The following is a 55,241-nucleotide window of genomic DNA, read 5'->3' as shown; positions in this document are numbered from 1 at the left end:
CGCCGGAGGCAGGATCAAACGCACAATGGCAGCCTTGGCGGTTGTCCAGGCAATGGCGCGCATATGTCGGCAGACGATCGATGATCTACCGGATTAACTGGGAACTAGTCGCGATGTTGCTCGCCGGTTGCGAAGGGGCGCTGTCCTTCATCATGAGGGGGATGTGAAACGTCCGGCTCTTCTGCAGGACGTCGTTGCCGATGGCCCGGCAATCGCAGCGGCCGGCGAAGCAGGCCGAAGTGCACTTGTCAGTGACTAGGGAACGATATCGGCCCCCATGTGTTAGAAATCCATGGACACTTTGGAACCCCAGGGCCACGGGACGGTGGCCGACATTTTGACATCGGAAGTTGCCAATGCCAGGCAGCGCATTCATCGGACTGAGCTCGCGCTTCAACGCACTGAAGAAATGCTGGCCGAGAACCTCGCGCTGCGCAACAGGATACGAACTGCGGTCGAGGCCGCAGACCGCTTGGTGAAGATCGATCCCCCCAGCTTTGAAGGACGTCGCGCGGGTTGAACTGGGCCGGCGTTTCATTCGTCGCGACCTTCAGGCCACCGGCGCCACCACTCTCGCTCCAGAACTGTGCCAACCATATCAACGTCTGGGCTGCACGCTCGCGAACAGCCGGAACCAACAGCGACCACAAGCGGTTTACCAATCGAAGGGACCGCAATGGATTCGGAATAATGGAACTTTTAGATATGGAACTGGCGCGAGCCCGACAGCGGCTTAATCGGGCCGAGCGCTCCCTTGAGCGTGCGAACGAGATGCTGGATGATGACTGCGGTGTCGGCATCAATATCGCGCTGTGCAGCAGGATACGGGCTGCGCAACAGCGCGTAATTGAGGCCAGATCGCGGTTGACGAAGATCGATCCCACCAGCGCTGACGGAGTTCGCACGGGTTGATCCGGCCCGTCGACGTGCCGCCTCGGGCATATAGGACGATTCGGTTCGGCACTCCGGCGGTCGCGCACCAAGCAAGCCAACGCACTGCTTGAGGCGACGCGTTCGGTCTTAAGGCCAACCATTTTGCTTGGCGATCTCAACGAATGGCGGGTGCACAGCTTCCTCGTTGCTGGCGCTACTGCCGCATTTTGGTCCAATTCACACCGTGCTGTCCAGTTTCCCTTCGCGATTCCCTTTGCTTGCGCTCGATCGGATCCTGGCCAAACCACCAAGTCTGATTTCCAGCCTCGAAGTGCACCATACATCGCTATCTCGGATCGCCTCCGATCATCTACCGATCATGGCACGATTAAATCTCCAGGGGATTCGACAGCTACATTTGCAACCAGATTACCTTTGAAGGGTTCTTGCTACGATTTTGAGCGAGGCCGGGTTTCTATCGCTGAAGGGTAGAAAATTTTATGGAAGTATCCATTACGCGGATTGCACACGACAACATCAAAGCAGGCAAGAGCGGCTTGCTGCTGGTCCCGGACAATTATGACGCCTTCGCCGGGCGCGTTCTGGCGGCAAGGAGTGCCGTTCGCAGTCTCGATCTCATGTACTACCTTTGGCACGATGACCACACTGGCCGCTTGCTCTTGCAGGAAGTTTTCCGGGCCGCTGAGCGCGGCGTGCGAGTTCGCATGCTCCTTGATGACGCCAATCCGCGAAAGAACGATGCTGCCTATCTGGCCTTGAGCAATCATCCAAACATCGAGTTGAAGTTGTTTAATCCGAGCGGCGTCAGGCAACGCAGCGTCATGCGCGCTGTGGAAATTGTATTGCGACTTTTTGCGTTGACCCGGAGGATGCACAACAAGGCATGGATCGCTGACGACAACGTCGCTATCGTAGGCGGGCGCAACGTTGGCGATGCCTATTTCGACGCAGCAGAAACCAATTTCCGCGACTTAGACGTGCTGCTCCTCGGTCCTGCCGTGCAGCAAACCGCCGAAATATTTGAGGCATTCTGGGCTTGCGAGGACGCGAAATCAATCAGTGTCCTGGGTCCAGCCGCGGGGAACGAGCATTCCGATTTGTTTTCAGGAAGCGATCTCGAAACCGAATCAATGCTTTTGAACGGAATCAGTGACCGAGGGTCCATCGCAGAGTTCATCGCGGCCAGCAACGACGTGCATTGGGTGGATCGAGTTCGGGTGATTTCCGATCCTCCAGAGAAGGTGAGAGGTTGGAGACGTCGCAGCTGGCTTACCAAGGAGTTGCTTCCCCTCATTAAGTCGGCGCGCAACAGTCTGGAAATTGTATCTCCCTATTTCATCCCTGGCAAAAGGGGCTCCGCGGTCCTGATGGACCTCGTCAGCAATGGGGTTGACGTTTCCGTTTTGACCAATTCCTTGGCCGCTACAGACGTCGCCGCGGTTCATGGGGCTTATGCAAACTATCGTAAGCGATTGCTGAGGAATGGCGTAAGACTGTTCGAACTCCAGCCCTTCACTCGCGGTCAGGGAATTTCGGTGTTTGGCTCCAAGGGTGCCAGTCTGCACACCAAATCGTTCACGGTTGACGACAGGGCTGGGTTCGTCGGTTCCTTCAATTTTGATCCCCGGTCAGTGTCTTTGAACTCGGAGATGGGCGTGCTCTTTGAGGATGCCGAATTAGTCGGTGAACTTCGGCGCTTTTTTCAAGCGGAGATATCACCAGAAACCAGCTATCGGCTGGAACTAAAGAACAATGTGCTGCACTGGCATGGATGCGACGAAGGCAAACTCCAAGAATACACACACGAACCAGAGGCCGGAATATTTCGCCGGGTTCTGGCGGCCTTGGTCCGCCACCTTCCAGTTGAGTCTCAGCTTTAGCCAGACCCACTAAGATAGCATAGGTGCAACGGCGGGATCGACGCGGCGTTCTTGCCGCGCCGGGTACGGCATACCTGAAGAACGGCGACGTGAATGTGCCAAGCACAGCGCCCGGGGGCCGCGGCGGAAAGGCCGGGAGCATGAAGCATCCGCCCTCTGGCAATTGTCAGCTTGCTGCCGCCGATCGCGTGAAGACGATGGTGACCTTCGTCCCTTCGCTGGCGCTCGAGGCGACGTTGAACTTTGCCTTGGCGTTCTCTGTCAGCGAGCGCGCGATTAGCGCGCCGAGCTTGCCGGGCTTGGGCCATGTCTCCCCTTCCGGCAGGCCGATACCGTCGTCCGCGACTATGACCAGGCAGCCGTCGCCATCGGCGATGCTGTGCAGCTTTATCGTCCCGCCTTCACGCCCTTGGAATGCATGCTTGAGTGCATTTGTGAGCAACTCGTTCACGACCAGTCCCGTCGGCATGGCGACGTTGATCGATACCGGATAGGTATCCACCTTCATATCGAGGCGGATCCCCTCAACTGCATGCGACCCCATCACCGCGGAGGCGATCTGGCTAAGATAAACGCCGAGATCGACCTCATCCTTCTGCTCGTCTGCCGATAGCGTCTGGTAGAGGATCGCCAGAGCGTCGACGCGGCCGGCGAGCCTCTCAAATCTTTTCTCGTCGGGCTCGGTCGCGTTACGGGTTTCTAGACGGATCAATGCGGTGATCATCTGTAAGTTGTTCTTCACCCGGTGTTGCAGTTCGCGCAGCAGGGTGTCCTTCTCGCGGACGCGCTCCTCCACCAAGCGCGCTTCTTCAGATTCGCCATGGGATGAGACGTCGACCAGAGCCACCAGTCGGAAGCAGTTCGTGCCGTTATCGTCCACGATGATGTTTGAATAAACGTCGACAAGAGCCGGGTTGGCCCCGACGCGCTCCAGCCGGAAGGTGCCGACGAAATCGGTTTCCTCGACCAAGGCCTCGGGCAGAGGCCGGCCCTTCTGCTGGTGGATGCCAATGCCGGAAAGTGCTCCCCAGTTTTGCCGGGTAAGCTCGGCTGCCTTCAGGCCTGATACTTTTTCGAATTCTGGATTAGCATAGACGACGCGCTCCTTCGCGCCTAAGTCCGACACGGCGATAGCGATCGGCACCTGGTCAAGAAATTTTTTGAACTGCTCGCTTTCCAGCGCGGTGGCAAGGTCCGGTGTATCGAGCAATTGCTCAACTGCCTCAGCCTTGTCTGACTCTGACGTCATCTTGGTCGCCTGTGCTTTGCGTGGGAGCCTCAGTCTCAGTCATGCACTTTGCTCGACACCGCCAACGCTGGAAGCGGCTGCGCGATGTCAGGAGTAGGACGAGCCCGCGTCACGGAGCGGCAGAGCCATGGGCAACACAGGCCGTCTTGCTGAGAGTTCAGTCAACCTTGCGTCACTTTGCACGGCCACGACCTTTTTTCCAACAGCGTTGTGCCAAAATCCCGTCTCTGCCAATCGAAATTGACGATCTGCACGTCGCCGGAACTGCCGACAGAATATTTCCGCCATTTGCAATGGGCTCACCTGGCAGCGGCGGCGCCGGTGGCGGCATGCGGTGGCCAAACCGCACCCCGCATGTGCTCACCCAGGTCTGGCTGGTTCGCCGCGACACGATCGGGCGAAACGGTATGCTGCGCCGGTTCCGGCCGTCTTGCAGTTGCCCGGGTTGGCTCGCTGGACCTATCGGGTCATCGCCTGGGATACCGCGGCCGGCAGGCAAACGGCGGAATGGCAAGCGAATTCCGACGGCTGGCTGAAACTTGATGTGCCGCCGTTCTCTGCCGATGTCGCGCTTGCCATTCGCCGAACCTGAGCAGGATGGCGACTGCGCCTGAAAGGTATTCATTTGCTCGCGATCTGACTTGTCATTGCCCAAGGTCTTTGCAACTTCGTCGCCAACGCCGATGTCAGTGATCTGCGCCAAGCGAAGTTGCGCGGAGATCTCACGAGATCTGCGCATTAGGTGTTGCGCTCGCCCGAACGCGACTGCTGGTCGGCAGCATCGGCCGATCCGCCCAGCGTGTCGGCAACCGTGGCACCTCGCGCACCCATCGGCTGCTGCGCACCTGTGGTGGTGTCCTTCGCTGTCTGGTGCTCCATCTCGGCATTCAGCTCCGCCCCCACAATCAGGACAATCACAGAGATCCAGGTCCACATCATCAAGCCGATGACTGCCCCCAGGGCTCCATACGTCGCGTTGTAGTCGGCGAAGTTCTCAAGATAATAGGAGAACCCTATCGAGACTGCGATCCACACCCCAGCCGCGAGGAAGGCGCCCCAAGTCGCCCATTGCCACTTTGCCCTTTCGCGGCTGGGGCCGTAGCGGTAGATCAGCGTGATCCCGACGCCGACCATGATCAGCATCATCGGCCACCGAAAGATCCGCACAAGGGCTTCGGTCCAGCCGCCGAGGTTCAGCAGCGCAAGCATGGCCGGCACGATCCCCACCGAGACGATAAAGCCGATACCGATGAGGATGGCGCCAAGTGTGAAGCCCAAGGCCAGAAGATTCATATGGATAAAGCCGCGCTTTTCACTCTCCTCGTAGGCGATGTTCATGGCTTCGAATAGCGTCTTGATGCCGTTACTGGCGCTCCACAGTGCGACGGCAAGGCCGAACATGAAGCCGAAGCTGAGCGCGCCAGTCTTCTGAGCGGCCAAGGACGCAAGCTGAGATCTGATAATGTCCAGACCGCCCGAAGGCAGTACGCCGCCAAGGAACGCAATGTGCTCAGCGATGGTCTGAGGATCGGCGACAAAACCGTAGATGGACACGAACGCGGCAAGCGCTGGAAAGAGGGCAAGGAGTAGATAGAATGCGGCCCCGGCCGCGATCAGCATAACACGGTCCTCGTTTACTTCAGCAAAGACCCGCCACAGCACGTCCTTCCAGCCACGGCTGGGGATCTCTGACGGCCATTCGGCGTTGCGTCCGCGGCCCTGCCGTCTGGCCCGCCGCTCAAGTTGCACTTGATCTTCGTAAGCGTCGTCGGTTGTTTTTTTCGACATGGCTGCCGGCCCGGAGCATCTTCTTCGCGGGCAAACGTATGAAAGCGCCAAAGGATGCAGGTGCAGACCTGCGCCCGCAAACAAACATCCGCCGTCTGCAGAAACACTGCGCCACCCCATGCGACGAGTTCATGTGATAGCGATACTGCCCTGCCCAGGACCTCAGTGGCTTGTTCGAGCGACCAATGAGAATAACCAGCTTCCTACCATCTCAGCCAATCGTGGTGGTCGGCTGATTGCGTTTTTAACTTTGGCGCGGCCGGCCGGCGGGGATTCTGGGCGTGGGCGGTCGGGAGCTGGTGCCTCTTGGCGTCCAGCCGCTCCAGCATGCAACCGACGATAGCCTGAAAGCCGGGCTCCATGGCCTCTTGGCAATCGATCTCCCGATCCGCGTATTCGCCCTGTCGTCTTGGCGGTCTGATCATCCAGGCTTCCTCATAGATATCCCTCGCCGTCGGACTCGCGTCGCCGGATCAAGCCAGGCGATGCGCCCTCACTATCCAAAGCGAAGCCCATTCGCCTCATGTGTCTTTCAACCAGCTCGCGGTCGCATTCGGGCACGCAGCGGTCGCTGCAACCGACATTCACAACTACCTGTGCGAAAGCGACGGCGAGCGCCCACCGCGCGGTTGACCCGCAGACATCACCGCTGGACGTTGTTCCTTGGTCTTCCCCAGCGCGCCAATTCGAAAAACGACCGGACGTCTATTTCGCCGTGGGCATTGTTGGCCGCCAGGAGCAACCGGATCGGAGGCCAGGCGGTGTCACGATTGGCGGGAGGCATCGTTCTCGCAGAGAATTCTTTTAGGTGGAAGGGCTGGTCTCGCCGCCGGCGACTTTGGCGAGCAGCATCCCCAAGGTCAGGCGCGCTCGTTCATGGCTGCGCCGACAAAAATATTCTCAAGAAGCTCGACAGATAGAGACGCCAAGTATCAGAGCATGATGCGATCCCTCGATAGCGAAATGCCTGGCGGAGCGGGAAGTGAATTGAACCAGGGGTTGACCCCACGAAGTCAGAGTGACGTGCAGCGAGACGTCTCAAGGGAACCTTTCCGGCGTCGTGCGCTTGTTGAGCATGCGTTTCACAACCCCGTGAGCGACAACAAAAAACGCTGGAACCAAAAGGAAATCCGCCATGGCGAAAGAAAAGACATCGGATGATCTCTTCCTCGATACGCTCAAAGATATCTATTACGCGGAAAAGAAGATCCTGAAGGCGCTTCCCAAGATGGCGCGCGCCGCCTCATCGGCCGATCTGAAGGCAGCCTTCGAGAAGCACAAGGACGAAACCGACGGTCATGTCGAGCGCTTGCAGCAGGTTTTCGAGCTCCTTGGCAAGCGGGCACAGGGCAAGACGTGTCCCGCGATCGACGGCATCATCGAGGAGGGCGAGGAGATTATGGAGGAGTTCAAGGGAACTCCCGCACTGGACGCCGGTCTGATCTCCGCTGCCCAGGCTGTCGAGCACTACGAGATCACCCGCTATGGCACGCTGAAGCGCTGGGCTGAGGTTTTGGGCATGAGCGACGCCGCCAAGCTGATCGAACAGACGCTCGGCGAAGAGTCTATGACAGACGAGGCGCTCACCGGATTGGCGGACGCCTCGGCCAACGAAATGGCCAAGGCCGCCTGATCACACACCAGCCACCCCAACTGTGTTGGGGTGGCTGTTTTACTTCCAACATCCGTCTTTCGATAGGAGGCAATCATGGGTCGTGGCATTCTACTCTGGCTGCTCGGAGTTCCTATTCCGATCATCATCCTTCTCGCGCTGTTCATGCGGTAGGAGGAATCCGTGGCATCAACCATCCTGGCGACCGACGGCGCCGCGCCGGTCGAGTCCTCGTCATCCGCAGTCAACTGGGGACCGATCATCGCCGGCGCCTTCGCTGCCTCGACCCTGACGTTCATCCTGATGCTTCTCGGGTCCGGCCTCGGGCTCACGATGGTGTCTCCATGGTCCAACGAAAGCGCCAGCGTCACCACCTTCGCTGTGTCCACTGCGATCTGGCTGGTCATCGTGCAATGGTTGTCATCCGGGCTCGGGGGGTACCTGACCGGGCGCCTTCGCACCAAATGGGTCGGCATCCATACGGACGAGACGTTCTTCCGGGATACCGCGCACGGATTCATGGCCTGGGCGCTGGCGACGCTTCTGGTCGTGTTCGTGCTCGGTTCGGCGCTGTCCGCGGCAATCGGCACCGGCGTCAAGGCGGCCTCGACAGTGGCCTCGGGAGCAGCAATGGGTGCCTCGGCAGGGGCGACCGCAAACGCCGGGAACGACGGAGGCAGCGGCGCGGCGTCGTATTTCGTCGATGCGCTGTTCCGCCCGAACGATCCTTCCAGGCTGGCGGCGCCGGGCGCGGAGGGCGATGCGACAGCAGCCGCACAAGCCTCCCGCATCCTCATTATGAGTGCAGCGGCCGGCGAAGTCTCGGCTGACGACAAGACTTATCTGGGCCAACTCGTGGCCGCTCGCACTGGCTTGTCGCAAGCGGATGCTACTGCCCGGGTTGATGCGGTGCTTGCTCAGGTCGAGGCGGCCAAAGTCCAAGCACAGGAAGCAGCCGACACAGCTAGAAAAGCCGGCGCCAGCTTCGCGCTGGTTGGCGCGCTTTCTCTCATGATCGGTGCGTTCATCGCCAGCGCAGCGGCAGCGTTAGGCGGCAAGCAGCGCGACGACGAAGAAGACGCGCTCCATCTCACAGCCAGTCGAAGCTGAAGACGTCTACTCCAGGCCGACCGAGAGGATCGGCCGGACTCCATTCTCCCGCCGCGCTCCCTTGTTTTTGTGCAACGCAGCAACGATATTGCTGCACGTGCGTTGCACGGATGGCCGTCCATTCCGGGCGTCACAACAGGGACGGCTCCATTGCGAAAAATCTCTGATACCATCGCCCGCCTTGCCGCGCTGCAGGCGCGACATGCCGCACATCCCGCCGACCTCGGTGCGTCAGACCACCTCCGGACGCTGGCCGACTTCGGTATCAATCCTGGCGGGTTGGAAGCGAAGTTCTACATTCCCAATGACCTATCCAAGGGCACCCCGCTCGTCGTCGTGCTGCATGGCTGCACCCAGAACGCGGCCGGCTATGACCATCATTCCGGCTGGTCCCAACTCGCCGACGAGGCTGGCTTCGCGCTGCTCTTTCCCGAACAGCAACGCGGCAACAATCCGAACCTCTGTTTCAACTGGTTCCAGCCTGGCGACACCAAGCGTGGTTCGGGCGAGGCGCTTTCGATTCGCCAGATGATCGAGACGATGGTCGTCACCCACGGTCTCGACCGAAGGCGAATCTTCATCACCGGCCTCTCGGCCGGAGGCGCAATGGCAGCGGCCATGCTGGCGACCTATCCGGAAGTGTTTGCCGGCGGTGCGTTAATTGCCGGCCTGCCCTACGGCAGCGCAACGACAATCCCGGAGGCCTTCGATCGCATGCGCGGCCACGGCGGTCCTTCGGAACAGGATCTGCAACGGGCCCTCCGCGGCGCATCGGATCATCGGGGACCGTGGCCGAGGATTTCGATTTGGCACGGTGCCGCTGACCACACGGTTTCGCCATCCAACGCGGAAGCGATCGCAGGCCAGTGGCGGGGAGTCCACCGGCTTGAGAAAGCGCCGACGCGTCGGGAAGCTGCCGGACCGCACGCAAAGCAGGTCTGGCGTAACGGGGCGGGAGATGCCTTGATCGAAATCAACATGATCGCCGGGATGGGCCACGGCACGCCGCTCGGCAACGGCCTCGGCGCTCCGGGACCTTATATGCTTGATGTCGGCATCGCCTCCACACGCGAGATCGCGCAGTTTTGGGGGATCGCGGCAACCGAGGATAGCGCCTCCCGGAAATCAAGGCCGCAATTGCCCGCCAGCCAACGGCAACTACCCCAGTCACCGGCGCCAAGTATACAAAATGCGAAGACGAAGCCCCCGCAGCCGACTGCCATCCATCAATCGCGCCAGCCCGGCGTGAAGAAGATCATTGAAGATGCCCTGCGGGCGGCGGGCCTGATGCGCTAGGCGGACGGCGCGAATCGCTCGCCGACTGTCTCGCCGGCCCGCGAAGGTCAAGCCGGCTCCGACCAGGCAAGGGAACGCGTCGTTCTTTGGAATCGGTGACCGCTTTTCATTGAGCGGTCGCCATGCACCTCGTCCAGATCCTGCTTCCCCGCGCGGACAACACCGGTCGCCCATTTGGCCGGGAAGATTTCGACCGTGTGAAGGAAGACCTGGCCAGCCGTTTCGACGGCGTCACAGCCTACCTGCAGGCGCCCGCGGAAGGTCAGTGGCAGGATGGCGAGCAGTCCAGCACAGATGAAATCGTCATCTTCGAAGTGATGGTGGATGATGTCGATCTGCCGGACTGGCGCAAACGGCGCGCCGAGCTAGAACGGCGGTTCCGGCAGGACACGGTGATCGCCCGCTACATGCCAATGGCGCTCGTATAGAGCGCCGATATCATGCCATCAACGTTAATCCGCAAGACCGAGTACGATCCGGAGACAAGGGTTCTCTCGGTGTGGTTCGTCGCGAGCGGCACGCGTTATGACTACGAGGCTGTGCCGCCGGAGACCTATGCGGCGTTCCGAAACGCCTTCGTAAAGGGCCGGTTCTTCAACGACCACTTTCGCGACCGTTGCCGGCACCGCCCCATTGCCGAAGCATAGCGAGCGTTGCCTGCACGCGGAGACTCATGCGCCGGTTTCGGAGTTTGACGCGCCGGCTGGCTTTGATTCCGGGGAGCCCTTGTGGCGTAGGAAAATCGACAGCAGGACCAGGACGGCCGTCGACATGAATTCCGACTGCCAGTTCTGAAAGGACTCGAACCATAGCTGGGCGTCGAGAAGATAGTCTCCCAAGGATTGAACCTCGCCGCCGTGCCGAAGCGCCTCCTCGTTTGCGGCCGCCAGGCTCGCCCACCAATGCAAGGCAAATGAGATGATGAACAGCAGGGCCAGCGCCAAGCCCAGCGAGTATGAATAGAGCCACGACAGGATCGGGTTGCGCCTGCGGGTGGCGGTCGGAAGTTCGTCCTCGGGCCGGTTGGGATCATCGGGATCACGAGACTCGGCGGAACCGCGCTGGAACAGCATTGCAGTCAGCATGACATAGGCCGACATCTGCAGGAATTCGCTTTCCCAGTTCTCGAACAGCGCCGAGAGGAAGTCGCCGCTCGCAAGATAGGAGAGCAGCCCAATCGATGCCGAACCGTGGTTCTGAAGCTCTTCATTGTAGGCCGTATGACCCGACCAGATCATGCCAATCGCACTGAACAAGAACATCGCCACCAGGGCGATCGTCAGTCCATTGTCCCGGAAAAAGCTTTTCATGGTCGTCTCCCTCGGCAGCTCCGGCTAACGCCAGTTCTCCAGAACCTCTTCGATCAGCACCGCCTCGACTTGCTCGCTGAAGCGAGAGCGGTAGAGCTCCAACAGTGCCTCATGCGTCTGGTCAACCGAACTGCAGATGGCATCGGTCGCAAGGACGACACGAAAACCACGGTCGATGGCGCCGAGGACCGTGGCAAGCACGCAGACGTCGGTTTCGCCGCCGGTGATGACCAGCGTGTCGATCCCTGACCCATTGAGCATCGCGTCGAGCCGGCCTTCAGTCCACGGCGAATAGACATGCTTGTCGAGCGTTCTTGCCGGCGGCACGAACCGCGCTAGAGAAGGCATCAGATCGACGAGGCCGGCATCGATGTTGGCAAGGGTGACCTCGGCCCAACGCTGATAATACCGCGCCCACATGCCCGGTCCTTCGCCAGGCCGAGCGGCCGGAACAAAACGTGTGAACAGCGTTTGCTGCGGATGTCTTGCGGTCAATTCCTCGATGACCGGCAGCACGTTTTGCGCCCACGGCACGGCCCAAGGCCCGCCCGGCGCGAACAGGCGCTGCATGTCAACGCAAAGATGTAGGGAATTCTCACCAAGCGGACCGTGTACCAGGCCTAGGGCGGCCATGATCAGCCGCGGCCGCGGTGGGGTGATGCATAGTCTCTATCTGAGCGCGGGCGTAGCCCGGGAGGTCCCGCCGTAGCCTCGCATCTCTGCCAATCCGCCTTTAGCCGATGCCGGTTCATGGTCTTGTCAGGCGGGCCGCTTGCGCCTCCTGCACGTCGATGGCGTACAGCAGCAGTTCGCCGTTCTCGTCGCGCAGGCGCACGAGCCAACCTGAAAGATCGTCCGTGCCCGGCTGAAGGTCGACCAGAAGATCGATAGCGCATCGAACCGCTTCCTCCCGCGCAGCCTCTAAACTTGGCATCCTGGAGGGAAGAACCTGACGGCCGCGTCCGCCGATACTCAAAGATATAGAGCCCGCCGTTTTCGTCATTCGCCGCTGTGACGGCGACTTCGTCAAAATTGCCATTGCTTCGGGCATCATAGTCGTTCACAGCCAAATCGAAGGTCGCGATCTGGACCAGGACCGCCTTCGCTCGATTGATAGCGGCCTCGTTGTTTCCGCCCTCAACGCGTGCCAGGTCGACGGCAACGCAGTCACCGCCTTCGCCGCAGAAGATCACGCGCAGGATGGGCTGTCCGGTCGGGGCGGTTGCCTGGGTAACTTCGGTTCGAATGATCTGCATGAGAAACTCCGTCACCATCGCTAGAGTTTGACGGCCATTTCCCGGCTCCAGAGACGCAGCTTGCGGCAGCCCTCGATAAAACCGGTAATCGCCTTGGGATCATCGAGACCAATCATGCCTTCATCGGCTTCCGGATCGACGCCGGCCTTCTGCAGCAGCGGGACGGCGCCCGACGTGAAGCCGATGAATTTGCAATGAGCAAAAGCGTCGGCAACGAAATCGCGCGCGGCGGCCTCGCCCGTCAGGCGCTCCGCTCCTTCCTCGGAGAGGATCAGCGCTACTGCGTCGAACAGGACCGATGGCCCGCCGTCGATCATGTGCTTTGCAGCGATGAGACTTCCATCCGCCGCCTCGACGCCGCCCACCTTGGGCGCTATGACCTCCATCACTGCGCCTTCCTTCTCGATCGCTGCCTGGAGGTTCTTCAGCAGCGCTGCATCGGCGCCGGGACTGACAAGCACACCGACCTTGCGGCCAGCAAAACTGTCAGGCCCGTTCCGGATGATGCTGAGCGCCGGCGATGGTTCGAGATCGTCCCTCGGCGCGACCGCCGCATCCGCGGGCTTGGGCAATTGCTTCATGCCAAGCTTGTCAGCGACAGTTTCTGCCAAGCCTTCATCAATGTTGAGGAGATGCGACACCATGCGCTCGCGGATAACCGTTGTCTCGACCTTGGAGAGCTCGAAGGACAGCGCCATGGCGATATGCTTCTGCTCAGGCGCGGTCTGACTGTTGAAGAACTGTCGCGCCTGGCTGTAGTGGTCGGCGAAGCTCTCTGCGCGCAGACGGACTTTCTGGCCTTCCTCCGCCTCGGCGAACGACCGGAAACCGTGCTGCGGCGATTCCCGCGGGCCTTCGCCGAATGAATTCGGCTGGTAGTTCACGCGGCCGACCGGATTGCGCATCGCCATGAGGCCATCCTGCTGGAAGTGGTGGAACGGGCATTTGGGTGCGTTGATCGGGATATGGGTGAAATTGGGGCTGCCGAGACGCTTCAGTTGCGTGTCCAGGTAGGAGAAGTTTCGACCCTGCAGCAGGGGATCGTTGGAAAAGTCGACGCCGGGCGGTACGTTCTGCGTCATGAACGCGACCTGCTCGGTCTCGGCGAAGAAATTGTCGGGCATACGATCGAGCACCAAGCGGCCGACCGGGACCGGCGCGAGGATTTCTTCCGGAATGATCTTGGTCGGATCCAGAACGTCGAAGTCAAAACTGTCCGCGAAGTCCTGATCGAAGAGCTGGAGGTTGAGCTCCCATTCCGGGAAATCACCAGACTGGATGGCATTCCAGAGGTCGCGTCGATGAAAATCGGGGTCAGCGCCGTTGATCTTGACCGCTTCGTTCCAAACGACCGACTGCATGCCGAGCTTCGGCTTCCAGATGAATTTGACGAAGGTGGATTCGTCCTTCGCATTGACCAGCCGGAACGTGTGAACGCCGAATCCCTGCATGAACCGGAAGGACCGAGGTATCGCCCGATCCGACATGACCCACATGACCATATGCATCGATTCGGGCGTCAGGCTGATGAAGTCCCAGAAATTGTCGTGTGCCGATTGCGCCTGTGGGAAGGCACGATCAGGCTCCGGCTTCACTGAATGAATGACGTCGGGAAACTTGATTGCGTCCTGAATAAAGAAAACTGGGATGTTGTTGCCGACGAGATCCCAATTGCCTTCGTTGGTGTAGAATTTGACGGCGAACCCACGCACGTCCCGCGCCAGGTCGAACGAGCCTTTCGAACCGGCCACCGTGGAGAACCGCACGAAGGCCGGCGTCTTCTCGCCGGCACGCTGGAAGATATCCGCGCGGGTGTAAGCCGCTAGCGATTCATAGGTCTCGAAGAAGCCGTGCGCGCCATAGCCGCGTGCATGCACGACGCGCTCGGGAATGCGCTCGTGATCGAAATGAAAAATCTTCTCACGGAAGTGGAAGTCTTCGATTAGTGACGGTCCGCGCTGGCCAATCCTTAAAGTATTCTGGTCATCGGCCACTGGGCCGCCTTGGGCGGTCGTCAGGATCTCGCTGTCGCCTTCGGCGATCTGGTGAAGCTCGCCTCCGTTCCCCCGCACGAGCTTTTGATCATGGATCGTCGCGGGCTTGCCCGACGACTGTCTGGTTGGCTTGGCCATGCTTGAATTCCTTGAAAAGGAGGGGGCGGCTTCAGGTCTCCCTCAATGCTGGGACACCCACTTAAGTTCCTGGTGGGTGTCACGTGGCCCGCATTTCGAAGAATAGCACTCGGCTGCCGGAACATCGGGCCCGCGCTCCGCCAGAGGCGCGGGCTTTTTCGTTGTCTGGGGGAACACGATCTCGCGACGATCGTTCGGGTCGCCAACAGAGCGCCATACCGTCAGATCGAGGACAGGAAATGCGGGAAAGACAAGGCTTAACCCATCAAGAAAAATACGACAGGCAGGAGCGCACGTCGGATGCTGCAAGGGCATTAACAGATATTGAGCGCGCAGCACGAGATGCAAAGACTGCTCGGCTGCGAGAGCAACGACTTAAGGCTGAAACCGCTCCTCCTGCTGCATTGATAGCGAAACCGAAGAAAAACCGACAAGGCAACAACTAAGTAGTCACCCGGGATGCGGCGGATTTCGTGTTCCGTTGTGAGCGTCCTTTTTAAGCGTTCTCCGACATTGTCAAAGGTAAGCAGGTGGCCGTCGAGCGCAGGAAGGTGCGGGCATGAAGGTCTGCGCCGTTTCCCAAGCCGCCGAAGCCAGAACCCGCTCCAGGGGCCACGCCTGAGATTTGCAACGGTGGTCAAGCTGGTGACGGCTCGGCATGTCATCGACCTCGTGGCCCGCATGCACGGCTGCACGTATGCCATGCACGGCTGCACGTATGCCGAGATGAGAGGACCGTCGCGTCAGTATAGTATCGTGGCAACGCGAGACGCGGCCATGTGCGCCGTGATGGTGCTGAAGCCGAGCTTGCCTAGGGGGCAGATAGGGTTGCTGTTCAATCGTGATCCGTCGACGGTGCAACATGCGCTCAGGAAGCGGGGATGCTTTGACCGACCGCGCGTCCAAGCCCTATGTGATGAGCTCGGCATCAAGATTGTCGACCGGCATCGCTATCCGGAGCCGGGAGAGGCGCGCGCGGTCGAGACGCTGGCTCGCATCATACGCCGGCACGGGGAAGGGCACTTGCGCCTGGTGCTTTCGACCTTGACGGAGACCGACAACAACAAGGGCCAACTAGACGAGGTTCTATTTTGGGCCGCATCCGACATGGTGCGGGCGTGCCCTGAGATACTCGAGCGCCACGCCGGCGACTGGCTGACGATGTGGGATGTTTGCCCGCTCGGCGAGCTGCAGTTCATTGCCCAGGATCTGCGCGGCGTCGTGCCACTAATATTTGCATTTGTCGGTATGCTATACGAGCGGGTGGTCAAGGCATTTGGCCCGCGAGCATCCAGCCGGATTTGTTCGATGACCGCAGGAGAAATTCGGCATGAGTAACGTCGTATCGCTTCATGGCGACAAGCGCTGGAAAGCTGTTCTCGTCTACGACCACCAGAACGGCCCCATCACGATCGAGCACTTTTTGGAAGAAATTTCCGAGCTCCATAACGTCATTGAACACGGCCCGGACTGGAACACCCTGATTACGTGCACGGTGACAATCAACCGGACGGACGGCGGCGAGGAGCAGAACAGCCAGGAAAAAGAGGCGCGCCATGAACATCGGTGAAATCGCGGAGCGCTTCATCCGCGCGGCCGAGATCGAGCGCGCCAGCCATGAACATGTCGGGCCGGCCGGCCCAGCAGCTGCCCTATGTCCACACATACACCGATAAGCTCGGGTGGTGCAAAGAGGTGGGCGACAAGCTCGACCCTAAGGCAGACCCGCTAGCGTAGGAGCGAAGGGCGTTCTGGAACCGGATCGGCACCCTGCCGTCGGGACAAGAGATCAGCGAGCTCGAGGCGCTGCAACGAATGGCTGCTCGCCGTTGGCAATGAGAAGGAACGCCGAGCGTCCTCGCCCGGGCCAGATCCAAGGTCGGCGGCAAGTCATTCCGCAGCTGGTGCTTCAAGGTGGAGGGCATCCACCCGAACACCGGACGGGATAGAAAAAACCGGGCTTTGCAGCAAATCGCGATCATTCCCGCCCGCAGGGCCTCGCAGAATAGCGAAAGCGCCGAAATCAGGCTGTTGCATCATGAAATCAGGGATGTTTCGGCTACGATCACGGAAGATGCGGGCCAACGGGACAGCCTGAATTCGTGGATCGCCGACGGCGCGTTCGCCAAGATCCTTTCATCGGAACATGACGACTTCTCTTGGGCTGCCAAGCGCAATGAGCGCCGATGCCAGCAAGAGGCGAGGCGGCGCAATCAACCTGCGTGATTTGCGCCATTGACGAGCACCCGAAATGCGGCCCCAATCGGGATCACTTATTGGGGATTCGCATGAACCGATTTCTCTTTGTGATCGCCGACTTTCTGTCCCGTCCGCCCGGCTTCTATGTGCTGCTAGCCGCGATGATAGCCTGCACTGCGATGGTTCCGTTTGGGCTAACAAACGTAATCACCTATGCGCTTTCTGTAGCTGCGATAGTGATTACCGGGGTCGTACTGATCCAGGGTTACCGCGACACCGCTGCCATCCATGCGAAGCTCGACGAGATCATCGTTGCATTGAAGGAAACGAGGAACAATGTCGTCGGGCTGGAGCACGCCGAGCCTGAGGAGATCAAAGCCCATTTGGCGCGGCTTGAATTGGAAGCAGCGGCGGCTGATCAAGAAGCTAAGGACGAGGGAGTCCCTGGCGCCTAATTACGCCAGCGGCTGCCAAGCACTGGCAGCGGGAAGCGCAGAAGCGGAAGGCCGCATGACCCGAGCTGAGATCAAAGCCGAACTAGAATGGCTGCTGGAGTCGTACGAAAGCCTTAGCGCGTCAGAGTCCGCAAACACACCGCTTCGGCTCTGAAGGTATTGAGGGCATCGAGCGGGAGTTCTTTGACCCCGGCGACAGCGGCAACATTTTTGCCCCGGATGCGCGCGTCTCGACCATCATAGACGGGCTGTTAGCGCCGCTGATCGTGTGATGGCCGGTTTTTATGACGAGATGCAGGAGCAGGGCGTTGTCATGCTAACCCGCACGGTCACAGCGCCGCCAGATCCGTCGACGCCATGGATACCGGGCGAGCCAGTGACGACGGTCTATCCACTCGATGCGGTGATGCGCCGCGTGTCTCAGAAATACGTCGACGGCACCCTCACTGTGGCGACCGACAACCAGATCACTTTCGCAGTACCCTCGATCGTCTCCGCCATGACGGACACACTCGTCATCGACGGCGTCGAGTTGGTCATGAAGGACCTACGGCCGATCCCGCCGGCCGGGACGCCGGTCGCGTATATCACTTTCGTGGCGGGTTAGCCGCCGAGCGATATCCCAGAAAAGAGCGACGCCAGCGACGACCGCATATGAGACTTGGCAACAGCGATGTCCCCTTCGAAACCGGAAAAATCGATCTCCATATGATCGAACGTGGACAGTGCCTGCTCTTCCATGTCAGCCAATGCCCGATCCGGGTCATCCGATTGCTCAGCAACCATTGATGCAATTGCCATGAGTGCGATGCGAAGCACCACAAGCTCCGTCGAATGATGGGCCAAGACATCCATACCAGCCTCCTTTTAAGGTCCGGAACGAATGCTCAAACGCCTATCCCCCCGTGATCGTTTCGAACAGCTTGTCTCGACCTATGAGCCGATGCTGCGGACCGCGTTTTTCGAGGCGATCGACGACATCCGCTCCAACATCGTTCTGCGCCGTGTGGTGGAGAGCTTGGAGCGCGGCGACGTCAAGGACGCCATTGCAGCCATGAACCTCGACGAGGCCGCGTTTCGGCCGCTGGAAGAAGCCATCCGGCAGGCCTACAACGGCGGCGGTGTCGCCACGGTCGAACAGATGCCGGCGCTGCGCGATCCGAGCGGCCTTCAGGTCGTTCTTCGTTGGGATGCGCGCAATCTTACGGCTGAGACCTGGTTGCGCGAGCACTCGGCGCAACTGGTCACCAACATTGTTGCTGATCAACAAGTTGCGATCTGTGCCGCTTTTTCTGAACGCCTTGCCCGTGGGTCCAATCCAACGAGGACCGCATTGGAGGTAGTAGGCCGCGTCAACAGGGTGACTGGCCGCCGAGAAGGTGGGGTGATCGGGCTCACCACACTTCAGAGCGGCTATGTTGCCCGAGCCCGCGATGAACTGCTTTCCGGCGAGCCCGACCAGTTGCGGGCCTATCTGAATCGGGAGCGACGCGACAAACGTTTCGACCGCACGATCACAGCTGCGATCCGAGATGGTAAACCAATCCCTACCAACCTGGTGGCGCGGATCATTGGCCGATATTCCGACAGCCTTTTGAAGCTCCGCGCCGACACGATTGGACTGCACGAGACGTTTGCCGCGCTTGGAGCTTCGAAAGACATCGCATTTCAGCAGGCGATCGCCAAGGGCGCGGTGAGGGCGGAAGCCATCACGAAGGGCTGGAAACACACGCCGCAGGATCATCCTCGCGTTCAGAGGGTGGTCGATGCCGATAATTCTCGCTTGGACCGGTTCATAGTCATCGTCTTCGTCCGCCATCGTCCCCCCGTATCGGACAGCGGCGGTCTGAATTCACAACGATGCAACCACTGCCTTGTCTTCGCGTTTAGCCGCCTTCAATCCTGGTGAGCGACAAAGATGCCGACGTTCATTCCGATTACAATTTACCTGAATCACAAGCCGATAGTGGTCGCGTCGATACCCGAAGCTGCGAAAGCGCTTCAGCAACCATGGCCCTTCATGGACAAGCCGTCCCGACTTGAAGCAATTCGAATGATCGAGGAATGCCTGGCCGGACACTGCACCCAACAAGCCGCGTTCGATGCCTTCAAGGCGGCCGCAAGTGAACAGGGGCTTCTTAAGCGAAAGCCTCCAAGCGTAGGCCTCAGGAAATTCGACGGGGTTGCTGAAGACCTGCTGTGAGGTGATGCTGCCTCGCGACCTTAAACCGCTGACAGGCCTCCTGAGCGGACTTGGTCAGCCGCACGGACCACCCCGCCAAATCGAGGAATGGCGGGTGGTCCTTTATCAGCGCAGGAAGGGACTTAGCTGCGCAGATCCCATTTCGTCGTTCGGTCCAATCGTCAGGTCCGGTCGGTCCTAGCTAACGATCCCTAGCTAACGATTATTCCAATCGCCAGGAATGTGATCGAAACTGCGAAGACCGGAGCGAGTAACCAGCGGGCTTGGTGGACACTATTTTCCATGGGCTCCTTCCCGTGAACTTGCAGGGATCAACGACTATGCGCAGCGGCGGTTCCGGGTGGCGCTATGTCCGGCCTATTATGCCAAAACAGGCGAGACCTAGGTCCTGTCGCGCATCAGCCTTGAGGGACTTTTGGGGAACAAATGCAGCTGGCTGGGGTTTGTTAAGTCTGGCGCGAAGACGCGTTCAGCGGAACAGAGCTACACAAAGGAGGCACTTATGAGAATGCATCTTTCCACTGCAGCCGCGGGATTTCTGCTGCTGGCGGGCCTCGGTGCCGCTGCCGCTCAGGACGTAGTGATCGAGCCTGAACAGGAGACGGTCATTAGGGAATACGTGAAAAAGCAGCCGCTCGCATCGGTGAAAATCCCTGGAGTGGAGCTCAATATCGGCTCAACCCTGCCCGAGACTGTCGAGCTCCATGAAGTCCCCAACACCAAATACCGCACCGTTGTCGTCGACAACCGGACCGTTGTCGTTGACCCGGGCACGCGCAAGATCATCAAAGTTATCGAATAACGTAAGCGACTGGGAGGACAGCCCGCCGTGCCGAAAGGGTGCGGCGGGCTTTTCTCTTTTCTGGAGGAACGCGATCTGGGGACAATGGTTCGGGTTGCCAACAAGGCGCCGTATCGCCGGATGAGGACAAGCCCGTGCCTTCGTTGTTGGTCCGATTGCCCCCAGCGCTACGACACAGAGAAGACACCTTTAGATAAGACTAAGCCAGCAGGCCATTATTGAGGATGCTCTTATGAACCCGACCGAATTGCAGGCGATTGGCGAATACGCTGATGCGGGTAGTGACGCCAGAGATGACACCAAAACAGCTCCTAAAGGCTGCAAAAAAGGAGCATCCGGACGCGTCAAAAAAGGACATCGCCCGCGCGGCGTTCTTCTCGATCATTGCGAACGCTGACCAAGCCATTGGCAAATCGAGGAACTTGCAGGCTTTTGCGTTGGCAGAGCGGACACAACAATCTGATTAAGATTGATGGTCGACATGCGTGGCCCTGTTGGTCAAAATTTGACGCTTGGTACCCGGAGTGCTTTCGTCCGAAAGCGACCCAGAAGCCGACATTTGCTGTTCTGCCTCCTATAACCCTGCGAGGGCATGGGCAGAAGCCGAGACGGCGAAGACTGTCGAGATCAGCTTGGATTGCCAATGCCGCCTATCGAAGAGCGCGAACTGTGCAGCCAGGCGAATGGCCCAGAAAGCGGCTCCGAAAAACAGAAGTGGCGGCCAAATTAGCCCCCGGTACCAAAGCCAAAGCAATGTTGCGCCGTAAGACACAAAGGTGAACGTCAGCATGACATTCAGAGTTTGAGTGATTGCTGCGTTTAGGTTGCCCGAACCCTTTAGCCGGGCCGGCCATCCGAAAAGCCGCCAAAATCCTAGATGGAAGGCGGCGAAGGCAAGATCGAGCACGGCAGCGAGCATCAGCATGCGGAAACAATACCGCTAGAAACGTCCGCTCTCCGACACAGGGACACTCTGGCAATCGCCGGTATGGGTACCAAGCGTGGGATTTTGACCACTAGGCCCCAAACATTCCTGATCCCTAACGGAACCATTCCGTGACCTGCGAGTTGCGGCTCGGGCGGGGTTGGGACATGCAGACATGGCAAAGCGTGATGCAGCGGGCCGTAAGACCCTTGCCGATGCCGTTCGCGAATTGATCGGCACCGAAGACAATCGTCGTAACGTACATAAGCTGCTTGGGCTGGAGGTCGAACCAGAACTGCCGCCAACCCTAGCTTCATTGCTTGAGGCGATTGGTAAGGCTGGTCGGGACGAAACCCCCTAGCTGCATGGGTCATCTGGCCGACCTTTAAACTGCCGTGCTGCGAATAAAGGGGGCCACAATTAGTTGGTGCTTCCGCGCCGAACCAAGGCGTGAACGTCATGCCGTCCACCTCGATAAGTAAAACGGAATACGATCCGGATCGTAGGACTCTCTCGGTATGGTTCGTGGCCAGCGGCAAATGCTACCAGTTTGAGGATGTGCCGCCGGAGACCTTCGCCGAGTTCCGAGCCGCATTCGCCAAGGGCCGCTTCTTCAACGAGCGCATCCGCAATCGATTCCGGTACCGCCTGGTCGGGACCGCCAACAATTCTGGATGACCCCAGCCGTATGCGAAAGCCAACTCACCTATCCATCGAGCTTCAACGTCTCATGGTCGGGGAGATAATGATGCAGCACCTCGCCAAGGTTTCGCTTGTCGAACGTTTGGCCACACACGGGGCAGAACTCGAAATGCTCTGCTTCGTCCTTCGCGGGCGGCCCGTGGCGCTTGCCCTTGATCCCGGTTGCGGGGTTGTTGGTTTTTCTCGGCCCACGTTGATTGTCCCGAACTGTGATAGGGACGGCCCGACAGCCGCTGCGGAGTAGGCAACCGACCGTCGGGCCTAACCGGCGGGGTGTGGGCGTGTCCTCCGGCTGGGACGAATAATAAGCATCTCAGGGGTGAGGAGGACCTTCGGCACGCCTCGCTGCAGGATTCCGGGAAGAGGATTGAAGGCCGCGCCAGATTGAGCGAGGCCGGACTCGCGAAATTCGCGATAAAGCGTACAATCCCAACGTCGCCCGTACCGAATAGAGGCATCGCGGACGCTTGGGAGCTGGCAGTGCTTCCGCCCTAGAGGCAGGAGGGCTGAGATGGCGAAAGCCCAGGCAGGCGCCCAGGTATCGGTTTTTGACTGCGATATCCTGCGCAGCGCTTTCATAAAAACCGTGATCGAAGAGAATATCCCCGAAGACAAATGGCGGTCGGTTGCCGCGTTTTTGATCAGCGACTTTACCGGGAGCGATGACGTCGATCCTGACTTGCTGGAATGGATCGTGCGCAAGTAGCCAGAGCTACCCAGCCGTTAGTCTTTTGTCGCCTGCCACGCTCGTTGCTATGCCTTTTTCGGTACTAGAAAGCCAAAGGCAAAGTGAGACGCCTCTACCTGGATTTTCGCGAGGTCGCTAGCAGCCGCCCGAATTACATCGGCAGTCACCTCAAAGAATTGGTGTGTTGCATTTTGCCGGTTGACTGAGAGTTTCTGCCAAGCCTTCTTTTCTCCGAGGTATACGCTCCACGGACCGTGAACGACACGATTGCGAAACGTGTTGAGTTCGCGCATCTGCTGGACGAGGCGATCGCGCTCGGCAAGGTCATTCGGTTCGGTGGTGTGTTGGTCGATGATCTGACCATACAGAGTGATTTTGTTATTCAAGTTGTTCGCTTTCCGCAGCTTCGGTTGGTCGGCGCCAAGCGCGGACAGCCAATGATCGATATGGAATTCCAGAAATCCAAACTGCATTATCAAGCGCCCTATCGGCTCGTAAAAATCGCTGTCGTAGCGCTCGATCATCTCCGATACGGATTTTGGACGTTCCATTATCGTGCTCACACTGACGAAAAACCCAACGAGCCGATGAAGCGGATGCTTCAAGACGCCGCGCCGTTGCCGCACACGATAGCGAGAAGGTTGCAAAGAGTCCGGCCGAAAGAAATGAGGCCCCTGAGCTAATATCAACCCAATGTCAAAGAGTGGGCGTCCCCTATTGCCGACGCCCTCGCTTTCAGGAATATATTCCTCCCCGTTGCGGCGAGCCCTCAACGGAGATCGCCATGCCCAAAAAGACCCTCGCCGACACCCTGGCCGCCCGCGAGACCATCTATGTCAATTGTGCGCACCCGATGTGCTGCAAATCGACGAAGCTCGACATCCAGGCGCTGATTGACAGGCTCGGCCGTGACCACGGCTCGATGCATGACGACCTGGTCGGGCTCTTATCTGCTCAAACTACAAGGCTGCCGGTGGTGATCGACGGCAGGTGTTCTTCACTACGAAGGCCAGCAGCGGGCGCGCAATCGCGACTGGAAGCCAACTTTCGAACGAGGGGGCTGAAAGTGGCCGGTGCCACTTGGGGGGGCGTTGGGGTAGATTGCCTTGTCGGGCGCCGGCCTAGCGGATTGGCGTCCGCCGCCTTGATACTACCGAGCTTGGGGAGATCCGAGTAATCCCGTGATCGCGGAAGTCATTGTGGAGGAACTCAGTCCAAATGGTCGCGTTATGTTACCTAAGGATTTTTTCCGATGGCTGACGATAGGGACAGAACACCCAGCGGGGGCCCTGACGACTCTATCGTTCAGCGCTTGGTTAAAGAGGCGAATATAACCGAAGAGCAGGCTCGCGAGCTTATCGCTCTTCTGGGGCTCGACTGGCCGTCACTTATGCGGGAAGCCCGATTTCTAACTCGAAAACGCTAGTCGCAGTGAGTTACGGCAATGGATCCGTGGCAAATCGATAACGTGTACGTAGAGAGGTCGCGGTTGCAGGTTGATGCCACGCGGGCCACGATTGCGGAGATGCGATCCGTCATGGAGGAGAGCCGGCGCATTCTCGCTCGATCCCAAAATCTTTTGCGCCGCATCCATCAAAAGGAAGTTCCGCCGCAGATGCCGGCGACGACAACCTACATCGTAAGCGTGTTCGAAAAGCCGCATTGGCGCACGGTGCTGACCACCAAGGACAAGGCAAAGGCGCTGGCCGAGAGAGATCGGCGACAAGGTGCGGGTCGAAGAGATCACGCCGAAGGTGAAGAAGTGCTAAGCGGCCGGATATATATCTTTCAGCCGACGGAACGTTTGTTACCCGCCCGGTGTTATCACAATGATCCCCGCATAGGGATCATAAAGGGCCTTGTCCCCTCTTGGCCCCAGTTTGAGTCCGCTGTCTCCCGGAAGTGTCCAGTTGCGCAACGTTCGCGCTTTTGGAGCCGTCGACAGCGGACCCGACGCACCTCCTAGACGCAAAACAGATCATCTGTCGGATGGCGAAGTCAGCTAAGCCGTGATGCCGACCGCTGGCCTGCCTCTGCGGTCCGATCCTGGCAAGATATTGTCACCTACTAGACGGTCCTCGGACGATAGTTTGGGCGGTATGAAAGGACCGGTAGCGCCGATCTCGCCTAGCCAATCCTCGTAGCCAGTGTTCATTTTGGACGTGAGTTCATCGGGATGATGTATCCTTGACTGGAATAGGCTCATGAGCCGCCGGCCGAAGTGTTCCCACGCCGGATGGCCTTCGGGAATTCCTGCCTCTGTGCAATAGTCCTTGAGAACCTTTGCCAGCGTGGCGAGTTGCTCGGAGTCGAGATGATCGTCAAATGACATCGCTTTATCCCTCGCGTGGGGCGAAAGCGTGATCGACTCTTCCAAGCGCCAGCGCCCGTTCTGTTGGATGGCGACGATGCTTCTGTACGCTTCCGGACGAATTTAGCGAGTCAAATCCGCTCGTCTTCATTTCCGCAACCTCACACCGGCGCCGCCGCCCTTCTCGGGGATGAACTCGACGCCGGCCCATTCGAGCGCTGCCTGAAGGTCAAGCAGAGTGCGGTCATACGGCGCCCGCTTCCCAGCTTCAAAATTTGTCAAGATCGCCGCCCGCCATCCTTCGCGGATGCAATGCGCGGTCAATGCCGATCGACAAGGTGGTTGAGAACTTCATGGAGTTTCTCGAGCACCGGCAGAGCGTCACTGACGGGCGGCAACCTCTGCCGCTGCTAGCCCGCTGCCTTCAAGGTGGCGGGCTTTTTGTCGCTGAGGAACCTTACGCGGCGGCGGCCGTTGAGCCCCCACCCAAAAGGGAGATCACAATGGCCGACGACCCAAACGAAGACGCAAAGCCGACGGAGACGCAGCGCGAAGCGCAGGAGGCCTTGGAGAAGCAAGTTGCGCAACTGAAACGCGAGATCAACAAGATCAATCGGACGCTCGTCGAGGAAGCTACTGGTTGGTATGAGGGCGCGGCCGATAGCGTGTCTCGGACAACGCAAGCACTTCGCAAAAGGGCGTCTACTGCTTCCGGTGTCGCTCAAGAAAATCCTGGCACGCTATCGTCCGCCTTCATGCTGGGCGCGGCTGTAGGCTTACTGTTGGGCCTTGTTCTTGTGGCCGGCGACCCGCGCCGGGAGCGCTGGTTCTAACACGCCCAAATGAGCCCAGAGACTCCGCCGCCTCACGGTGGCGGTCTATGGGCGGGATCAAATTCCGAATATGGCAGCTAGATAGTCCCCATGCAGGATCAAAGCCGCGCCCGCCGCAATGGATAGGGCAGAAAGCAAACCGCAAGCGATGCTGCCCCAATTCGTGATGTCCAACGCCCTTTGGAAGTGTGGAGGATCGATCCACTTCTCAGCGTCCCAAAGCATATCGTATCGTGCCGAGGACGCGTAATTGAACGAGTGCATCGACCAGTTGATCCAAGCGAAGAAACCCGATGCCAGCGCCAGCAGAAGGCCAGCCACGAAGCACCAGACCGGGGCTTTGAATGCTTCCAGCGTCGCAGGTTGGCTGGCTGGATTGTTCAGCAACGAAACATGCCGAACAGCGCACCAGAATGGACTAGCACCAGCGACGCGGTCAACCAACGACCCCACTCGGCGGCAACCTGGAAAGTCGCGCGCTGAGACGTTTTGAGATCGTGGTAAACTAATGCAGCCGCGCTATCCCTGTCCATCATCGGCGTTTTAGAGTGCTCAGTTTCTGTCATGTATGAAATCCCGCGTTGATTCCCCGGCGGGATTGTCGCACGGACCTGCCGACAGTCGCAGGAAAAGAATTGGCACCGCAATTGGCACCGGCGAAGGCGCGCTCTCTATAGGAACATGGCGGGAACAAATTGGCTGATCCGTGTTGCAATCGTGTTGCACGGACAGAAAGGGACGGGGCGGGACATGCCCGGAATGCAAGGGTTTGCGCGCCACAGGGCAGGAAAACCCATGCAACACGTTTCGGTCGCGATTGTTCTGCATAAGGGGCTGATTTAATTGCGGAAACTGTTGGCTGGGGAACCTGGATTCGAACCAGGACTAACGGAGTCAGAGTCCGTGGGTCTACCGTTAACCTATTCCCCAGCAGGCGCGGTTGAAGAAAACCGCGCGGGCAGGGCGACGATGGCGCCGCGCGTGCCTTGTAGCCGCCGTCGGAAAATAGTCAAGCCTGCCGAAGGCATTTCAATCGGCACGTTTCATAAGGGCGTGGTTCAAAGCCGCCCCTCAATTCTCCCTTCGCCCGAGCTGCGAGTGCTCGAAATACAGCACGACGCCGAGCGCCATCACCAGCGGGATGATCAGGTAGAACAGCCGGAACACCAGCAGTGCTGCCAGCACGCCGACCGGGTCCATATGCGACAGGCCGGTCAGGAAGACGACCTCGAACACGCCGAGCCCGCCCGGCGCATGCGAAATCTGGGCGACCGAGAACGACATCAGGAAGACGCCGAGCACGACGAAGTATCCGGGATTGCCAGCTTCGGGCAGGGCGAAGAAGATGATCGCCGCCGCCGCCAGCAGCTCGATCGGGCCGATCAGCAATTGCCGCGCGACGATCGGCAGCGCCGGATAATGGACCTGGAACCTTCCGATCTTCAGCGGCCTGAGATGCAGCCAGCTGCCGAAGACATAGGCCGCCACCACGAGCAGCATCGCGAGCCCCGCCGCCTGCGAAAGCCGATGATGCGGCGTGCCGGAAAAACGGTCGACGATCTCCGGTGCGAGCACCAGCACGATGCCTGAAACCAACACCGTCGACAGCACGAAGGTGATCCAGCAGATCGCCACCAGAATGCCGACGTCCTGCCCGGTCAGCCCCCTGGTTCCGTAAGCGCGGTAGCGGATCACCGCGCCTGAAAAAACCGAGCCGCCGATATTGTGCGACAGCGCGTAGGTGGTGAAGGAGCACAGGGTGACGAACAGCCACGACACTTTCTTGCCGATATGCAGGAGCGCGATGTGATCGTAGCCGGCCAGCGACGCATAGGCGATGACCGAGCTCAACGCGGCGAGCACCCAGCCGCGGGCAGGGATGGCGACGATGCCGTCCCAGACGTCGTCGAGCGAGATGCCGCGCAGCTCGTGCAGCAGCAGCCATAGCGAGAAGACGACCGCCGCAACGCCGACGACCGGCCAGAAATAACGCCTCCAGTTCATGGCGTGACGATCATGCGTTGCAGCCCAGTTGCCCGTTCGGTTCGCGTCAGGAAAACTGCCCGCGATTTCGAATGTTTCATACCCGCCATTTCAGAAATGCCTTATCGAAGCCGGCTATTCAACCGGCAAGGCGCTGCTGCGGGAAAAGGAAAGGCTGGCGATCCTTCGCGCCCCCGCTGTCCCGCCATCATCGGGCCGAGCGGAGCGGCGAGACAATGCCGCCGACAAATTCGACCCCTGCGCTCTTGGTGATCCGGCCCGGCGCTGCTAGTCTGGTGGCAACTTGGAACACATGAAAGCGCCTGCTGCGTCCCGTCTCCGGTTCGCGCGGCGCCGGAAGGAACTGAAGTGGAAGACCACGACACCGGCGCCGGCGCGCCGGAAGTGGGCGTGTCCAGGGCTTCGCCGCCGCCTTCGGGCCAGGCAAGCCCATCCGCCGGCCGGCACAATGGCCGCCCGGTGCAGCCTTGGTCCGGTCACGGACAGGCAGGCGACGCGTCCCAGCATCAGAATGGCCAGAAGGCCAAGACCAGGAAGCGGCGCAAACGCCGGCGCGGCCGCAAGGTTTTCGCGCGCGACGACGCTCGCCTCGCTGCGGCCGGAGTGGCGGCGGCTGCTGTCAGCGCTCCAGCCAGCCGCCCGCCCGCGGCGATCGTCGCGCCCTTGCCTTCGGTTGCGCCAGGCAGGCCGGAGCCGGCTGCTCGCCGCCCGCCGCTGCAGGAACTGCCGGTGTTCGCGGCACTCGATCTCGGCACCAACAATTGCCGGCTGCTGGTGGCGGTGCCGACGCGCCACGGCCAGTTCCGGGTCATCGACGCTTTCTCGCGCATCGTCAGGCTGGGTGAGGGCCTCACCGCCAATGGCCGGCTCGGGCAGCCGGCGATGGACCGTGCGGTCGAGGCGCTAAAAATCTGCGGTGACAAATTGCGCGGCCGCAAGATCAGGAAGGCCCGGCTGATCGCCACCGAAGCCTGCCGCACGGCCGCCAACGGCGCCGAGTTCCTCGACCGCGTCGAGCGCGAGGCGGGGTTGAAACTCGAGATCATCGACCGCCAGACCGAGGCGCGGCTGGCGGTGTCGGGCTGCGGCTCGCTGGTCGACCGCGACACGCAAGGCGTCGTCCTGTTCGATATCGGCGGCGGCTCCTCGGAAATCGCGCTGATCGATCTCACCGGCCACCGCTCGCCGAGGCTCGCCAACCACATCGTCTCCTGGACGTCGCTGCCGGTCGGCGTCGTCTCGCTGGCCGAGCGCTTCGGCGGCCGCGCCGTCACCCGTGAGATCTTTGCCGCCATGGTCGAGGATGTGGCAGTGCGCCTGCACGCCTTCGACGGGCGCAACCGGCTGAGCCATGTGCTCGCCAGCCCGAAATTCCACCTGCTCGGCACCTCGGGCACGGTGACGACGCTGGCCGGCGTCCACCTCGACCTGGATCGCTACGACCGCCGCCGCGTCGACGGGCTGTGGATGGACCGCGACAGCGTCGACCGCATGGTCGAAAAACTGGTCGGCTGGGATTTTCAGCAGCGCGTCGCCAATCCCTGCATCGGCGCCGATCGCGCCGATCTGGTGCTGGCCGGCTGCGCCATCCTGGAAGCGATCCGAGCGGTGTGGCCGTCGGAGCGGCTGCGCGTCGCCGACCGCGGCCTGCGCGAGGGCATATTGAGCGAATTGATGGCCGACGACGGTGTCTGGCGCAACAATGGGCGTGGCAGAGCATGATCCCGAAACGGGGCAGCCGGTTTTCGCGGACCCAAGCGAAAGCATTGCTTTGGTGAACAGTCGACCCCCACTCCGTCGAGCTTCGCTCGACACCTCTCCCCCGATCGACGGGGTAGAGGAAGGGCGCAAGCTTATGCAGGCTGGCGCTCTTCCTCTCCCTCCGGAGGGGGGAGAGGTGGCGCTGCGAGGCAGCGACGGAGTGGGGGAAGCCGTTCACGAAACGCGCAGCCGCCGAAAAACGGCCGCAACTCGGCGAGCGAGAAAACTCAAACAAGAAGTCAGGCAATGACCAGGAAACCGGAAAAACCAGGCTCTGCCGGCATTCGCGTGCTGAAAACGCGGATCAAGAAGAAAAGCGGCCTGAAGGAATCGTCGCGCCGCTGGCTGCAGCGCCACATCAACGACCCCTATGTCCAGCGTTCCAAGGCCGACGGCTACCGCTCGCGCGCGGCCTACAAGCTGATCGAGATCGACGACAAGCACCATCTGCTCAAGCCCGGCATGAAAGTCATCGACCTTGGCGCGGCACCCGGCGGCTGGTGCCAGGTCGCCGCCGCGCGCACGAAATCGACGGCCGAACACCCGCATGTCGTCGGCATCGACTATCTGGAGATGGACGCGGTGCCCGGCGCGCCGGTGCTGTTGATGGATTTTCTCGACCCGCAGGCGCCGGAAAAGCTCGCTGAAACGCTTGGCGGCCAGCCGGACATCGTTTTGTCCGACATGGCCGCACCCACCACCGGCCATCGCCGGACCGATCACATCCGCACCATGTATCTGTGCGAGGTGGCCGCCGATTTCGCCCTGTCGGTGCTGAAGCCGGGCGGCCATTTCCTCGCCAAGACTTTCCAGGGCGGCGCCGAGAACGAATTGCTCGCCAGGCTCAAGCAGAATTTCCGCTCGGTCCACCACGTCAAACCGCCGGCCTCGCGCGATGAGTCGGTGGAGCTTTATCTGCTGGCGAAGGATTTTAAAGGCGGAAGCGGGGCAGGGTAAAACCGCTCTGTAGCGATCCTTTGCGCCTCCCTCTGTCCTGCCGGACATCTCCCCCACGAGGGGGGAGATTGGCAGCTTCGTCGGCCGCACCTTCTTCCTCAGCGTAGGCGATTGGCGAAAGCCGGGATGACGGCCGATCTCCCCCCAAGTGGGGGAGATGTCCGGCAGGACAGAGGGGAGCGCTGTCCCGCCAGCACCAAAAGGTTCTGCACCGCCCGCCCTCAACCGCCCTGCGGACCAGACACCCCCAGCGTCTTCGGCGCCGTCAGCCCGCCATGTCCCGATACGGCGTTGCCGGCATCGGGCGCCAGCCGCATGAATGACAGCGATGCAGCGGCCGACACCGCCGCGACGATGAAGAACGCTATGTGGAAGTCGCTCAGCGTCAGCGCCCCGCCATGGATTGTCGCCAAGACTTCCAGGACGCCGCCGGCCAGCGCCACGCCGAGCGCGATCGACAGTTGCTGGAACACTGCGGCGATCGGCGTCGCCCTGCTGGTGTCGGCGGTCGAAATCTCGGCATAGGCTAGCGCGTTGATGCCGGTGAAGAACATCGAGCGGATGAATCCGCCGGCGAGCAAGGCGGCGAGGATCAGCAGATACGGCGTCTCGGGCGTCAGCAGGCCGTTGATGGCAATCGACGCCGCCGCGATCAGCGAGCCGAAGATCAGCACGCGGCGGAAGCCGGCGATCCGGAAGATCAGCGCGGTGACGAATTTCATGCCGATGGCGCCGATCGCCGCCACGAAGGTGATCATTCCCGACTGGAACGGCGTCAGCCCGAAGCCGATCTGGAACATCAGCGGCAAAAGGAAGGGCACGGCGCCGATGCCGATGCGGAACAGCCCGCCGCCGAGGACCGAGGCGCGGAACACCTGGTTGCGGAACAGCTCGAGCGCCAGCAGCGGATTTTTGGCGCGGCGCGCATGCAGGAGGTAAAGCACGGCTGAAACCAGCCCGACAGCCACGGTGAGGAAGCCGGCAATCGGCGGCAATGCCGGCAGGCTGACCACCGACAGGCCGAAAACGATGCCCGATGCCGCCAGGCCGCTCAGCACGAAGCCGATGAAATCGAGCGGCGGCGTCGGCGCCGCTTCGGTCTCCGGCAGGAAGCGCGTGGCCAGCCAGATGCCGATCAGCCCGATCGGCACGTTGATCAGGAAGATCCAGTGCCAGCTGAAATAGGTGGTGATGAAACCGCCGACCGGCGGCCCGACCAGCGGCCCGAGCAATGCCGGAACGGTCAGCCACGACATCGCGGCGACGAGTTCGCTCTTCGGCGTGGCGCGCACCAGCACCAGCCGTCCCACCGGCGTCATCATGGCGCCGCCAATGCCTTGCAGGAAGCGCGAGACCACGAAGGCCGGCAGCGAATTCGACACCGCGCAAGCGACCGATCCGCCGATGAACACGGCAATCGCGGCGCGAAACACGGTCTTGGCGCCAAAATGGTCGGCCATCCAGCCGCTGATCGGAATGAACACCGCCAGCGATACCAGATAGGCGGTCAGCGCCAGCTTGAGCGCCACCGGGCTGGTCTGGAGGTCGACGGCGATCGCCGGCAGCGACGTTGCGATAACGGTCGAATCCATGTTTTCCATGAAAAGGGCGACCGCCAGGATAAGCGGAATGGTGCGGTTCATGGAGCGCGTCCGGATTCGATTGTTGCCGACCGGGGCAAGCCGACAGGCAGGGCGGTTACCACGGGTTGCGTTGGATGTCGCCTTAACTTGCTGTCACATTTGTGCGACCTGGCAGCGGGCATGCTCGAAGCCGGCAAGAATGGCACCCAAATAAAAACGCCTCGGCGGCGGGTCGCTGGCGCAAATCAGCCAATTCTCGACGTCGGCACCGCCCCTCACCGCCCTGCCGGGCACTTCTCCCCGTATAGTGACGGGGAGAAGGGGCTGTCCGGAACCTCGGCGTTCTTTCTGCGACGCTGGAGATTGGCGAAATCCTTTGCGAAGGCGTCCCTCTCCCCGTCACTATACGGGGAGAGGGTGCAGGCAGGCAGGTGAGGGGCGGCGCAAACCTGAAGCGATTGCCCGCCGGCCTGCCCAGGCAACAGTCAATCAGAGCAGAGCAGCAGTGAATGCCGGTCGCCATCCGTCACCGCAAAAGGCATGAAGCTGAGTTTGCAGCGCTGTCGTGCACAAGCAATCGGCTTTTCAACGGCGACGGGACGTGTTACGAGCCAGCGCCAATCCTGAAAGGGAAGAAGACGAGTCGGCGCTGTCCATCCGGTCCAGCGCTTTTCATGCATTCCGAGGGCTGGCCATGGCAAAGATTATCGAAACGTCCACGGGCGCATTGGCGCTGACCTTTGACGATGTGCTGCTGCAGCCGGGTCATTCCGAGGTCATGCCCGGCGAAACCGATATCCGCACCCGCATTGCCGGCGACATCGACCTCAACGTGCCGATCCTGTCCGCCGCCATGGATACCGTCACCGAGGCGCGTCTTGCCATTGCCATGGCCCAGGCCGGCGGCATCGGCGTCATCCACCGCAATTTCTCGCCGGCCGAGCAGGCCGAGCAGGTGCGGCAAGTCAAGAAATTCGAATCCGGCATGGTGGTGAACCCCGTCACCATCGGCCCCGATGCGACGCTCGCCGACGCCCTGGGGCTGATGCGCACCTACAGCATCTCGGGCATTCCGGTGGTCGAGAATGGCGGCGCTGGCGGGCACACGGTCGGACGGCTGGTCGGCATACTGACCAACCGCGACGTGCGCTTCGCTTCCGACCCGGGCCAGAAAGTCTACGAACTGATGACCCGTGAGAACCTGATCACGGTCAAGGAAAATGTCGATCAGGACGAGGCCAAGCGGCTCCTGCACCAGCACCGCATCGAAAAGCTGGTCGTGGTCGATAGCGGCGGCAATTGCGTCGGATTGATCACCGTCAAGGACATCGAGAAGTCGCAGCTCAACCCGCACGCCACCAAGGACGTGCAGGGGCGCTTGCGCGCGGCGGCCGCCACCAGCGTCGGCGATGACGGTTTTGAGCGCGCCGAGCGGCTCATCGATGCCGGCGTCGACCTTTTGGTGATCGACACCGCGCATGGTCACTCGCAACGCGTGCTCGATGCGGTGACGCGGGCCAAGAAACTGTCCAATTCGGTTCGCATCCTGGCCGGCAACGTCGCCACTTCAGAAGGCACGCTGGCGCTGATCGATGCCGGCGCCGATGCCGTCAAGGTCGGCATCGGGCCGGGTTCCATCTGCACCACCCGCATCGTCGCCGGCGTCGGCATGCCGCAGCTTTCGGCAATCATGTCGGCAGTCGAGACAGCGCAGAAATCGGGCGTCTCGGTCATCGCCGATGGCGGCATCAAATATTCCGGCGATCTCGCCAAGGCGCTCGCCGCCGGCGCCAGTGCCGCCATGATCGGGTCGCTGCTGGCCGGCACCGACGAGAGCCCGGGCGAAGTCTATCTGCACCAGGGCCGCTCGTTCAAAGCCTATCGCGGCATGGGCTCGGTCGGCGCCATGGCGCGTGGCTCCGCCGACCGCTATTTCCAGGCCGAGGTTCGCGACACGCTGAAACTGGTGCCGGAAGGCATCGAAGGCCAGGTGCCTTACAAAGGACCTGTGTCCGGCGTGCTGCACCAGCTTGCCGGCGGCCTGAAAGCCGCTATGGGTTATGTCGGCGGGCGCGACCTTGCCGATTTCCGCGACCGCGCCACCTTTGTACGCATATCCAACGCCGGACTTCGTGAAAGCCACGCCCATGACGTCACGATCACCCGCGAAAGCCCGAATTACCCCGGCGGAGCCTAACCAGATCGCACGAAGCCTGACGGCAATGATGCTGCGGCTGTCGCGCCACGCTGCCGCGCTTTGCTTTGTCTGCTTGGCGGTTTTCGTCGCCATGACGGCGATGGAGTTCCTCTATTTCCGCCAGCTGAGCGGCGGCCTGCCGTCGCTCGATTTGCGCTTTGCCGGGTTCACCCCGGACGAGGGCATGGCCTGGCTGACGGCACTCGGCCGGCGCGGCAGCGAGATCATCCTGGTCTGGCATTATCTGACCTTCGACCTGCTGTTCCCGGCGCTGCTGTCGCTGACATTGGTCAGCCTGATCCTTGCCGCCGGGCGGCGGCTGAAGAACTTCCGGGCTCTGTCCGCCCAGCTCCAGTCGCTGTTCGCGCTCGTCCTGGTGCTGCCCTACACGCTTGCCGATTATGCGCAGAACATCGCGGTGGCCCGCATGCTCTCCGATTTCCTGTCGGCCAATCCGGACTCGCTGTCGTTTGCCTCGGCGCTGATCGTCACCAAATTCGCGCTTCTGGCGATACCGGTGATCGTCATCGCGGTTTTCCACCTGGCCGCTCAGAAACAGCGCTGACTGCGCTTCTCCCACAACAAGGGGAGAAGGTCTGGCGAATGCTACAAATCGAACAGCGCGATCTTGCGCTTGTCGAACTTGATGGCGAGTTCGCCGCGCACCAGTTTGAGCGCCGCCTCGCCGAACACGGCGCGTCGCCAGCCTTGCAAGGCCGGCACGTCGGCGTCCTCGCCCTCGGCGGCGATGCGGTCGATGTCGTCGCTCGAGGCCAGCACCTTCGAAGCGACGCCCTCCTTTTCGGCGACGATCCGCAACAGCACTTTCAGCAGTTCCGCGGCGGCATTGGAGCCTTCGGGCGGCTGAAAACTCTTCGGCAGCTTCGGCATCTCTTCCCTGGGCAAGGCAAGCGCGCTGTTGACCGCGCCAAGCAGCGCCGTTGCCGTCGCCGAGCGTTCCCAGCCTTTCGGCGTGGTGCGCAGCTTGCCGAGTGCTGCCGCATCGCGCGGCGCCTGCTGCGCCACCTCATAGATGGCGTCGTCCTTGAGCACCCGGCCGCGCGGCACGTCGCGTTCGCGCGCCTCACGCTCGCGCCATGCCGCCACCGCTTGCACGATCGCCAGCTCCTGCGGCTTGCGCAGCCGCATCTTCAGCCGCTTCCAGGCGTCCTCCGGATGCGGATCGTAGGTTTCGCGGGCGGTCAGCACGTCCATCTCCTCGTTCAGCCAGTGGGCGCGGTTTTCCCGCACCAGCTCGGCGCTGAGGTGCTGGTAGACCTCGATCAGATGGGTGACGTCGGCAAGCGCGTAGTCGAGCTGTTTCTCGGAAAGCGGCCGGTGGCGCCAGTCGGTGAAACGTGAGGACTTGTCGAGCCGAGCGCCGGTGATTTTTTGGACGAGCTGGTCATAGGAGACGCTGTCGCCGAAGCCGCAAACCATCGCCGCCACCTGGGTGTCGAACACAGGATGCGGCACCAGATCGCCGAGATGAACGATGATTTCGATGTCCTGGCGCGCCGCATGGAAGACTTTGACGACCGCCTCGTTGGCCATCAGCCTGAAGAACGGCTTCAGGTCGATATCGGGTGACAGCGGGTCGATCAGCGCCGTCACCCCGGGCGCCGCCATCTGGATCAGGCAGAGAATCGGCCAAAAGGTCGTCTCGCGAATGAATTCGGTGTCGACGGTGACGAAATCCGACTTTTCGAACGTGGCGAGAGCGGTCTCGAGTTCTTTTTGGGTGGTGATGACGTGCATCAAATCGCTTTTGGCAAAGTGTAAGGTCTCCTTCAATTTCAGCCGCGCGGGCTTTCGTCAAGCCGCTGTCCGGGTTTCAAGACCTGGCGGGCCGTCATCATTGCCTGGCAGGCCCGTCGGAATCATCGTTGCGCTTGGCCAGCCGGGCGAACACCGTCGATGTGCGCAAAAGGCCGATGAAACGGCTGCGATGGCCGGCCGGCACGCCCGATCGCACCTGCATCCGGTACAGGATGACGACGACGAAGATGGCATAGACGGTGGCGGTGAACACGAACAGCGCGCTTGGCCCGAAATACTGCATCGCCGTCGAGGCGGCGAACGGCCCGCCAATGGCGCCGAAGGAATAGAACAGCATCAGCGCCGCGTTGATCAGCACGAACTCGCCCTTGTCGGCGCGGTCGTTCGAGTGCGCCGCCGACAACGAATAGAGCGGCATGGCGAAGCAGCCGAAGATGAAGACGATCACGAAGTTGAGGGACGGGTCGCTGCGCGCCCAGAACACCAGTGCCAGCGACGCCAGCAACGCGCAGCACGTCGTTATCAGCAGCACCGAACGCCGGTCCCAGCGGTCGGACAGGTAGCCGAGCGGATATTGGATGATGGCGCCGCCGAATATGCCGACGCTGACGAAGGTGACGACGTCGGTGACCGACATGCCGATCTGTTCGGCATAGACCGGCGACAAGGTGCGAAAAGCGCTGTTGGTGACGCCGACGGCAATGCAGCCGAAGCAGCCGAGCGGCGAGATCCGCCAGACGCGGGCGAGGTCGAGCTTGACGTCTTCGGGCGGGGTCGGGTTGGAGCGATCGCCGAGCGACACCGGCACCAGCGAGAGCGTGATCATGATCGACATGACGGCGAAGATGGCGAAACCGCCGGCGCCGACGATCGGGATCAGGAACTGTGCGCCGGTGACCGAACCGATGTCGACCATCCGGTAGATGGCCAGCACCCGCGCGCGGTCCTTGTTGGCGGCCCCGGAATTGAGCCAGGCTTCCATGATGGTGAACAGGCCGGCGAAGCAGAAGCCGCCGGCGAGACGCAACGCGCACCACATGACCGGGTCGACGACCAGCACCAAAAGCAATGTCCCGGCCGAAGCGATCGCCGCCAGCGCGGAAAACGCGCGGACATGGCCGACGGCCTTCATGATGTGGGTGACGGCGAGGCAGCCGAGCAGGAAGCCGGCGAAATAGAACGTCCCCATCAGGCCGATGGTCGAGGCCGAAAACCCCTCCTGCGCCCCGCGCAATGCGATCAAGGTGCTCTGCAGGCCGTTGCCGCCGAGCAGGATGCCGGCGGCAATAAGGAGTGGGATCAGCGGGCGCATGGAGGACATGAAGGAGGGCCTGTCGTTGATCCTTCTTGAACCATCGCCCACGCCAATGCCAGCGGCAATTGCCGGCGGTTTGCAGGCCAGTGCCGGCTATCAATGTCTCAGTTTGATTTTAGCTGGGAATCCTTCGCGCTGCCGATGGCGCACTCGGGTGGCTTGCCGCCCTACCAAAGAATTCTGTTTGTCATCAGCCATTTCACGGAACGGGGCCACGCGTAATTCGCACCCATGCGCAGGTCGGTAAAACCCTGCGAAACAGGTTGCCCGGTTTCAGCGTCGAGGATGCGAATGAACATCGTATGCTCTGTTCGGCTGACGCGCGTTACGACGCCCAGCAAGGCAAGAGACGCGCCGTGCTCTTTGGCGATCTTGCTTTCACAGCCGCCGCAATTGCGCAATCCGTGCGGCGCCACCGCCTGCTCATCCCCGGCTGGCACATCAACCACTGTAAAACGCCCTGACTGGGAGAGCATGTCCTTCGCCATTTGTGCCGACTCGGACAGATAGCGCCTATCATGTTCATCCGGCGGAATTATGCCTGCGCCAGCGCTCTTGTCTTCCAATTCGAAAGGAAACACCTCGATGGACATCGGCTTTGTCTGTGCGTGTGCAAATGCGCAGGTGCCGACAAGCAGCATCACCAGGACAGTCAATGTGCGAATGCGCATGGTAGTCCTCCCGCCAATGTGACGCCATTGTACACGGCTCGGCCACGCTGATCACGATCAGGCGGAGGAAATTCTACACTTTGACTGTGGTGCGGAGTTTTCACACAGCCACGGACGAATGCCGAAGTTCGAATCAAGATGCTGCCCGGGCGACGCCTGCCTTGACAAAGGCGGCCTCTCATGTGCTTTTCGCGCAAATTTTCGGGCCGGGCCATCATGCCTTGGCCGCAATCAGACATCCGGACTTACCCATGACAATGCATCGTTACCGCAGCCATACCTGTGCCCAGTTGAGGAAAAGCGACGTCGGCTCTTCCGTTCGCCTTTCGGGCTGGGTGCATCGCGTACGCGATCATGGCGGCCTGCTGTTCATCGATTTGCGCGACCACTATGGCCTGACGCAGATCGTCGCCGACCCGGATTCGCCGGCTTTCAGGATTGCCGAGACCGTGCGCGGCGAATGGGTCGTCCGCGTCGACGGCGAGGTCAAGGCCCGTTTGGCCGAGACCGCGAACGCCAATTTGCCGACCGGCGAAATCGAGGTTTTCGCGCGCGAGATCGAAGTGCTGTCGGCGGCCAAGGAACTGCCGCTGCCGGTGTTCGGCGAGCCGGATTATCCCGAGGACATCCGTCTCAAATACCGCTTCCTCGATTTGCGCCGCGACACGCTGCACAAGAACATCGTGGCGCGCACCAAGATCATCGCCGAGATGCGCAAGCGCATGGGCGAGGTCGGCTTCACCGAATTCTCGACGCCGATCCTGACCGCTTCGTCGCCCGAAGGCGCGCGTGATTTCCTGGTGCCGTCACGTATCCATCCCGGCACCTTTTACGCGCTGCCGCAGGCGCCGCAGATATACAAGCAATTGATCATGGTGTCGGGCTTCGACCGTTACTTCCAGATAGCGCCTTGCTTCCGCGACGAGGACCCGCGCGCCGACCGGCTGCCGGGTGAATTCTACCAGCTCGATTTGGAGATGAGCTTCGTCGAGCAGGACGACGTTCTGGCGACAATGGAGCCGGTGATGCGGGGCGTGTTCGAGACCTTTGCCGCCGGCAAGCCGGTGACGCAGGAGTTTCCGCGCATCGCCTATGACGTCGCCATGCGCAAATACGGCACTGACAAGCCGGACCTGCGCAACCCGATCGAGATGCAGGCAGTCTCCGAACATTTCCGCGAGTCCGGCTTCAAGGTGTTCGCCAACATCCTTGCCAACGACCCGAAGGCCGAGGTCTGGGCCATTCCGGCCAGGACCGGTGGTTCCCGCGCTTTCTGCGACCGCATGAATTCCTGGGCGCAAGGCGAGGGCCAGCCGGGCCTCGGCTATATCTTCTGGCGCAAGGAGGGCGAGAAGCTCGAAGGCGCCGGTCCGCTCGCCAAGAACATCGGCGAGGAGCGCACCGAGGCAATCCGCCTCCAACTCGGGCTTGCCGATGGCGACGCCGCCTTCTTCGTCGCCGGCGACCCGAAAAAGTTCGTCTCGTTCGCGGGCGCGGCGCGCACCCGCGCCGGCGAGGAGCTGAACCTGGTCGATCGCGACCGTTTCGAACTATGCTGGATCGTCGACTTTCCCTTCTTCGAATGGAACGAGGATGAGAAAAAGATCGATTTCGCCCACAACCCGTTCTCGATGCCGCAGGGCGGCATCGATGCGCTCAACGGCGAGGATTTGCTCGGTATCAAAGCGTTCCAGTATGACATGGTCTGCAATGGTTTCGAGATCGCTAGCGGCGGCATCCGCAACCATCTGCCGGAAACCATGGTCAAGGCATTCGAGACTGTCGGGCTCAATCGCGAGACGGTCGAGGAGCGCTTCGGCGGCCTCTACCGCGCCTTCCAGTACGGCGCACCGCCGCATGGCGGCATGGCGGCCGGCATCGACCGCGTCGTCATGCTGCTGGTCGGTGCCAGGAACCTTCGTGAAGTGACGATGTTCCCGATGAACCAGCAGGCCTATGATCTGTTGATGAGCGCGCCGTCGGAAGCCAGCCCGCAACAGCTTCGCGAATTGTCGCTGCGCGTCGCCGTGACCAAGAAAGAGGGTTAAAAGCCTCCCGCAACCGACTCTAAACGCTGTCGTTTTGCGCTGCCCCCTCTTTGCGCTGCCCCCTCATTACCTTGCAGGGCATTTCTCCCCGTATAGTGACGGGGAGAAGGACACTGTCACAAATGATTTCGCCAACTGCCAGCGTTGCAAGATGGCGCCAACGTCGCGGCCATTTCCCTTCTCCCCGTCACTATACGGGGAGAAGGTGCCGGCAGGCGGATGAGGGGCGGCGCTGACGCCCCGCCCCAATCAGTCTTCGTTCGCCTTGACCGTCACGCCAAGCGTCTTCGTCAGGTCCGCCGGGTTGGACATGGCGCCTGCCATGATCAGCGCGAACGGCACCGCTGCCGGTGGCTCGGCCAGGATCTCAATGCTCTGCGGATCGTCGAGATATTTGCCGACCGCAGCCGACACCTGCGCCGTCAATTCCGGATTGTTGAGCTGCGCCATGCCGAAAGGCACGACCGCCTTGGCCTGGTTGGCGACGTCCTTGCCGGACATGCCTTGCTGCTTGCCGACATAGTCCAGCACCTTGTTGGTCAGAGAATCGTCGTCAAAGCGGATCGAAGCGCTGTTGAACGAAAGCTGCTGCAAAACGCCAAGCATGGCCATGCCTTGCGCCGAATTGTCGGCGCCTTCGGGCTGCGCCGCCATCTTCTTCTGCATCTCCTGCAGCGACTTGATGACGTCGAGCGTGTAGCCGCCGAAACCGAAGGTCATGCCGAGCGTTCCGGCATTGTCGACGGAGATGTCGTATTTCGACAGCTCCATCTTGCCGTCCGCAGGCTGCCAGGTGCCCTCCATGGCAAGGTTTCCGGTGATGTTCTGGTAGCCGAGCGCGTTGATCACGTCTTTGGACTTCGGGTCCTCGACCAGCGTCAGGTCGGCATTGAACTTTTCCGTGGTGCCGGAAAACGCCATCGCCTTGCCGTCGGCTGGCGGGGTGATTTCGATAGCGAGCCCGTCCATCGAGAAGGCGGTCTTGTCGGCGACCTTGACCGTCATGTTGTCGAGCTCGGCCGATTCATACATCATCATTGAACCGAGCGGGCCCGTGGCGCCGTCGGCCGGAACCGTCATGTCGTGGATGATGAAGGGGCTGAGGTCGAGCGTGACGCCGTTTTCGCTGTGCTGGAATGCCGAAGTCGAGACGGTTTCGATTTCATAACTGCCATTGGCTTCGGTCACGCCTTCGAGCTTGATGTCGCCGATCTTGAGCGCTTCCTTTTCGGCCGCCGGTTTGAGGGCCACGCCCTGCAGCACCATGCTGGAGGCATCGCCCGTCACCCCGGTCCAGGAGATGTCGACGCCCTGCGCGGCGAGAGCCGCCTTCAGCCGGTCGGCGACCGCCGCATCCTGCGCGAGGGCCGCATTCAGCGGCAGCGTCAGCAGCAAGGTCGAAAAAGCGAGTTTGTTGAGTGTCGAGCGTCTGATCGTCATCGCGGTTCCCTGAGAGTGTGCTGAAGATTTTCAATTTGTTGCGCCGTCACCCTTCCGTGACGAACTGGACGGGAAAAAGGCGTTCCGCCGCACAATGGTCGAAAACCACGGCGAAAGGCAAATCCGATCCATGCCATAGAAGCGGGATGTAACCGAGTGATGTTGCTGGCATCCAGTTCGTATTGCGCAAGAGGCTGCCCCATTCAGGCGCCTCTTGCCGCGAATCACCCGCTCGGCTAGTCCCAACCTATGGGAAAAAGGCTTTTGCCGCCTGGCGATGGCGGTGGCGACAACATCGAGCCGGTCGATCTGAAGAAAGCGCTGGAAGAGCGCTATCTCGCCTATGCGCTGTCGACCATCATGCACCGGGCGCTGCCGGATGTGCGCGACGGGCTGAAGCCGGTCCATCGCCGCATCATGCATGCCATGCGGTTGCTCAGGCTCAACCCCGACCAGGGCTTCGCCAAATGCGCCCGCATCGTCGGCGAGGTGATGGGCAAGTTCCATCCGCATGGCGACCAGTCGATCTACGACGCGCTGGTGCGGCTGGCGCAGGATTTTTCGATGCGCTATCCCCTGGTCGACGGCCAGGGCAATTTCGGCAATATCGATGGCGATAACGCTGCCGCCATGCGCTACACCGAAGCGCGCATGACCGACGTGGCGACCGAGCTGCTGTCCGGCATCACCGAAAATGCGGTCGACTACCGGCCGACCTACAATGAGGAGGACGAGGAGCCGGTCGTGCTGCCCGGCGCCTTCCCAAACCTGCTCGCCAACGGCTCGTCCGGCATTGCCGTCGGCATGGCGACCTCGATCCCGCCGCACAATGCCGCCGAGCTCTGCGACGCCGCCCTGCATCTGATCGAGCAACCCGATGCGCCGGTGACGACGTTGATGGATTTCGTCCAAGGCCCGGATTTCCCGACCGGCGGCATCATCGTCGACAGCCGCGCCTCGATCCTCGAAGCCTACGAGACCGGTCGCGGTGGTTTCCGCGTCAGGGCGAAATGGAGCCAGGAGGACCAGGGCAGGGGCACCTGGAGCATCGTCGTCACCGAAATCCCCTATGGCGTCCAGAAGGCGCGGCTGATCGAAAAGATCGCCGAGCTGCTGATGGCGCGCAAATTGCCGCTGCTCGAGGACATCCGCGACGAGAGTGCCGAAGACGTCCGCGTCGTGCTGGTGCCGAAGAGCCGTTCGGTCGATCCCGGCATCCTGATGGAATCGCTGTTCAAGCTGACCGAGCTCGAAAGCCGCTTTCCGCTCAACATGAACGTCCTGTCGCGCGGCAAGATACCCAACGTGCTGTCGCTGAAAGGCGTGCTCAAGGAATGGCTGGAGCACCGCCGCGAGGTGCTGATCCGCCGCTCCAGGCATCGCCTCGGCGAGATCGAAAGGCGGCTGGAGATCCTCGCCGGCTATCTGATCGCCTATCTCAACATCGACGAGGTGATCAGGATCATCCGCGAGGAGGACGAGCCCAAGCAAGTGATGATGGCGCGCTGGTCGCTCACCGACAACCAGGCCGAAGCCATCCTCAACATGCGGCTGCGTGCCCTGCGCAAGCTCGAGGAATTCGAGATCCGCAAGGAATTCGACGGTCTCACCACCGAGAAGAAGCAGATCGAGGCGCTGCTCGCGTCCGACGCCCGGCAGTGGTCGATGATCAAGTGGGAGGTCTCCAGCATCCGCGAGAAATTCGGACCGGAAACCGCGCTCGGCAAGCGCCGCACCCAGTTCGCCGACGCACCCGAACATGACCTGACCGACATCGCCCATGCCATGATCGAGCGCGAGCCGGTCACCGTGGTCGTTTCGGAAAAGGGCTGGCTCAGGGCGATGAAAGGTCATCTGACCGACCATTCGTTGCTGACCTTCAAGGAGGGCGACAGCCTCAAGCTGGCCTTCCACGCCCAGACCACCGATAAGGTGCTGGTTTTCACCACCGGCGGCAAGTTCTACACGATCGGCGCCGACCGGCTGCCGGGCGGGCGCGGCCATGGCGAACCGATCCGCATCATCGTCGACATGGACAACGACCAGGACATCGTCACCGCCTTTGTCCATGATCCCAAGCGCAAGCTGCTGCTGGTGTCGCACGACGCTAACGGGTTTGTCGTGCCGGAAGAGGAAGTCGTCGCCAACACCCGCAAGGGCAAGCAGGTGATGAACGTCAAGGCGCCCGACGAGGCCCAGCGCTGCATGCCGGTCGCCGGCGACCATCTCGCCATCGTCGGCGAGAACCGCAAGATGCTGGTCTTCCCGCTCGCCGAAATCCCTGAGATGGGGCGCGGCAAGGGCGTTCGCCTGCAGAAATACAAGGATGGCGGCGTCCTCGACCTCAAGACCTTCACGCTCGCAAGCGGTCTCTCCTGGCAGGATTCTGCAGACCGCACCTTCACCAAATCACGTGAAGAGCTGGTCGAATGGATCGGCGCCCGAGCCTCGGCTGGACGCATGGTGCCGAAGGGATTCCCGAGGACGGGGAAATTCGGGTAAGTCGCCAATCTCCCTTCGAGGGGCTCCCGGCCAATATGGTACGCCGGCAGACAAGGAGGACCGCTCCGCCGGGAACTGGTTTACTCTGCCAAGACCTGGAGTGATTCAAAGGGCGGGCACCGAGTGTCGTTCTCATGTGATGTATGCAATACCGGCTTCCATAATTTCGTGCTAATCTACACCGTTCGGATCCGCCGGACGGCGACCTGTAGCATCTCATGCCAGCCACGCTGCGAACCTGCTCTCAGATTGGCTCCTGCGATGAAGCCCAATGGTATCGCAAAAACTGCTCATGGGCGGCAAGCGCGATATTTCTACGAAGCGTTCACGTTCGTGCCGACTCTAGGCCGCGCAAGCAGCTTGCTGCTAACCATACTGACTGGACAAGACTTGGCAGTTGGAACAATGTCCCCCTTGGCTCAAGGGGAGTGCTCGGGGAGTGCTGGCGAAATCTTTAGGTTCGTGCGCGGTATGCGGCTCGAGTTTGCCAACTCATGTCCGAGACTGCGTTGTTTGCGGGGCAGCCGCAGGTTTCCCGAATGTCCGCGCAGCAGAGGCTCAGGAAGAACGTCAAGCTTTGCAACAACGGGTAGATAATGCCTTTGTTTCGGCCCACGCCGGCAATTATAGCGCTCAACTGACCGACTTCGGAGATGCGGTGACGCAGCGTTCTACCGCTGTTATAGCCAGGCCGCTCCTTCCTTTGCAAAGATTAATCGATAATAGCAATCTGATGCTGATGACGTTCTACGCTGAAATGGATGCAGGTGGGAGAACAGCCGAGAACAATCATTGGGATCGTGGCCGAGAGCAGATTGATAGTCTGGTGAATCCACTTTACCATAGGGACTTACACTTCGCTGCCTTATCGTTAGATGGGATGGGGGTTAAGCACTATGGAGATTTTCATATCAACTTAGTGTCGGACTACATCGCAATTCGGTCATCCGTTTTCAACGAGAACCCGTTTAAATTCGGCCAACGCCACCGGATAGTGGTCGGAACCGGCTGTCCCCCTGGCTACAGGGCTACGTGGATGGACCGCGGCAAACTTGCCCAGGCGAAACTCTTTCCGAAGCTGTCAAATACCTCTAAACCTAACGAATACCCTGATGTGCTTGTCAGCGATGGTTCTGGTAGCGGGGATGAGGATTTTATCGAAGTCCACGTTTTTGGCTCCATCAGCAGCGGAACAATCAAGCGCATCGTCGCTTATGAGCCCAAAGGTGCAGAAAAGCATATCTGGCGGGCGCTACGTCGTAAGATCGAAGCCGCTGGCATCGAAGTGGAGATACGCTGATGGAAGCGTGGATTTCCGGGGAGGCCGGGCGGTATGCAATCCCGCAAGGCAACCTTTACAAGATTGCTCGGGTCGATGCCGGCGCATCTTTCGTTGTCTCAAATAGCGAGATCACTCGCGCTTTTGCCGGCGCTTCCGATCTTGAATTGATCCAAGTCGTCGACGAGCGCAATGCGCAAGAATTCGCGTTTCTACGCTATCACTCTGCGCTGGCAATCAGGTTGTTCTTTCAGCTCTATGATCCCGATGAAACGGAGCAGGATCGGCGTGATGTGGCGGGTGATCTAGAATCGCTACTGAAAGAAACTTGCCTTGTGGAAAGGATCGAAGATCGCCTGCTCGCCTATCCGTATCCAGTTGAGATAGCTGGATCGGAAATAACAACAGCGGTGCGGAGCTTTGTGTCTCTTAAAGCGCTTGTTCAGCGTCTTTGCGACATGCAAGCGGCTGTCCAAAAGGTGCGGGACTGCTTCGAACTAGTTGAACCTTCCATCTTTGACGAACGATGCCCAAGAGCCCGTTTCAACGAGGTCGCAATAGACCGAGGTTGCTTCAAAAATTTTGTGATCTCCGTCAGTCAAAACGAGGATTCAAACCTTGCTATTTTTCAAGCTCTGAAAGCGCTGAGCGGAGTGCCTGGTGCAAGGCAAGTCGTTACGACGTGGGCGTCGGGTTTTGCTACCTATCGAAAAGCGAAGCGTCCGATAGTGCAAGAGACTGACATTGATCAGATGGAAGTTTTCCGAGAACCTGATCACGGCGCATATGATAACGTCCTCGCTCAGCAGCGCGCGGTCGTGGAGCGTCTTAAGAGCGGTGACCTCGATGCAGCGAAAAGGTTCACGTTCGAGCTAGTTAAATCTCAGTTGGATCGGGACGAGGGAGCATCGTACGCCGCAATGTCGCTGTGTCGTCTTAGCCGGGCGGCCAAGCAGTTGGAACTTTGGGATCTTCAACTTGAGTGGTCCCAATGGGCGAGCGAACTTTGCCCGTCGGATCCATTCACACATGGAAACGTTGCGGACGCTTTGATTGACGTCGGCCGAATGGTGGAGGCGTCTTCGGCTTTAGACAGAGCCGCAGAAGCCGGCGACCCGCTTTATGCTGCAACCGGCAGAGCCAAAATTCTCCGAGAAGCTGGGAAGCTAGCGGAGGCAAAAACAGCATATGAAAACGCGTATCACAACTATCGGGATAACCGTGAAGCGGTCCACGCTCTCATCGGATCAGCGACAGTCGCACGTGAGATGGGTCTGCTCGAACTCTCCTTGCAAGAATTTGACAGTGCCTTGGAACGCTTTCCTGATGAACCCTTTCTATACGCAGGTAAAGCTAGCACTCTGATGGAATTGGGCGACTGGCAAGGTGTGATCAGCACTCTGGATCAGCTTCGGTCTATTCAGCCTGACGATCCGTCGACTCTTGTTGTCAAAGCAAATGCTTTGAAAGTTTCTGGCCGGCTAGAATTTGCAATTGACGAATTCCAGACTTTAGTGAAGCGATTCCCATATTTCCCGCAGCCACGCTACGGCCTCATCGACAGCCTTCGAATTGCAGGGCGTTTGGACGACGCGAACAGTCAGATCGGCGAGGCGAAGGCAAAGTTCCCGCGAAACACAAGTTTTATTGCACTGGCTGCCGATCTAAAGAGAGAGATGGGGAAGGCCATTGAGGCCCAACTGGAGGTCAGTGAAGCTCTGAGATTTAACCCTCGCGACCTTCGTCTAATCACCGCGCAGGTACGAATTCATTTGGCGTCTCACCGGTTTAGAGAGGCTCTGGCTCTCATAGACCAAGCTGTCGTGGATAATCCTAGCATTTTCTCATTGCGGGTGGAGCGAGCCGATCTTCTTAAGCGTCTTGGGCACGTGGAGCCCGCGCTTCAAGCATATGAAGAGGTGCTTCATGAGCAACCTAACTATTTAAATGCGGTGAATGCAAAGGCTGCTCTTCTTATCCACCTCGGTAGGTTTGATGAAGCTGAAATCTTGCTACCGGCTTCGACAAAGTTAGAAAAACAAGAGGAATGGCGGTCATTTATCCTTCGTGGGCTTCTATATTGTAGACGTGGAGATCCGAGGGCGGCAATAATTCATCTCAATCGCTTACCTCGGTCGGTTCCTTTTATCAGAGAGCGGCGGCTGATGATCAATGCGATTGCTGCCGCTGAACTTGCCTTAGGTCAAGCCAATCAAGCTATGCGTACCACTGCTGATAGCCGTGGCGAAATCTCAAACGTGATACAATTTCACGCGCTTGCCGCCGCGAAAAGTCCCGACGCCAAAGCCTTGTTCCAAAAGAGTGAGGGCCTTTCAGCTGAACTCATTATTCTGAAGGACGAGATCGCCAGGCGATATGGTCTCTTAAACGAGCCGACGAAACATAGCCGCCAGTGGATATTTACCGCTGAGCAAAATGCGATTCTGTTAGAGGCCGCATGAGAGCGGTCCGCAACTCTCGGGCAGCGAAATGCCCGATGGCGTCCGTGTCGCACGGGTGAAGCAGCACTCTCCGGACTGTATACCCTTTCCCGGCCCTAATGTTCGATTTCAACCCTTTGCACCGCCGGACCTCCTCTGGGTGAGGCGGAGACCCGCAACAGCGGTTGGAGACCGGCCCTTGCAAGGTTCTCCCGCAACGCCTTGAAGCCGCATTCGACGAGCAGTTTGGGCCGCTGGATATCCTCGCACAACTTCACGCATTCGAGCGCCGCTTTGGAATCGTACTCAAAGCGTTTGTGCACTGTGGCGCAAGAACTCAGGCCGGCAAGCGCCGTCATCGGCGAGGAGTGGATTCCCAAACATTTGGAATGTCGTCACGATTGCTGCACTATCATGGTACATAAGCACCGCTACATAAGACGACATACGCCTTTGGGAGAAATGGGCATTTGAAAGAAACTAGGGTTCGGAAACCGGAAGGGCAGCAGCGCTTGTTCGGCCTGTCGACGCCGGTCAGATCCGCGGTCATTCCGCCGCTGTCGGCGGCGCGGTGGCTTCTGGTGCTGATCGTCGCCGCCGGGGTCTATTTCTTTCATGGGTTCCTGGTCCCTGTGCTGGCTGCTCTGGTCATCGCCTTTGCCAGCTGGCCGCTCTATCGGCGGTTGCTTGCTGCCGTCGGCGGCAACCGCACGGTCGCCGCGACATTGGCGATCCTGTTCATCCTGACCTTCCTGGTGGTGCCGATCGCGCTCGCCGGCGCCTATGCCAGCAACGAAGTCCGCGAGTGGGTTGGCTGGGCGATCGAGACCAACCGCCATGGCGCGGTGACGCCGCACTGGATCGCCACGCTGCCTGTGGTCGGCGACTGGCTGAACGAGCAGTGGACGCGCAATCTCGGCCATCCCGGCGGCATCGGCGAACTGATCCAGCTGATCAGCGGCGCCAACATCGGCAGCATCTACCGCGGCGTGCTGGCCGCCGGCGGCAGCGCCTTCGGCCTTCTGCTGGCGCTGCTGTTCATGATGATCGCGCTGTTCTTTGCCTATCGCGACGGCGAGCATTTCGCCGGGCAGGTCGACCGTCTCGGCGAACGCATCCTGCCGACCAGGTGGGAGCGGATTTCACGCGTCGTGCCGGCGACGATTTCCTCGACGGTGACCGGCATGACCATTATCGCCATCGGCGAGGGGGTGGTGCTGGGCGTGGCCTACTGGCTGGCCGGCGTGCCGTCGCCGGTGACGCTCGGCGCCCTGACCGGCATCATGGCGCTGATCCCCGGCGGCGCACCGCTGTCCTTCACGCTTGTTTCGATCTATCTCGCCGCCAGCGGCTCGCCGATGGCCGGTTTGGCGCTGTTCATCTGGGGAAGCGTCGAACTGTTCATCGTCGACAAGACATTGCGCCCAAAACTGGTCGGCGGCCCGATCAAGCTGCCGTTCCTGCCGACCTTTTTCGGCCTGGTCGGCGGCGTCAAGACGATGGGCTTTCTTGGCCTGTTCATCGGTCCGGTGCTGATGGCGTTGCTGGTCGCGATCTGGCGCGAATGGCTGCGCGAGGTGGAATTGGCCGACGAGCTTGCCCCCGCAGCACCGGCGGAACTCGAAGCGGCGCCGCCGCCGCAGATCGAAATCGTTGCCGAGAAGAAGTCTCAGGCCGGGTGACGCACGGCAAGGCTGGCGCGGCGCTTTCGCCCCTCATGCAGCTGCCACAGCGAATGGGCGACCAGCGTGACGGTCAGGATCGCGCCGCCGATCAGGCTGTTGCGCGACGGCGTCTCGGCAAAGATCATCCACATCCAGACCGGCGCCAGCACGGTTTCGAGCAGATAGAACATCGCCACTTCCGGTCCTGAAATATATTTCGGTCCGTTGGCGAGGCAGAAGAACGAGATCGGCATGATGACCGCGCCGTTGAAGATGATCCACCATGGCGCGTTTACCTGAAACCCTTCGCCCGAGACCATGAACACCGCGACGGCCAGGGGCAGGATCACGCCGATCAGCGATGTGAATCCCATGTCCTTGCCGCTGGCGCGCGAGATGGTGATGGCCACCGCAATGAAGAAGGCCGAGCACAGCGCCATGAGGTCACCGAACAGGTGGCCGGTGCCGATCGAATCGCCGACGATGATCGCGACGCCGACGATCATGACCAGCATCGCCATCACGGTGACCAGTCGCGGCCGCTCCTTCAGGAACAGCCAGGACAGCAGCGCCGCGAACACGGTGTTGAAGGCCAGGATGAAGACCAGGTTGGCGGTCGTGGTGTGATAGATACTGATGACGAAGGTAACCGAGGTCAGGCCGTAGCACAGGGCGACGACGAGCCCCGACCAGCCGGGGATGAGCTGGGGCGCGTTACGGCTGAGCGAGCGCCACACAGCCCAGATGATCAGCGCCGCGACCAGGGTGGTGCCGGTGCGCAGCAGGAGGATCGCCCATGCGCCGCCGTCGGCGAGCCGGATCAATGGAATGTCGATGGTCAGCGTCAGCCCGCCGATGGCGGTGATGAGAAGGCCTTTTTGATGATCGTTGTGGGACGACATGGCAGTTCCCGCAATGAATTTGGAGGCAGGCGCAAAATTGGCCCAGCGTCTGGCGTTTCAGCCACGCAGCCGAAAACCAGAAGCATCCTCCCTTGAAGCAGTTTAAGGATGGTTGGCGAAAGAGCGGATCAGCGCGAAACCGCTTCGTGGTCGTAGCGTTCCCAGCCTTTCGGGCCGAGATGCTCCTGCGGCATGAAGCGCATCTTATAGTTCATCTTGCGCGAGCCGTTGACCCAGTAGCCAAGGTAGACATGGGGCAAGCCCATCGCCCTGGCGCGAGCGATGTGGTCGAGGATCATGAAGGTGCCGAGCGAGCGGTCCTCGAAGTCCGGGTTGAAGTAGGAATAGACCATCGACAGGCCATCGGCCATCTTGTCGGTGAGGGCGACTGCGATCAGCTCGCCCTGGCCCTTGCCGGTGATAAAGCTGTCGGGGCCGCGGCGCCGGTATTCGATGACCTTGGTGTCGACATGCGTGTCCTCGACCATCATGGCGTAGTCGAGCACCGTCATGTCGGACATGCCGCCGCGGCGATGGCGGGCATCGAGATAGCTGCGGAACAGCGAATACTGCTCGGTCGACGGTTGCGCGTCGTGCATCGCGCCGATGAGGTCTGAATTGTGCTGTATCACCCGCTTCATATTGCGGCTGGCAGTGAATTCCTGCGCCAGGATGCGCACCGAAACGCAGGCGCGGCAGGTCTCGCAGGCCGGCCGGTAAGCGATGTTCTGCGATCGCCGGAAGCCGCCTTGCGTCAACAGGTCGTTCATCTCCGATGCCTTGTCGCCGACCAGATGCGTGAACACCTTGCGCTCGAACTGGCCCTCAAGATACGGGCATGGCGACGGCGCGGTCAGGAAGAACTGCGGCGACTGGGTTGGATGCTGCGTCATCGACCCTTGGAAACACTCCTGCGAATCATCATACCTTTGGCGCGCACGGCGAAAAATTCAACAGGATTGTGAAAGCGTGGCTACCGGACGCCTTCACTTTGCACATAAATGCGCTCGCTGGGACTGGTGAAAAGCTGTTTCAGCGGTCACTGCGGCTGACCACCGTGCCGAGCAGCAGGTCGTGCAGCGTGCGCTTGCGGTCGGCAAACAGCGACACCAGAAGGACCAGCGGCGTCAGGATGACGTTGCCGGCCCAGAACAGAACCGAATGCACCACCGCCGTCAGCCCGTCGATGCGGGTGCCGTCCAGACGGTCGAGCCGGATCCCCATCATCTTCATGCCCGTCGTGGCCTGGTCGGCGCTGCCGAGCGTGTTCCAGATGTAGAGGATGGCGACGGCCGGCACGAGGATGGAAAACAGCATCCAGCCAAGGCCAAGCGTCAAAATCCCGAGGAAGAACACCAGGATCGCGAACGGAATGGTGAGCAGCGCGACGATGCAATAATCAATGATGAAGGCGAGGACACGCCGCGTGCGCACGCCATCATAGGCCCTGACATCATCGAGCCTGCTGATTTCGCCGTCGAGAACGCGCGCGTTCATGTCATTTCCTCGCAATCAGGCCCGGCATAGGGTGCGGACCGCCTGGTGTTGAAATGGTGAAGTCCTGCGGCGGAATCAAGATCGAGCCTTTTTTCGGCCCTGCTACCGGAGGCAACGCCGAATGTAGACTGGATCGGTTGAATTTGCAGCGCGGATGACGTTAGTTTGCTGCAGCGCAACAAATACGGCAAATGCGCCCAAGGGGCGAGGGACAGGGCCAATATGGACTACGACATGCTGGTCATCGGCAGCGGGCCCTCAGGGCGCCGCGCCGCGGTGCAGTCGGCCAAGCTCGGCAAATCCGTGCTGGTGGCCGACAGGGGCCGGCGCCTTGGCGGCGTGTCCGTGCATACCGGCACCATCCCGTCGAAGACCTTGCGGGAAACCGTGCTAAACCTCTCGGGCTGGCGCGAGCGCGGCTTCTACGGGCGCGGCTACCGGGTCAAGCAGGATATATCGGTCGGTGATCTGATCGAACGCCTGCACAAAACGCTCGATCACGAGGTCGAGGTGCTGCAGCACCAGTTCATGCGCAACACGGTCAAGAGCGCGCGCGCCACAGTCAAGTTTCTCGGTCCCAACAGAGCCAGCCTGACGACGGATACCGGCGACTACAGCGAGGTCGGTTTTGCGCATGCGCTGATCGCGGTCGGCACCCGCCCGCACCGGCCGCGCGACGTGCCCTTCGACAAGATCCGTGTCTTCGACAGCGACGAGATGCTGGAACTCGAGCGCCTGCCGCGGACGCTGACGGTGATCGGCGCCGGCGTCATCGGCGTCGAATACGCGACGATCTTTTCGGCGCTCGACGTGCCGGTGACGCTGGTCGAGCCGCGCGACAGCATCCTCGATTTCGTCGACCGTGAGATCGTCGACGATTTCATCCATCAGATGCGCGACCGCGGCATGACGATCCGGCTCGGCAGTGCGATCAAGGAGATCGCCTCGAAACCCGACTATGCCGAGGTGACGCTTGCCGACGGCCGCAGCATACGCTCGGAGATGGTGCTTTATGCGGCGGGGCGCACCGGCAATGTCGGCGCGCTCGGCCTCGATGTGGTCGGCATCGAGGCCGACTCCCGGGGCCGCATCAAGGTCGACCCGCAGAGCTTCCGGACCAGTGCGCCGAACATCTATGCCGCCGGTGACGTCATCGGCTTTCCGAGCCTCGCCTCGACCTCGATGGAGCAGGGCAGGGTGGCCGCCTGCCATGCCTTCGGCGTGCCGTTGCCACCGCCGCCGGAAACCTTTCCCTACGGCATCTACGCCGTGCCGGAAATCTCGACCGTCGGCCAGTCCGAGGAGCAGGTGCGCGAGGGCGGCGGCGCCTATGAGGTCGGCGTGGCGCGCTTCCGCGAAACCTCGCGCGGCCATATTATGGGCGTCAACACCGGCTTCCTGAAGCTTCTGTTCTCGATCGAAACACGCCGGTTGCTCGGCGCGCATATCGTCGGCGAGGGCGCAACCGAACTGATCCATATCGGCCAGGCGGTGATCAATCTCGGTGGCACCGTCGATTTCTTCGTCAACAACACCTTCAACTATCCGACGCTGGCCGAAGCCTACAAGATCGCCGGGCTGGATGCCTGGAACCGGATGGGGCGGGCATAGGGCGACGGACTCATCAATTCGCCTGCGCGATGGCGGCTGCCGGGCCCGCCAGCCACTGCCTGACGATTTCAGCATCCCGGTCGCCGATTTCATGGCCGGAGCCGATGGTGTGGGCCTCGACCGCGGCGCCATGCGATTCGAACAATGCGACCAACGCCGGCGCGAAGGGCGCGTAGGTCAGGTCATCTGCGCCGGCGATGATCAGCACGCGCGCTTTGGACAGATCGGCCGGGGGCACGTCGTCGAGCACCGCCATCGGGCGCAGCAACGCTGCCCGTTCGATGCGGCCGGAATGCAAAAGCATCACGCTCGAAACCAGATTGGCGCCGTTTGAATAGCCGAGGAAACTCGTCCGGGCGAGATCGAGACCGTGGCGCTTCGCGGCCGCGGTGATGAAGCCGGCGAAAGCGTCGGCCTCGGTGCGGATACTGTCCTGTTCGAAGCGCGTCGGCGTGATCCGCGCGAACCAGCGGAAACCGTCCTCCTGGGCGATACGGCCACGCACCGTCACCAGCACGGCGCGCGGTGCGGTTTGCCGCGCCAGCGCCACCAGCGTCGTCTCTTCGACGCCGGATCCGTGCAGCAGGAAAAGGCATTCGCCGCTTGCATCCACGGGCCGGTAAAGTCGGTAGAAAAACGGCAGCTCGCGCCGCAAAAAGCCGTCTTCCGGAGGTTTTTCGGCCATATTGCATCCTTTTGATTTCGTGTGGTTTTTATTCATTTGCCGGCTTCAAAACGGAATATTTTCGAGCTCCTTCAAAGTTGATTGAACCGGGCGCATTTCAGTCCGTTTGTTTGCCGATACGCTCCTGCGGGAGGAATCGAAGCGGTGCGTCCGGCGGTCGCATCGATCGCGGCATGAACAACCAGCTTTGAGGCCTTTTATCGATGACCATGCCAATTTCACCGGATCGCGGGCCGCGTATCCCGGATCGCGGGCCGCGTATCCCGGATCGCGATACGCGCATCGATGTGTTCCGCGCTCTCGCTCTGCTGATCATATTCGTCGATCATGTCCCGGGCACGGTTTTCGAAACCCTGACCTACAAGAATTTCGGCTTTTCGGATGCCGCCGAGGCCTTCGTGCTGATCTCCGGCATGTCCGTCGCGCTCGCCTACGGCGCAAAAATCCAGTCCGGAGACCGGCTCCTGGCGACACTGAAATTGTGGCGCCGCGCCGGAGTGCTCTATGTCGCCCACATCGTCACGACGATGGCGGTGCTGGCCATCTTCTGCGCGGCGGCGATGTTCGCGAAGCGGCCGGACATGCTGACCCTGATCAACATCGAGCCATTGATCAGGGACCCGCAACATGTGCTGATCGGCATCGTCACGCTTGGCCATCAGCTTGGCTACAACAATATCCTGCCGGTCTATGCGGTGCTGCTGCTGATGGCGCCAACCTTCCTGCTGTTCATCAGCTACCAGCCTTTCACGGCGCTCACCCTGTCCGGAACTCTGTGGCTGGTTGCCGGGATCTACCAGATCGCCCCGCCGAATTACCCTGAGCCCGGCTTTTGGTTCCTCAATCCGCTGTCGTGGCAGTTCCTCTTCAACATCGGCCTGGCGAGCATGCTGCACATCAGGCGCGGCGGCGCCATTCCGGTCAATCGCTGGCTGGTCGGCGCGTCGGCGGTCTATGTCGCGATGGCGTTGGTCTGGGTGCACAGCCCGCTATGGGGGCACGTGTCGTGGCTGAACCTGCCCGTGGTGCTGACCGGCTTCGACAAGACCTTCCTGTCGCTGCCGAGGCTGCTGCACATCCTGGCGGTGAGCTATCTGATCGTGGCGTTTCCTTCTGTCTCCAACCTGTTCCGCGCCAGCCGCGATCATCCGCTCGCCATATTGGGCAAGCGATCGCTGCCGGTTTTCATCGCCGGCACGCTGATCGCCATGGCGGCGCAGGTGATGAAGCTGATCAACCCGGGCGGATTTGCCTATGACG

General features: G+C 60.7%; 58 protein-coding genes and 1 tRNA gene (1 of these 59 running past the window's edge). 33 read left to right on the top strand and 26 right to left on the bottom strand.

Annotated elements, in window-relative coordinates:
* Positions 1-292 precede the first annotated feature (292 nt).
* The gene (locus BLT09_RS07335; RefSeq protein WP_023803181.1) at positions 293-520 is read left to right on the top strand and encodes a hypothetical protein; all 228 of its coding nucleotides are present in this window, start codon (positions 293-295) and stop codon (positions 518-520) included.
* A 179-nt stretch (positions 521-699) separates the two neighbouring features.
* Here BLT09_RS07335 and BLT09_RS34230 read toward each other — a convergent pair whose 3' ends face one another.
* Positions 700-942 carry a hypothetical protein gene (locus BLT09_RS34230; protein ID WP_167366355.1) on the bottom strand — a complete coding sequence of 81 codons (243 nt, stop codon included), beginning with the start codon at positions 940-942 and terminating at the stop codon, positions 700-702.
* 431 nt (positions 943-1,373) lie between these two features.
* Between BLT09_RS34230 and BLT09_RS07325 the strand changes: the two genes are divergently transcribed.
* On the top strand, positions 1,374-2,774 hold the full coding sequence (locus tag BLT09_RS07325) for a phospholipase D family protein (protein WP_091591671.1): 1,401 nt from the start codon (positions 1,374-1,376) through the stop codon (positions 2,772-2,774).
* 166 nt (positions 2,775-2,940) lie between these two features.
* Here BLT09_RS07325 and BLT09_RS07320 read toward each other — a convergent pair whose 3' ends face one another.
* Positions 2,941-4,023 carry a sensor histidine kinase gene (locus BLT09_RS07320; RefSeq protein WP_091591669.1) on the bottom strand — a complete coding sequence of 361 codons (1,083 nt, stop codon included), beginning with the start codon at positions 4,021-4,023 and terminating at the stop codon, positions 2,941-2,943.
* Positions 4,024-4,468: 445 nt separating this feature from the next.
* On the opposite strand from BLT09_RS07320, the gene BLT09_RS34225 reads away from it, so the two are divergent.
* Positions 4,469-4,615: a hypothetical protein gene (locus BLT09_RS34225; protein ID WP_167366354.1), complete on the top strand. Its 147-nt coding sequence runs from the start codon at positions 4,469-4,471 to the stop codon at positions 4,613-4,615.
* Between the two features lie 146 nt (positions 4,616-4,761).
* Here BLT09_RS34225 and BLT09_RS07315 read toward each other — a convergent pair whose 3' ends face one another.
* The gene (locus BLT09_RS07315; RefSeq protein WP_091591667.1) at positions 4,762-5,811 is read right to left on the bottom strand and encodes a YihY/virulence factor BrkB family protein; all 1,050 of its coding nucleotides are present in this window, start codon (positions 5,809-5,811) and stop codon (positions 4,762-4,764) included.
* A 1,135-nt stretch (positions 5,812-6,946) separates the two neighbouring features.
* Here BLT09_RS07315 and BLT09_RS07305 point away from each other — a divergent pair.
* The 5 genes from BLT09_RS07305 (at position 6,947) to BLT09_RS07285 (ending at position 10,476) form a co-directional block, all read left to right on the top strand.
* The gene (locus BLT09_RS07305) at positions 6,947-7,444 is read left to right on the top strand and encodes a YciE/YciF ferroxidase family protein (RefSeq protein WP_091591665.1); all 498 of its coding nucleotides are present in this window, start codon (positions 6,947-6,949) and stop codon (positions 7,442-7,444) included.
* Positions 7,445-7,606: 162 nt separating this feature from the next.
* Positions 7,607-8,533 (top strand): hypothetical protein, encoded by a 927-nt coding sequence (locus tag BLT09_RS07300; protein ID WP_091591663.1) that lies wholly within the window; start codon positions 7,607-7,609, stop codon positions 8,531-8,533.
* A 150-nt stretch (positions 8,534-8,683) separates the two neighbouring features.
* Positions 8,684-9,829, top strand: coding sequence for an extracellular catalytic domain type 1 short-chain-length polyhydroxyalkanoate depolymerase (locus BLT09_RS07295; protein WP_091591661.1), 1,146 nt, complete (start codon positions 8,684-8,686; stop codon positions 9,827-9,829).
* A 122-nt stretch (positions 9,830-9,951) separates the two neighbouring features.
* Complete coding sequence (locus BLT09_RS07290) at positions 9,952-10,257, top strand: hypothetical protein (RefSeq protein WP_091591659.1); 306 nt, start codon at positions 9,952-9,954, stop codon at positions 10,255-10,257.
* Between the two features lie 12 nt (positions 10,258-10,269).
* Entirely contained in the window at positions 10,270-10,476 is a 207-nt protein-coding gene (locus tag BLT09_RS07285; protein ID WP_091591657.1) for a KTSC domain-containing protein, read from the top strand.
* 24 nt (positions 10,477-10,500) lie between these two features.
* Here BLT09_RS07285 and BLT09_RS07280 read toward each other — a convergent pair whose 3' ends face one another.
* The 4 genes from BLT09_RS07280 to katE all read right to left on the bottom strand — a co-directional run bounded on the left by BLT09_RS07280 (position 10,501) and on the right by katE (position 14,527).
* Positions 10,501-11,139 carry a DUF6766 family protein gene (locus BLT09_RS07280; protein ID WP_091591654.1) on the bottom strand — a complete coding sequence of 213 codons (639 nt, stop codon included), beginning with the start codon at positions 11,137-11,139 and terminating at the stop codon, positions 10,501-10,503.
* A 24-nt stretch (positions 11,140-11,163) separates the two neighbouring features.
* Complete coding sequence (locus tag BLT09_RS07275; RefSeq protein ID WP_091591652.1) at positions 11,164-11,772, bottom strand: cysteine hydrolase family protein; 609 nt, start codon at positions 11,770-11,772, stop codon at positions 11,164-11,166.
* Positions 11,773-11,887: 115 nt separating this feature from the next.
* Positions 11,888-12,142: a DUF6894 family protein gene (locus tag BLT09_RS07270; RefSeq protein ID WP_091591651.1), complete on the bottom strand. Its 255-nt coding sequence runs from the start codon at positions 12,140-12,142 to the stop codon at positions 11,888-11,890.
* A 273-nt stretch (positions 12,143-12,415) separates the two neighbouring features.
* Complete coding sequence (katE, locus tag BLT09_RS07265) at positions 12,416-14,527, bottom strand: catalase (RefSeq protein ID WP_091591649.1); 2,112 nt, start codon at positions 14,525-14,527, stop codon at positions 12,416-12,418.
* A 633-nt stretch (positions 14,528-15,160) separates the two neighbouring features.
* Here katE and BLT09_RS34860 point away from each other — a divergent pair.
* The 5 genes from BLT09_RS34860 (at position 15,161) to BLT09_RS07230 (ending at position 17,788) form a co-directional block, all read left to right on the top strand.
* The gene (locus BLT09_RS34860; RefSeq protein ID WP_236473741.1) at positions 15,161-15,865 is read left to right on the top strand and encodes a hypothetical protein; all 705 of its coding nucleotides are present in this window, start codon (positions 15,161-15,163) and stop codon (positions 15,863-15,865) included.
* Complete coding sequence (locus BLT09_RS07245) at positions 15,858-16,097, top strand: hypothetical protein (protein ID WP_023803165.1); 240 nt, start codon at positions 15,858-15,860, stop codon at positions 16,095-16,097. The genes BLT09_RS34860 and BLT09_RS07245 overlap by 8 nt, the downstream gene beginning before the upstream one ends.
* A 344-nt stretch (positions 16,098-16,441) precedes the next feature.
* Positions 16,442-16,753 carry a hypothetical protein gene (locus tag BLT09_RS07240; protein WP_139172555.1) on the top strand — a complete coding sequence of 104 codons (312 nt, stop codon included), beginning with the start codon at positions 16,442-16,444 and terminating at the stop codon, positions 16,751-16,753.
* 62 nt (positions 16,754-16,815) lie between these two features.
* Positions 16,816-17,181 (top strand): low affinity iron permease family protein, encoded by a 366-nt coding sequence (locus BLT09_RS07235; protein WP_091591645.1) that lies wholly within the window; start codon positions 16,816-16,818, stop codon positions 17,179-17,181.
* Positions 17,182-17,452: 271 nt separating this feature from the next.
* On the top strand, positions 17,453-17,788 hold the full coding sequence (locus tag BLT09_RS07230; protein WP_091591643.1) for a hypothetical protein: 336 nt from the start codon (positions 17,453-17,455) through the stop codon (positions 17,786-17,788).
* Here the strand turns inward: BLT09_RS07230 and BLT09_RS07225 are convergent.
* Entirely contained in the window at positions 17,785-18,036 is a 252-nt protein-coding gene (locus tag BLT09_RS07225; RefSeq protein ID WP_091591642.1) for a hypothetical protein, read from the bottom strand. The two genes, BLT09_RS07230 and BLT09_RS07225, sit on opposite strands and share 4 nt — an antisense overlap.
* Positions 18,037-18,064: 28 nt before the next feature.
* On the opposite strand from BLT09_RS07225, the gene BLT09_RS07220 reads away from it, so the two are divergent.
* The 4 genes from BLT09_RS07220 (at position 18,065) to BLT09_RS07205 (ending at position 20,583) form a co-directional block, all read left to right on the top strand.
* Positions 18,065-19,090: a head morphogenesis protein gene (locus BLT09_RS07220; RefSeq protein WP_208602483.1), complete on the top strand. Its 1,026-nt coding sequence runs from the start codon at positions 18,065-18,067 to the stop codon at positions 19,088-19,090.
* 9 nt (positions 19,091-19,099) lie between these two features.
* Entirely contained in the window at positions 19,100-19,384 is a 285-nt protein-coding gene (locus tag BLT09_RS07215) for a DUF982 domain-containing protein (RefSeq protein WP_091591640.1), read from the top strand.
* A gap of 502 nt (positions 19,385-19,886) precedes the next feature.
* Positions 19,887-20,186: a DUF1236 domain-containing protein gene (locus BLT09_RS07210; protein WP_091591858.1), complete on the top strand. Its 300-nt coding sequence runs from the start codon at positions 19,887-19,889 to the stop codon at positions 20,184-20,186.
* Between the two features lie 232 nt (positions 20,187-20,418).
* The gene (locus tag BLT09_RS07205; RefSeq protein ID WP_236473742.1) at positions 20,419-20,583 is read left to right on the top strand and encodes a hypothetical protein; all 165 of its coding nucleotides are present in this window, start codon (positions 20,419-20,421) and stop codon (positions 20,581-20,583) included.
* 177 nt (positions 20,584-20,760) lie between these two features.
* On the opposite strand, the gene BLT09_RS07200 is transcribed toward BLT09_RS07205, so the two are convergent.
* Positions 20,761-21,111: a hypothetical protein gene (locus BLT09_RS07200; RefSeq protein ID WP_091591638.1), complete on the bottom strand. Its 351-nt coding sequence runs from the start codon at positions 21,109-21,111 to the stop codon at positions 20,761-20,763.
* A gap of 175 nt (positions 21,112-21,286) precedes the next feature.
* Here BLT09_RS07200 and BLT09_RS33560 point away from each other — a divergent pair, with 175 nt between their 5' ends.
* The 3 genes from BLT09_RS33560 to BLT09_RS07185 all read left to right on the top strand — a co-directional run bounded on the left by BLT09_RS33560 (position 21,287) and on the right by BLT09_RS07185 (position 22,519).
* Positions 21,287-21,472 (top strand): hypothetical protein, encoded by a 186-nt coding sequence (locus tag BLT09_RS33560; RefSeq protein ID WP_139172553.1) that lies wholly within the window; start codon positions 21,287-21,289, stop codon positions 21,470-21,472.
* Positions 21,473-21,570: 98 nt separating this feature from the next.
* Positions 21,571-21,789, top strand: coding sequence for a KTSC domain-containing protein (locus tag BLT09_RS07195; RefSeq protein WP_023803157.1), 219 nt, complete (start codon positions 21,571-21,573; stop codon positions 21,787-21,789).
* 535 nt (positions 21,790-22,324) lie between these two features.
* Positions 22,325-22,519, top strand: coding sequence for a hypothetical protein (locus BLT09_RS07185; protein WP_091591634.1), 195 nt, complete (start codon positions 22,325-22,327; stop codon positions 22,517-22,519).
* Between the two features lie 47 nt (positions 22,520-22,566).
* On the opposite strand, the gene BLT09_RS07180 is transcribed toward BLT09_RS07185, so the two are convergent.
* Positions 22,567-23,052 carry a hypothetical protein gene (locus BLT09_RS07180; protein ID WP_139172551.1) on the bottom strand — a complete coding sequence of 162 codons (486 nt, stop codon included), beginning with the start codon at positions 23,050-23,052 and terminating at the stop codon, positions 22,567-22,569.
* Positions 23,053-23,285: 233 nt separating this feature from the next.
* Between BLT09_RS07180 and BLT09_RS07175 the strand changes: the two genes are divergently transcribed.
* On the top strand, positions 23,286-23,678 hold the full coding sequence (locus BLT09_RS07175; protein ID WP_091591632.1) for a hypothetical protein: 393 nt from the start codon (positions 23,286-23,288) through the stop codon (positions 23,676-23,678).
* Positions 23,679-24,503: 825 nt separating this feature from the next.
* On the opposite strand, the gene BLT09_RS07170 is transcribed toward BLT09_RS07175, so the two are convergent.
* Positions 24,504-24,833, bottom strand: a complete 330-nt coding sequence (locus BLT09_RS07170; protein WP_139172549.1) for a hypothetical protein — start codon at positions 24,831-24,833, stop codon at positions 24,504-24,506.
* Between the two features lie 126 nt (positions 24,834-24,959).
* Positions 24,960-25,094: a hypothetical protein gene (locus tag BLT09_RS34855; protein WP_413468437.1), complete on the bottom strand. Its 135-nt coding sequence runs from the start codon at positions 25,092-25,094 to the stop codon at positions 24,960-24,962.
* A 41-nt stretch (positions 25,095-25,135) separates the two neighbouring features.
* On the opposite strand from BLT09_RS34855, the gene BLT09_RS07165 reads away from it, so the two are divergent.
* Positions 25,136-25,645 carry a hypothetical protein gene (locus BLT09_RS07165; protein WP_091591629.1) on the top strand — a complete coding sequence of 170 codons (510 nt, stop codon included), beginning with the start codon at positions 25,136-25,138 and terminating at the stop codon, positions 25,643-25,645.
* 57 nt (positions 25,646-25,702) lie between these two features.
* Here BLT09_RS07165 and BLT09_RS07160 read toward each other — a convergent pair whose 3' ends face one another.
* The 4 genes from BLT09_RS07160 to BLT09_RS07150 form a co-directional block, all read right to left on the bottom strand.
* On the bottom strand, positions 25,703-26,032 hold the full coding sequence (locus tag BLT09_RS07160; protein WP_091591627.1) for a hypothetical protein: 330 nt from the start codon (positions 26,030-26,032) through the stop codon (positions 25,703-25,705).
* Positions 26,026-26,211 (bottom strand): hypothetical protein, encoded by a 186-nt coding sequence (locus BLT09_RS33555; RefSeq protein ID WP_139172547.1) that lies wholly within the window; start codon positions 26,209-26,211, stop codon positions 26,026-26,028. The genes BLT09_RS07160 and BLT09_RS33555 overlap by 7 nt, the downstream gene beginning before the upstream one ends.
* A 290-nt stretch (positions 26,212-26,501) precedes the next feature.
* Positions 26,502-26,575 (bottom strand) — tRNA-Gln (locus BLT09_RS07155).
* 141 nt (positions 26,576-26,716) lie between these two features.
* Positions 26,717-27,649 (bottom strand): lysylphosphatidylglycerol synthase domain-containing protein, encoded by a 933-nt coding sequence (locus BLT09_RS07150; protein ID WP_027154667.1) that lies wholly within the window; start codon positions 27,647-27,649, stop codon positions 26,717-26,719.
* 348 nt (positions 27,650-27,997) lie between these two features.
* Between BLT09_RS07150 and BLT09_RS07145 the strand changes: the two genes are divergently transcribed.
* Together BLT09_RS07145 and BLT09_RS07135 are read left to right on the top strand one after the other, a co-directional pair.
* Positions 27,998-29,371, top strand: coding sequence for a Ppx/GppA phosphatase family protein (locus tag BLT09_RS07145; RefSeq protein ID WP_091591625.1), 1,374 nt, complete (start codon positions 27,998-28,000; stop codon positions 29,369-29,371).
* Positions 29,372-29,656: 285 nt separating this feature from the next.
* Complete coding sequence (locus tag BLT09_RS07135; RefSeq protein WP_091591623.1) at positions 29,657-30,367, top strand: RlmE family RNA methyltransferase; 711 nt, start codon at positions 29,657-29,659, stop codon at positions 30,365-30,367.
* Positions 30,368-30,588: 221 nt separating this feature from the next.
* On the opposite strand, the gene BLT09_RS07130 is transcribed toward BLT09_RS07135, so the two are convergent.
* On the bottom strand, positions 30,589-32,010 hold the full coding sequence (locus BLT09_RS07130) for an MFS transporter (protein WP_091591622.1): 1,422 nt from the start codon (positions 32,008-32,010) through the stop codon (positions 30,589-30,591).
* A 634-nt stretch (positions 32,011-32,644) separates the two neighbouring features.
* On the opposite strand from BLT09_RS07130, the gene guaB reads away from it, so the two are divergent.
* Together guaB and BLT09_RS07115 are read left to right on the top strand one after the other, a co-directional pair.
* On the top strand, positions 32,645-34,147 hold the full coding sequence (guaB, locus tag BLT09_RS07120) for an IMP dehydrogenase (RefSeq protein WP_091591620.1): 1,503 nt from the start codon (positions 32,645-32,647) through the stop codon (positions 34,145-34,147).
* 25 nt (positions 34,148-34,172) lie between these two features.
* Positions 34,173-34,712, top strand: a complete 540-nt coding sequence (locus tag BLT09_RS07115) for a hypothetical protein (RefSeq protein WP_167366353.1) — start codon at positions 34,173-34,175, stop codon at positions 34,710-34,712.
* Positions 34,713-34,753: 41 nt separating this feature from the next.
* Here the strand turns inward: BLT09_RS07115 and rnd are convergent, their stop codons facing one another.
* The 3 genes from rnd to BLT09_RS07100 form a co-directional block, all read right to left on the bottom strand.
* A complete protein-coding gene (gene rnd, locus BLT09_RS07110; RefSeq protein ID WP_091591615.1) occupies positions 34,754-35,905 on the bottom strand; it encodes a ribonuclease D in 1,152 nt (383 codons plus the stop codon).
* 97 nt (positions 35,906-36,002) lie between these two features.
* Positions 36,003-37,247, bottom strand: coding sequence for an MFS transporter (locus tag BLT09_RS07105; protein WP_023798438.1), 1,245 nt, complete (start codon positions 37,245-37,247; stop codon positions 36,003-36,005).
* 161 nt (positions 37,248-37,408) lie between these two features.
* Positions 37,409-37,912, bottom strand: a complete 504-nt coding sequence (locus BLT09_RS07100) for a DUF3280 domain-containing protein (RefSeq protein ID WP_091591613.1) — start codon at positions 37,910-37,912, stop codon at positions 37,409-37,411.
* Between the two features lie 257 nt (positions 37,913-38,169).
* Between BLT09_RS07100 and aspS the strand changes: the two genes are divergently transcribed.
* Positions 38,170-39,960, top strand: a complete 1,791-nt coding sequence (gene aspS / locus BLT09_RS07095) for an aspartate--tRNA ligase (RefSeq protein WP_167366367.1) — start codon at positions 38,170-38,172, stop codon at positions 39,958-39,960.
* 249 nt (positions 39,961-40,209) lie between these two features.
* On the opposite strand, the gene BLT09_RS07090 is transcribed toward aspS, so the two are convergent.
* Positions 40,210-41,400, bottom strand: a complete 1,191-nt coding sequence (locus BLT09_RS07090) for a hypothetical protein (RefSeq protein ID WP_091591610.1) — start codon at positions 41,398-41,400, stop codon at positions 40,210-40,212.
* A 249-nt stretch (positions 41,401-41,649) separates the two neighbouring features.
* Between BLT09_RS07090 and parC the strand changes: the two genes are divergently transcribed.
* The 3 genes from parC to BLT09_RS07075 all read left to right on the top strand — a co-directional run bounded on the left by parC (position 41,650) and on the right by BLT09_RS07075 (position 47,643).
* Entirely contained in the window at positions 41,650-43,902 is a 2,253-nt protein-coding gene (parC, locus tag BLT09_RS07085) for a DNA topoisomerase IV subunit A (protein WP_091591608.1), read from the top strand.
* Positions 43,903-44,341: 439 nt separating this feature from the next.
* Entirely contained in the window at positions 44,342-45,202 is an 861-nt protein-coding gene (locus BLT09_RS07080; protein WP_139172545.1) for a hypothetical protein, read from the top strand.
* Positions 45,202-47,643, top strand: a complete 2,442-nt coding sequence (locus BLT09_RS07075; RefSeq protein WP_091591604.1) for a tetratricopeptide repeat protein — start codon at positions 45,202-45,204, stop codon at positions 47,641-47,643. The genes BLT09_RS07080 and BLT09_RS07075 overlap by 1 nt, the downstream gene beginning before the upstream one ends.
* Positions 47,644-47,738: 95 nt before the next feature.
* On the opposite strand, the gene BLT09_RS07070 is transcribed toward BLT09_RS07075, so the two are convergent.
* A complete protein-coding gene (locus tag BLT09_RS07070; RefSeq protein ID WP_091591602.1) occupies positions 47,739-47,981 on the bottom strand; it encodes a hypothetical protein in 243 nt (80 codons plus the stop codon).
* Positions 47,982-48,092: 111 nt separating this feature from the next.
* Between BLT09_RS07070 and BLT09_RS07065 the strand changes: the two genes are divergently transcribed.
* Complete coding sequence (locus BLT09_RS07065) at positions 48,093-49,304, top strand: AI-2E family transporter (RefSeq protein ID WP_091591601.1); 1,212 nt, start codon at positions 48,093-48,095, stop codon at positions 49,302-49,304.
* Here the strand turns inward: BLT09_RS07065 and BLT09_RS07060 are convergent.
* The 3 genes from BLT09_RS07060 to BLT09_RS07050 all read right to left on the bottom strand — a co-directional run bounded on the left by BLT09_RS07060 (position 49,292) and on the right by BLT09_RS07050 (position 51,685).
* The gene (locus BLT09_RS07060; RefSeq protein WP_091591599.1) at positions 49,292-50,188 is read right to left on the bottom strand and encodes a DMT family transporter; all 897 of its coding nucleotides are present in this window, start codon (positions 50,186-50,188) and stop codon (positions 49,292-49,294) included. The two genes, BLT09_RS07065 and BLT09_RS07060, sit on opposite strands and share 13 nt — an antisense overlap.
* Before the next feature lie 128 nt (positions 50,189-50,316).
* On the bottom strand, positions 50,317-51,081 hold the full coding sequence (locus BLT09_RS07055; protein WP_027154654.1) for an arginyltransferase: 765 nt from the start codon (positions 51,079-51,081) through the stop codon (positions 50,317-50,319).
* Between the two features lie 139 nt (positions 51,082-51,220).
* The gene (locus tag BLT09_RS07050) at positions 51,221-51,685 is read right to left on the bottom strand and encodes an RDD family protein (protein WP_023798430.1); all 465 of its coding nucleotides are present in this window, start codon (positions 51,683-51,685) and stop codon (positions 51,221-51,223) included.
* A 222-nt stretch (positions 51,686-51,907) separates the two neighbouring features.
* Between BLT09_RS07050 and sthA the strand changes: the two genes are divergently transcribed.
* A complete protein-coding gene (sthA, locus tag BLT09_RS07045; protein ID WP_091591857.1) occupies positions 51,908-53,296 on the top strand; it encodes a Si-specific NAD(P)(+) transhydrogenase in 1,389 nt (462 codons plus the stop codon).
* A 13-nt stretch (positions 53,297-53,309) separates the two neighbouring features.
* On the opposite strand, the gene BLT09_RS07040 is transcribed toward sthA, so the two are convergent.
* The gene (locus BLT09_RS07040) at positions 53,310-53,981 is read right to left on the bottom strand and encodes an alpha/beta hydrolase (RefSeq protein WP_091591855.1); all 672 of its coding nucleotides are present in this window, start codon (positions 53,979-53,981) and stop codon (positions 53,310-53,312) included.
* A 203-nt stretch (positions 53,982-54,184) separates the two neighbouring features.
* Here BLT09_RS07040 and BLT09_RS07035 point away from each other — a divergent pair, with 203 nt between their 5' ends.
* On the top strand, positions 54,185-55,241 hold the 5' portion of the coding sequence (locus BLT09_RS07035; protein WP_091591597.1) for an OpgC family protein. The gene runs 158 nt beyond the window's last position; only the first 1,057 of its 1,215 coding nucleotides appear in the window; the start codon lies at positions 54,185-54,187; its stop codon lies beyond the right edge, outside the window.

The organism is Mesorhizobium muleiense (assembly GCF_900099905.1).
In the GTDB taxonomy this organism is placed as follows: domain Bacteria; phylum Pseudomonadota; class Alphaproteobacteria; order Rhizobiales; family Rhizobiaceae; genus Mesorhizobium; species Mesorhizobium muleiense.
The sequence above is the reverse complement of the archived record's forward strand: the minus strand, read 5'-3'. Positions and strand labels throughout refer to the sequence as shown.

What these genes read in the sequence shown, in the direction of transcription:
- BLT09_RS07280 (WP_091591654.1), bottom strand. Translation starts at nt 11,139, where the DNA reads ATGAAAAGCTTTTTCCGGGACAATGGACTGACGATCGCCCTGGTGGCG.
- BLT09_RS07220 (WP_208602483.1), top strand. Translation starts at nt 18,065, where the DNA reads ATGCTCAAACGCCTATCCCCCCGTGATCGTTTCGAACAGCTTGTCTCG.
- BLT09_RS07200 (WP_091591638.1), bottom strand. Translation starts at nt 21,111, where the DNA reads ATGCTGATGCTCGCTGCCGTGCTCGATCTTGCCTTCGCCGCCTTCCAT.
- BLT09_RS07275 (WP_091591652.1), bottom strand. Translation starts at nt 11,772, where the DNA reads ATGGCCGCCCTAGGCCTGGTACACGGTCCGCTTGGTGAGAATTCCCTA.
- BLT09_RS07090 (WP_091591610.1), bottom strand. Translation starts at nt 41,400, where the DNA reads ATGACGATCAGACGCTCGACACTCAACAAACTCGCTTTTTCGACCTTG.
- sthA (WP_091591857.1), top strand. Translation starts at nt 51,908, where the DNA reads ATGGACTACGACATGCTGGTCATCGGCAGCGGGCCCTCAGGGCGCCGC.
- BLT09_RS34230 (WP_167366355.1), bottom strand. Translation starts at nt 942, where the DNA reads ATGCCCGAGGCGGCACGTCGACGGGCCGGATCAACCCGTGCGAACTCC.
- katE (WP_091591649.1), bottom strand. Translation starts at nt 14,527, where the DNA reads ATGGCCAAGCCAACCAGACAGTCGTCGGGCAAGCCCGCGACGATCCAT.
- BLT09_RS07335 (WP_023803181.1), top strand. Translation starts at nt 293, where the DNA reads ATGGACACTTTGGAACCCCAGGGCCACGGGACGGTGGCCGACATTTTG.
- BLT09_RS07315 (WP_091591667.1), bottom strand. Translation starts at nt 5,811, where the DNA reads ATGTCGAAAAAAACAACCGACGACGCTTACGAAGATCAAGTGCAACTT.
- BLT09_RS07180 (WP_139172551.1), bottom strand. Translation starts at nt 23,052, where the DNA reads ATGGAACGTCCAAAATCCGTATCGGAGATGATCGAGCGCTACGACAGC.
- parC (WP_091591608.1), top strand. Translation starts at nt 41,650, where the DNA reads ATGGGAAAAAGGCTTTTGCCGCCTGGCGATGGCGGTGGCGACAACATC.
- BLT09_RS07175 (WP_091591632.1), top strand. Translation starts at nt 23,286, where the DNA reads ATGCCCAAAAAGACCCTCGCCGACACCCTGGCCGCCCGCGAGACCATC.
- aspS (WP_167366367.1), top strand. Translation starts at nt 38,170, where the DNA reads ATGCATCGTTACCGCAGCCATACCTGTGCCCAGTTGAGGAAAAGCGAC.
- BLT09_RS07075 (WP_091591604.1), top strand. Translation starts at nt 45,202, where the DNA reads ATGGAAGCGTGGATTTCCGGGGAGGCCGGGCGGTATGCAATCCCGCAA.
- BLT09_RS07040 (WP_091591855.1), bottom strand. Translation starts at nt 53,981, where the DNA reads ATGGCCGAAAAACCTCCGGAAGACGGCTTTTTGCGGCGCGAGCTGCCG.
- BLT09_RS07055 (WP_027154654.1), bottom strand. Translation starts at nt 51,081, where the DNA reads ATGACGCAGCATCCAACCCAGTCGCCGCAGTTCTTCCTGACCGCGCCG.
- BLT09_RS07285 (WP_091591657.1), top strand. Translation starts at nt 10,270, where the DNA reads ATGCCATCAACGTTAATCCGCAAGACCGAGTACGATCCGGAGACAAGG.
- BLT09_RS07185 (WP_091591634.1), top strand. Translation starts at nt 22,325, where the DNA reads ATGGCGAAAGCCCAGGCAGGCGCCCAGGTATCGGTTTTTGACTGCGAT.
- BLT09_RS07325 (WP_091591671.1), top strand. Translation starts at nt 1,374, where the DNA reads ATGGAAGTATCCATTACGCGGATTGCACACGACAACATCAAAGCAGGC.
- BLT09_RS07130 (WP_091591622.1), bottom strand. Translation starts at nt 32,010, where the DNA reads ATGAACCGCACCATTCCGCTTATCCTGGCGGTCGCCCTTTTCATGGAA.
- BLT09_RS07270 (WP_091591651.1), bottom strand. Translation starts at nt 12,142, where the DNA reads ATGACGAAAACGGCGGGCTCTATATCTTTGAGTATCGGCGGACGCGGC.
- BLT09_RS07235 (WP_091591645.1), top strand. Translation starts at nt 16,816, where the DNA reads ATGAACCGATTTCTCTTTGTGATCGCCGACTTTCTGTCCCGTCCGCCC.
- BLT09_RS07195 (WP_023803157.1), top strand. Translation starts at nt 21,571, where the DNA reads ATGCCGTCCACCTCGATAAGTAAAACGGAATACGATCCGGATCGTAGG.
- BLT09_RS07050 (WP_023798430.1), bottom strand. Translation starts at nt 51,685, where the DNA reads ATGAACGCGCGCGTTCTCGACGGCGAAATCAGCAGGCTCGATGATGTC.
- BLT09_RS07115 (WP_167366353.1), top strand. Translation starts at nt 34,173, where the DNA reads ATGATGCTGCGGCTGTCGCGCCACGCTGCCGCGCTTTGCTTTGTCTGC.
- BLT09_RS07230 (WP_091591643.1), top strand. Translation starts at nt 17,453, where the DNA reads ATGGCCGGTTTTTATGACGAGATGCAGGAGCAGGGCGTTGTCATGCTA.
- BLT09_RS07290 (WP_091591659.1), top strand. Translation starts at nt 9,952, where the DNA reads ATGCACCTCGTCCAGATCCTGCTTCCCCGCGCGGACAACACCGGTCGC.
- BLT09_RS33560 (WP_139172553.1), top strand. Translation starts at nt 21,287, where the DNA reads ATGGCAAAGCGTGATGCAGCGGGCCGTAAGACCCTTGCCGATGCCGTT.
- BLT09_RS07205 (WP_236473742.1), top strand. Translation starts at nt 20,419, where the DNA reads ATGAACCCGACCGAATTGCAGGCGATTGGCGAATACGCTGATGCGGGT.
- BLT09_RS07215 (WP_091591640.1), top strand. Translation starts at nt 19,100, where the DNA reads ATGCCGACGTTCATTCCGATTACAATTTACCTGAATCACAAGCCGATA.
- BLT09_RS07225 (WP_091591642.1), bottom strand. Translation starts at nt 18,036, where the DNA reads ATGGATGTCTTGGCCCATCATTCGACGGAGCTTGTGGTGCTTCGCATC.
- rnd (WP_091591615.1), bottom strand. Translation starts at nt 35,905, where the DNA reads ATGCACGTCATCACCACCCAAAAAGAACTCGAGACCGCTCTCGCCACG.
- BLT09_RS07135 (WP_091591623.1), top strand. Translation starts at nt 29,657, where the DNA reads ATGACCAGGAAACCGGAAAAACCAGGCTCTGCCGGCATTCGCGTGCTG.
- BLT09_RS07100 (WP_091591613.1), bottom strand. Translation starts at nt 37,912, where the DNA reads ATGCGCATTCGCACATTGACTGTCCTGGTGATGCTGCTTGTCGGCACC.
- BLT09_RS07320 (WP_091591669.1), bottom strand. Translation starts at nt 4,023, where the DNA reads ATGACGTCAGAGTCAGACAAGGCTGAGGCAGTTGAGCAATTGCTCGAT.
- BLT09_RS07150 (WP_027154667.1), bottom strand. Translation starts at nt 27,649, where the DNA reads ATGAACTGGAGGCGTTATTTCTGGCCGGTCGTCGGCGTTGCGGCGGTC.
- BLT09_RS07305 (WP_091591665.1), top strand. Translation starts at nt 6,947, where the DNA reads ATGGCGAAAGAAAAGACATCGGATGATCTCTTCCTCGATACGCTCAAA.
- BLT09_RS07245 (WP_023803165.1), top strand. Translation starts at nt 15,858, where the DNA reads ATGAGTAACGTCGTATCGCTTCATGGCGACAAGCGCTGGAAAGCTGTT.
- BLT09_RS07060 (WP_091591599.1), bottom strand. Translation starts at nt 50,188, where the DNA reads ATGTCGTCCCACAACGATCATCAAAAAGGCCTTCTCATCACCGCCATC.
- guaB (WP_091591620.1), top strand. Translation starts at nt 32,645, where the DNA reads ATGGCAAAGATTATCGAAACGTCCACGGGCGCATTGGCGCTGACCTTT.
- BLT09_RS07165 (WP_091591629.1), top strand. Translation starts at nt 25,136, where the DNA reads ATGCCGATCGACAAGGTGGTTGAGAACTTCATGGAGTTTCTCGAGCAC.
- BLT09_RS07070 (WP_091591602.1), bottom strand. Translation starts at nt 47,981, where the DNA reads ATGACGGCGCTTGCCGGCCTGAGTTCTTGCGCCACAGTGCACAAACGC.
- BLT09_RS07105 (WP_023798438.1), bottom strand. Translation starts at nt 37,247, where the DNA reads ATGTCCTCCATGCGCCCGCTGATCCCACTCCTTATTGCCGCCGGCATC.
- BLT09_RS07210 (WP_091591858.1), top strand. Translation starts at nt 19,887, where the DNA reads ATGAGAATGCATCTTTCCACTGCAGCCGCGGGATTTCTGCTGCTGGCG.
- BLT09_RS07170 (WP_139172549.1), bottom strand. Translation starts at nt 24,833, where the DNA reads ATGTCATTTGACGATCATCTCGACTCCGAGCAACTCGCCACGCTGGCA.
- BLT09_RS33555 (WP_139172547.1), bottom strand. Translation starts at nt 26,211, where the DNA reads ATGACAGAAACTGAGCACTCTAAAACGCCGATGATGGACAGGGATAGC.